57 protein-coding genes and 1 riboswitch (1 of these 58 only partly in view) are annotated in these 54,534 nt (G+C 72.1%); of the genes, 21 read left to right on the top strand and 36 right to left on the bottom strand.

All coding sequences use genetic code 11. The features are described 5' to 3' along the window. Positions 1–104: 104 nt before the first annotated feature. A complete protein-coding gene (locus tag ACFV9W_RS33700) occupies positions 105–557 on the bottom strand; it encodes a DUF4442 domain-containing protein (RefSeq protein WP_385768854.1) in 453 nt (150 codons plus the stop codon). A 170-nt stretch (positions 558–727) separates the two neighbouring features. On the opposite strand from ACFV9W_RS33700, the gene ACFV9W_RS33705 reads away from it, so the two are divergent. Next, positions 728–2,050 (top strand): MFS transporter, encoded by a 1,323-nt coding sequence (locus tag ACFV9W_RS33705; protein ID WP_385768856.1) that lies wholly within the window; start codon positions 728–730, stop codon positions 2,048–2,050. Here ACFV9W_RS33705 and ACFV9W_RS33710 read toward each other — a convergent pair. From ACFV9W_RS33710 to ACFV9W_RS33720, 3 genes are all read right to left on the bottom strand, one after another. Beyond that, on the bottom strand, positions 2,037–2,900 hold the full coding sequence (locus ACFV9W_RS33710; RefSeq protein ID WP_385768858.1) for a spermidine synthase: 864 nt from the start codon (positions 2,898–2,900) through the stop codon (positions 2,037–2,039). The two genes, ACFV9W_RS33705 and ACFV9W_RS33710, sit on opposite strands and share 14 nt — an antisense overlap. A 56-nt stretch (positions 2,901–2,956) precedes the next feature. Next, entirely contained in the window at positions 2,957–4,153 is a 1,197-nt protein-coding gene (gene tuf / locus ACFV9W_RS33715) for an elongation factor Tu (RefSeq protein WP_385768860.1), read from the bottom strand. Between the two features lie 283 nt (positions 4,154–4,436). Continuing rightward, positions 4,437–5,141: a DNA alkylation repair protein gene (locus ACFV9W_RS33720; RefSeq protein WP_385768862.1), complete on the bottom strand. Its 705-nt coding sequence runs from the start codon at positions 5,139–5,141 to the stop codon at positions 4,437–4,439. 87 nt (positions 5,142–5,228) lie between these two features. Here ACFV9W_RS33720 and ACFV9W_RS33725 point away from each other — a divergent pair, with 87 nt between their 5' ends. Beyond that, a complete protein-coding gene (locus tag ACFV9W_RS33725) occupies positions 5,229–5,942 on the top strand; it encodes a TVP38/TMEM64 family protein (protein ID WP_385768864.1) in 714 nt (237 codons plus the stop codon). Here the strand turns inward: ACFV9W_RS33725 and ACFV9W_RS33730 are convergent. Continuing rightward, the gene (locus ACFV9W_RS33730) at positions 5,872–7,101 is read right to left on the bottom strand and encodes an MFS transporter (protein WP_385768866.1); all 1,230 of its coding nucleotides are present in this window, start codon (positions 7,099–7,101) and stop codon (positions 5,872–5,874) included. The genes ACFV9W_RS33725 and ACFV9W_RS33730 overlap by 71 nt on opposite strands. A gap of 332 nt (positions 7,102–7,433) precedes the next feature. On the opposite strand from ACFV9W_RS33730, the gene ACFV9W_RS33735 reads away from it, so the two are divergent. Both ACFV9W_RS33735 and ACFV9W_RS33740 read left to right on the top strand, forming a co-directional pair. Continuing rightward, positions 7,434–8,420 carry an ArsR/SmtB family transcription factor gene (locus ACFV9W_RS33735; RefSeq protein WP_385768868.1) on the top strand — a complete coding sequence of 329 codons (987 nt, stop codon included), beginning with the start codon at positions 7,434–7,436 and terminating at the stop codon, positions 8,418–8,420. Between the two features lie 155 nt (positions 8,421–8,575). Continuing rightward, complete coding sequence (locus tag ACFV9W_RS33740) at positions 8,576–9,451, top strand: undecaprenyl-diphosphate phosphatase (RefSeq protein ID WP_385768870.1); 876 nt, start codon at positions 8,576–8,578, stop codon at positions 9,449–9,451. 47 nt (positions 9,452–9,498) lie between these two features. On the opposite strand, the gene ACFV9W_RS33745 is transcribed toward ACFV9W_RS33740, so the two are convergent. Beyond that, the gene (locus ACFV9W_RS33745) at positions 9,499–10,206 is read right to left on the bottom strand and encodes an SDR family NAD(P)-dependent oxidoreductase (RefSeq protein ID WP_385768872.1); all 708 of its coding nucleotides are present in this window, start codon (positions 10,204–10,206) and stop codon (positions 9,499–9,501) included. Positions 10,207–10,307: 101 nt separating this feature from the next. Between ACFV9W_RS33745 and ACFV9W_RS33750 the strand changes: the two genes are divergently transcribed. Then, the gene (locus tag ACFV9W_RS33750; RefSeq protein ID WP_385768874.1) at positions 10,308–11,159 is read left to right on the top strand and encodes a helix-turn-helix transcriptional regulator; all 852 of its coding nucleotides are present in this window, start codon (positions 10,308–10,310) and stop codon (positions 11,157–11,159) included. 99 nt (positions 11,160–11,258) lie between these two features. Continuing rightward, entirely contained in the window at positions 11,259–11,432 is a 174-nt protein-coding gene (locus tag ACFV9W_RS33755; protein WP_385768876.1) for a hypothetical protein, read from the top strand. A 40-nt stretch (positions 11,433–11,472) separates the two neighbouring features. Here the strand turns inward: ACFV9W_RS33755 and ACFV9W_RS33760 are convergent, their stop codons facing one another. Further along, positions 11,473–12,213: an SDR family oxidoreductase gene (locus tag ACFV9W_RS33760; RefSeq protein WP_385768878.1), complete on the bottom strand. Its 741-nt coding sequence runs from the start codon at positions 12,211–12,213 to the stop codon at positions 11,473–11,475. Positions 12,214–12,273: 60 nt separating this feature from the next. After that, positions 12,274–12,945, bottom strand: a complete 672-nt coding sequence (locus ACFV9W_RS33765) for a hypothetical protein (protein WP_385768880.1) — start codon at positions 12,943–12,945, stop codon at positions 12,274–12,276. A 100-nt stretch (positions 12,946–13,045) separates the two neighbouring features. Here ACFV9W_RS33765 and ACFV9W_RS33770 point away from each other — a divergent pair, with 100 nt between their 5' ends. Further along, on the top strand, positions 13,046–13,522 hold the full coding sequence (locus ACFV9W_RS33770; protein WP_385768882.1) for a nuclear transport factor 2 family protein: 477 nt from the start codon (positions 13,046–13,048) through the stop codon (positions 13,520–13,522). A gap of 99 nt (positions 13,523–13,621) precedes the next feature. Continuing rightward, positions 13,622–15,199 carry an apolipoprotein N-acyltransferase gene (lnt, locus tag ACFV9W_RS33775; protein WP_385768884.1) on the top strand — a complete coding sequence of 526 codons (1,578 nt, stop codon included), beginning with the start codon at positions 13,622–13,624 and terminating at the stop codon, positions 15,197–15,199. Positions 15,200–15,238: 39 nt separating this feature from the next. Here the strand turns inward: lnt and ACFV9W_RS33780 are convergent, their stop codons facing one another. Further along, on the bottom strand, positions 15,239–16,141 hold the full coding sequence (locus ACFV9W_RS33780) for a Gfo/Idh/MocA family protein (RefSeq protein ID WP_385768886.1): 903 nt from the start codon (positions 16,139–16,141) through the stop codon (positions 15,239–15,241). Next, positions 16,138–17,421, bottom strand: a complete 1,284-nt coding sequence (locus ACFV9W_RS33785; protein WP_385768888.1) for an FAD-dependent monooxygenase — start codon at positions 17,419–17,421, stop codon at positions 16,138–16,140. Before ACFV9W_RS33785 ends, ACFV9W_RS33780 begins: the two co-directional genes overlap by 4 nt. 97 nt (positions 17,422–17,518) lie before the next feature. Between ACFV9W_RS33785 and ACFV9W_RS33790 the strand changes: the two genes are divergently transcribed. Both ACFV9W_RS33790 and ACFV9W_RS33795 read left to right on the top strand, forming a co-directional pair. Continuing rightward, a complete protein-coding gene (locus ACFV9W_RS33790; RefSeq protein ID WP_385768890.1) occupies positions 17,519–18,136 on the top strand; it encodes a TetR/AcrR family transcriptional regulator in 618 nt (205 codons plus the stop codon). Positions 18,137–18,429: 293 nt separating this feature from the next. Further along, positions 18,430–18,921, top strand: coding sequence for a hypothetical protein (locus tag ACFV9W_RS33795; RefSeq protein WP_385768892.1), 492 nt, complete (start codon positions 18,430–18,432; stop codon positions 18,919–18,921). A gap of 34 nt (positions 18,922–18,955) precedes the next feature. Here the strand turns inward: ACFV9W_RS33795 and ACFV9W_RS33800 are convergent, their stop codons facing one another. The 7 genes from ACFV9W_RS33800 to ACFV9W_RS33830 all read right to left on the bottom strand — a co-directional run bounded on the left by ACFV9W_RS33800 (position 18,956) and on the right by ACFV9W_RS33830 (position 25,061). Then, positions 18,956–19,507, bottom strand: a complete 552-nt coding sequence (locus tag ACFV9W_RS33800; RefSeq protein ID WP_385768894.1) for a hypothetical protein — start codon at positions 19,505–19,507, stop codon at positions 18,956–18,958. Between the two features lie 117 nt (positions 19,508–19,624). Continuing rightward, entirely contained in the window at positions 19,625–20,308 is a 684-nt protein-coding gene (ung, locus tag ACFV9W_RS33805; RefSeq protein WP_385768896.1) for a uracil-DNA glycosylase, read from the bottom strand. A 103-nt stretch (positions 20,309–20,411) separates the two neighbouring features. Next, positions 20,412–21,941, bottom strand: a complete 1,530-nt coding sequence (locus ACFV9W_RS33810; protein WP_385768898.1) for an ABC transporter substrate-binding protein — start codon at positions 21,939–21,941, stop codon at positions 20,412–20,414. A 211-nt stretch (positions 21,942–22,152) separates the two neighbouring features. After that, positions 22,153–22,920 carry an SDR family oxidoreductase gene (locus ACFV9W_RS33815; protein ID WP_385768900.1) on the bottom strand — a complete coding sequence of 256 codons (768 nt, stop codon included), beginning with the start codon at positions 22,918–22,920 and terminating at the stop codon, positions 22,153–22,155. A gap of 17 nt (positions 22,921–22,937) precedes the next feature. Then, the gene (gene fabG, locus ACFV9W_RS33820) at positions 22,938–23,699 is read right to left on the bottom strand and encodes a 3-oxoacyl-ACP reductase FabG (RefSeq protein WP_385768902.1); all 762 of its coding nucleotides are present in this window, start codon (positions 23,697–23,699) and stop codon (positions 22,938–22,940) included. A 157-nt stretch (positions 23,700–23,856) separates the two neighbouring features. Beyond that, complete coding sequence (locus ACFV9W_RS33825) at positions 23,857–24,255, bottom strand: DUF3037 domain-containing protein (RefSeq protein WP_385768904.1); 399 nt, start codon at positions 24,253–24,255, stop codon at positions 23,857–23,859. Further along, a complete protein-coding gene (locus ACFV9W_RS33830; RefSeq protein WP_385768906.1) occupies positions 24,252–25,061 on the bottom strand; it encodes a HipA family kinase in 810 nt (269 codons plus the stop codon). Before ACFV9W_RS33830 ends, ACFV9W_RS33825 begins: the two co-directional genes overlap by 4 nt. Positions 25,062–25,187: 126 nt before the next feature. On the opposite strand from ACFV9W_RS33830, the gene ACFV9W_RS33835 reads away from it, so the two are divergent. Then, entirely contained in the window at positions 25,188–25,646 is a 459-nt protein-coding gene (locus tag ACFV9W_RS33835) for a Rieske (2Fe-2S) protein (RefSeq protein ID WP_385768908.1), read from the top strand. Positions 25,647–25,652: 6 nt separating this feature from the next. Here ACFV9W_RS33835 and ACFV9W_RS33840 read toward each other — a convergent pair whose 3' ends face one another. Further along, positions 25,653–26,294 (bottom strand): cysteine hydrolase, encoded by a 642-nt coding sequence (locus ACFV9W_RS33840; RefSeq protein WP_385768910.1) that lies wholly within the window; start codon positions 26,292–26,294, stop codon positions 25,653–25,655. A 223-nt stretch (positions 26,295–26,517) separates the two neighbouring features. Here ACFV9W_RS33840 and ACFV9W_RS33845 point away from each other — a divergent pair, with 223 nt between their 5' ends. Next, the gene (locus tag ACFV9W_RS33845) at positions 26,518–26,997 is read left to right on the top strand and encodes a pyridoxamine 5'-phosphate oxidase family protein (protein ID WP_385768912.1); all 480 of its coding nucleotides are present in this window, start codon (positions 26,518–26,520) and stop codon (positions 26,995–26,997) included. 2 nt (positions 26,998–26,999) lie between these two features. Here the strand turns inward: ACFV9W_RS33845 and ACFV9W_RS33850 are convergent, their stop codons facing one another. Beyond that, complete coding sequence (locus ACFV9W_RS33850; RefSeq protein ID WP_385768914.1) at positions 27,000–27,917, bottom strand: LysR substrate-binding domain-containing protein; 918 nt, start codon at positions 27,915–27,917, stop codon at positions 27,000–27,002. Between the two features lie 75 nt (positions 27,918–27,992). Between ACFV9W_RS33850 and ACFV9W_RS33855 the strand changes: the two genes are divergently transcribed. Then, on the top strand, positions 27,993–28,928 hold the full coding sequence (locus ACFV9W_RS33855) for a DMT family transporter (RefSeq protein WP_385768915.1): 936 nt from the start codon (positions 27,993–27,995) through the stop codon (positions 28,926–28,928). A 228-nt stretch (positions 28,929–29,156) separates the two neighbouring features. Here the strand turns inward: ACFV9W_RS33855 and ACFV9W_RS33860 are convergent, their stop codons facing one another. Then, positions 29,157–30,488 (bottom strand): aminotransferase class I/II-fold pyridoxal phosphate-dependent enzyme, encoded by a 1,332-nt coding sequence (locus ACFV9W_RS33860; RefSeq protein ID WP_385768917.1) that lies wholly within the window; start codon positions 30,486–30,488, stop codon positions 29,157–29,159. 37 nt (positions 30,489–30,525) lie between these two features. On the opposite strand from ACFV9W_RS33860, the gene ACFV9W_RS33865 reads away from it, so the two are divergent. Further along, complete coding sequence (locus tag ACFV9W_RS33865) at positions 30,526–31,203, top strand: pyridoxamine 5'-phosphate oxidase family protein (RefSeq protein ID WP_385768919.1); 678 nt, start codon at positions 30,526–30,528, stop codon at positions 31,201–31,203. Beyond that, entirely contained in the window at positions 31,203–31,853 is a 651-nt protein-coding gene (locus ACFV9W_RS33870) for an FMN-binding negative transcriptional regulator (protein WP_385768921.1), read from the top strand. The genes ACFV9W_RS33865 and ACFV9W_RS33870 overlap by 1 nt, the downstream gene beginning before the upstream one ends. A gap of 24 nt (positions 31,854–31,877) precedes the next feature. Here the strand turns inward: ACFV9W_RS33870 and ACFV9W_RS33875 are convergent, their stop codons facing one another. The 3 genes from ACFV9W_RS33875 to ACFV9W_RS33885 all read right to left on the bottom strand — a co-directional run bounded on the left by ACFV9W_RS33875 (position 31,878) and on the right by ACFV9W_RS33885 (position 34,802). Continuing rightward, positions 31,878–32,783, bottom strand: coding sequence for a DMT family transporter (locus ACFV9W_RS33875; RefSeq protein WP_385768956.1), 906 nt, complete (start codon positions 32,781–32,783; stop codon positions 31,878–31,880). A gap of 368 nt (positions 32,784–33,151) precedes the next feature. Then, the gene (locus ACFV9W_RS33880) at positions 33,152–34,153 is read right to left on the bottom strand and encodes a DMT family transporter (protein ID WP_385768958.1); all 1,002 of its coding nucleotides are present in this window, start codon (positions 34,151–34,153) and stop codon (positions 33,152–33,154) included. A gap of 139 nt (positions 34,154–34,292) precedes the next feature. Beyond that, positions 34,293–34,802, bottom strand: coding sequence for a Clp protease N-terminal domain-containing protein (locus tag ACFV9W_RS33885; protein WP_385768923.1), 510 nt, complete (start codon positions 34,800–34,802; stop codon positions 34,293–34,295). A 257-nt stretch (positions 34,803–35,059) separates the two neighbouring features. On the opposite strand from ACFV9W_RS33885, the gene ACFV9W_RS33890 reads away from it, so the two are divergent. Continuing rightward, complete coding sequence (locus tag ACFV9W_RS33890) at positions 35,060–35,488, top strand: SRPBCC family protein (protein ID WP_385768925.1); 429 nt, start codon at positions 35,060–35,062, stop codon at positions 35,486–35,488. A 120-nt stretch (positions 35,489–35,608) separates the two neighbouring features. Here ACFV9W_RS33890 and ACFV9W_RS33895 read toward each other — a convergent pair whose 3' ends face one another. Continuing rightward, complete coding sequence (locus ACFV9W_RS33895) at positions 35,609–36,235, bottom strand: PadR family transcriptional regulator (protein ID WP_385768927.1); 627 nt, start codon at positions 36,233–36,235, stop codon at positions 35,609–35,611. Positions 36,236–36,452: 217 nt separating this feature from the next. Here ACFV9W_RS33895 and ACFV9W_RS33900 point away from each other — a divergent pair, with 217 nt between their 5' ends. Beyond that, positions 36,453–37,262 (top strand): PhzF family phenazine biosynthesis protein, encoded by an 810-nt coding sequence (locus ACFV9W_RS33900; RefSeq protein ID WP_385768929.1) that lies wholly within the window; start codon positions 36,453–36,455, stop codon positions 37,260–37,262. Between the two features lie 6 nt (positions 37,263–37,268). On the opposite strand, the gene ACFV9W_RS33905 is transcribed toward ACFV9W_RS33900, so the two are convergent. Continuing rightward, positions 37,269–38,048, bottom strand: a complete 780-nt coding sequence (locus ACFV9W_RS33905; protein ID WP_385768931.1) for a CPBP family intramembrane glutamic endopeptidase — start codon at positions 38,046–38,048, stop codon at positions 37,269–37,271. A gap of 327 nt (positions 38,049–38,375) precedes the next feature. On the opposite strand from ACFV9W_RS33905, the gene ACFV9W_RS33910 reads away from it, so the two are divergent. Further along, the gene (locus tag ACFV9W_RS33910) at positions 38,376–40,139 is read left to right on the top strand and encodes a substrate-binding and VWA domain-containing protein (RefSeq protein WP_385768933.1); all 1,764 of its coding nucleotides are present in this window, start codon (positions 38,376–38,378) and stop codon (positions 40,137–40,139) included. A 19-nt stretch (positions 40,140–40,158) separates the two neighbouring features. Here ACFV9W_RS33910 and ACFV9W_RS33915 read toward each other — a convergent pair whose 3' ends face one another. Further along, complete coding sequence (locus tag ACFV9W_RS33915; protein WP_385768935.1) at positions 40,159–41,679, bottom strand: glutamate-cysteine ligase family protein; 1,521 nt, start codon at positions 41,677–41,679, stop codon at positions 40,159–40,161. Between the two features lie 537 nt (positions 41,680–42,216). Here ACFV9W_RS33915 and ACFV9W_RS33920 point away from each other — a divergent pair. Further along, on the top strand, positions 42,217–42,807 hold the full coding sequence (locus tag ACFV9W_RS33920; protein WP_385768937.1) for a hypothetical protein: 591 nt from the start codon (positions 42,217–42,219) through the stop codon (positions 42,805–42,807). Between the two features lie 381 nt (positions 42,808–43,188). Next, positions 43,189–43,389 carry a DUF5999 family protein gene (locus tag ACFV9W_RS33925; protein WP_326023112.1) on the top strand — a complete coding sequence of 67 codons (201 nt, stop codon included), beginning with the start codon at positions 43,189–43,191 and terminating at the stop codon, positions 43,387–43,389. A 55-nt stretch (positions 43,390–43,444) separates the two neighbouring features. Here ACFV9W_RS33925 and gcvP read toward each other — a convergent pair whose 3' ends face one another. Further along, positions 43,445–46,330: an aminomethyl-transferring glycine dehydrogenase gene (gene gcvP / locus ACFV9W_RS33930; protein ID WP_385768939.1), complete on the bottom strand. Its 2,886-nt coding sequence runs from the start codon at positions 46,328–46,330 to the stop codon at positions 43,445–43,447. A 185-nt stretch (positions 46,331–46,515) separates the two neighbouring features. Next, positions 46,516–46,612: riboswitch (glycine riboswitch) on the bottom strand. A gap of 123 nt (positions 46,613–46,735) precedes the next feature. Between gcvP and ACFV9W_RS33935 the strand changes: the two genes are divergently transcribed. Then, positions 46,736–47,110: a PRC-barrel domain-containing protein gene (locus ACFV9W_RS33935; RefSeq protein WP_385768941.1), complete on the top strand. Its 375-nt coding sequence runs from the start codon at positions 46,736–46,738 to the stop codon at positions 47,108–47,110. Here ACFV9W_RS33935 and ACFV9W_RS33940 read toward each other — a convergent pair. The 9 genes from ACFV9W_RS33940 to ACFV9W_RS33980 form a co-directional block, all read right to left on the bottom strand. Then, on the bottom strand, positions 47,053–48,474 hold the full coding sequence (locus ACFV9W_RS33940; protein ID WP_385768943.1) for a DNA polymerase IV: 1,422 nt from the start codon (positions 48,472–48,474) through the stop codon (positions 47,053–47,055). The genes ACFV9W_RS33935 and ACFV9W_RS33940 overlap by 58 nt on opposite strands. Positions 48,475–48,520: 46 nt before the next feature. Next, positions 48,521–49,180, bottom strand: coding sequence for a MerR family transcriptional regulator (locus tag ACFV9W_RS33945; protein ID WP_385768945.1), 660 nt, complete (start codon positions 49,178–49,180; stop codon positions 48,521–48,523). A gap of 193 nt (positions 49,181–49,373) precedes the next feature. Further along, positions 49,374–49,847 carry a bifunctional nuclease family protein gene (locus ACFV9W_RS33950; RefSeq protein WP_006123076.1) on the bottom strand — a complete coding sequence of 158 codons (474 nt, stop codon included), beginning with the start codon at positions 49,845–49,847 and terminating at the stop codon, positions 49,374–49,376. A gap of 86 nt (positions 49,848–49,933) precedes the next feature. Then, positions 49,934–50,662 carry a MerR family transcriptional regulator gene (locus ACFV9W_RS33955; RefSeq protein ID WP_385768948.1) on the bottom strand — a complete coding sequence of 243 codons (729 nt, stop codon included), beginning with the start codon at positions 50,660–50,662 and terminating at the stop codon, positions 49,934–49,936. 27 nt (positions 50,663–50,689) lie between these two features. Continuing rightward, positions 50,690–51,583 (bottom strand): FHA domain-containing protein, encoded by an 894-nt coding sequence (locus tag ACFV9W_RS33960; protein WP_385768960.1) that lies wholly within the window; start codon positions 51,581–51,583, stop codon positions 50,690–50,692. A gap of 83 nt (positions 51,584–51,666) precedes the next feature. After that, a complete protein-coding gene (locus ACFV9W_RS33965; protein ID WP_385768962.1) occupies positions 51,667–52,542 on the bottom strand; it encodes a DUF881 domain-containing protein in 876 nt (291 codons plus the stop codon). A gap of 104 nt (positions 52,543–52,646) precedes the next feature. Beyond that, complete coding sequence (locus tag ACFV9W_RS33970; RefSeq protein ID WP_266722032.1) at positions 52,647–52,979, bottom strand: small basic family protein; 333 nt, start codon at positions 52,977–52,979, stop codon at positions 52,647–52,649. Continuing rightward, positions 52,976–53,881, bottom strand: coding sequence for a DUF881 domain-containing protein (locus ACFV9W_RS33975; protein ID WP_385768950.1), 906 nt, complete (start codon positions 53,879–53,881; stop codon positions 52,976–52,978). Before ACFV9W_RS33975 ends, ACFV9W_RS33970 begins: the two co-directional genes overlap by 4 nt. Positions 53,882–53,969: 88 nt before the next feature. Continuing rightward, positions 53,970–54,534: the 3' end of a sugar phosphate nucleotidyltransferase gene (locus ACFV9W_RS33980; RefSeq protein ID WP_385768952.1), read on the bottom strand. The gene runs 1,931 nt beyond the window's last position; 565 of the gene's 2,496 nt are visible here — the last part of the coding sequence; the start codon falls outside the window, past its right edge — the gene reads right to left on this strand; its stop codon occupies positions 53,970–53,972.

The following is a 54,534-nucleotide window of genomic DNA, read 5'->3' on the forward strand; positions in this document are numbered from 1 at the left end:
GGGGGGCGCCCTCGGGGCCGCCCGCCCGCCGCCCGGCCCGGCCGACGCCCCGCCCCCCCTCGGCGCCGCGCGGGCCCCCCCCCCCCCCCCGCGGCACGGATGGTTCAGCTGTTGGGACGCAGCGTCCACAGAACGGTCATCTCGCCGGTCACGGCACCGTCCTCGCGCGTGATCGCGATGCTCACCGGGAACTCGGGGCGCTCGCCCGCGTCGAGCTCGGCGACCACGTCGGCGACCGGACGGCCGAGCGTCGCGGTGGCGGTGACCGGACCCATCGCCAGCTTCTTGTACGCGATGTCGGCGCTCACGGCGAGCGGCACGGCGCGGGAGAGCTGGTCGCCGAAGGCGGCGAGCACGATGGCGCCGCTCGCGGACTCGCCGAGCGTGAACATCGCGCCGGCGTGCGGCCCGCCCACGTGGTTGTGGTAGTCGGCCTGGTCGGGCAGCGAGAGGACCGCCTTCTCGGGCGAGGTCTCGTGGAACTCGAGGTTCAGGGTGCGGGCCATCGGCACCGTGGCGGCGAGCATCTCGCCGATGGACATCTGATCAGCGCTCATGCCCGTATGTTACCCACGGGTAGCCCGCTTGGCCATCCCCCGCTCGCACCCGCTCACGCACCCGATCGCCCACCCGGTCAACCGGGAGATATCAGGCATCGGCCGACCAATCACCCGGTGTCCGGGGAAACGGTTTGTCGATTCAGCGCCATGGCGGCGATAGTCCCTCCGTGACCTCTGCCGCCGCCCCCGACCCGAAGCGTCCGCGCCTGCGCCCCACGTGGGCCGGACGGAACTACACGCTGCTCTCCGTCTCGGCGGTCGTCACGACACTCGGAGCGCACGGCGCGCTGATCGCCTCCGCGTTCGCCGTGCTCGACGCGGGCGGCGACGGCGGCGACGTGGGCCTGGTGGCCGCGGCCCGCACGCTGTTCCTGGTGGTCTTCCTGCTCGTCGGCGGCGCGGTCGCCGACCGGCTGCCGCGGCACCACGTGATGGTCGCGGCGAACGCCCTCAACTTCCTCTCCCAGGGCGCGTTCGCGCTGCTCGTCCTCCAGGGCGATCCGAAGCTGTGGCAGATGATGGCGCTCAGCGCGCTCGGCGGCATGGGGCAGGCCTTCTTCAATCCGGCGGCCGAGGGCATGCTGATGGCCTCCGTCTCCGGCGAGCAGGCCAGCCGCGCCTTCGCCCTGTTCCGGATGGGGATGTCCGGGGCCGGGGTGGGCGGCGCCGCGCTCGGCGGAGCGATGGTCGCGGCGTTCGGACCCGGCTGGGTGCTCGCCGTGGACGCGGTGGCGTTCCTGGTCGCGGGAGCGCTGCGGATGTTCCTCGACGTCAAGCACATCGCGCCGCGGGAGCCGGGCGGCGGGCTGCTCGCCGACATGCGGGACGGGTGGCGGGAGGTCATCGGCAGGCCCTGGCTGTGGACGATCGTCGCCCAGTTCGCGGTCGTGGTCGCGGTGGTCGGCGCGGCCGAGTCGGTGTTCGGGCCGCTGGTGGCGCGCGACGAACTGGGCGGGGCGGGGCCGTGGGGCATCGCGCTCGGCGCGTTCGGCGTGGGCACGATCCTCGGCGGACTGCTGATGATGCGGTGGAAGCCGCAGCGGCTGCTGTTCGCGGCGACGCTCTCCGTCTTCTCGCTCGCGCTGCCGTCGGCGGCGCTCGCGGTCCCCGTGCCGCTCGGCTGGCTGATCGCCGTGATGTTCGTCAGCGGCGTCACCATCGAGATATTCGGCGTCTCCTGGATCACCGCACTGCACCAGGAGATCCCCGAGGAGAAGCTCTCGCGCGTCTCGGCCTACGACTGGTTCGGCTCGGTGGCGATGGTGCCGCTGGCCACCGCGCTCGCGGGCCCGGCCGAGTCGGCCTTCGGGCGGACCGCCTCGCTGTGGGGGTGCGCGGCGCTCGTCGTCGTCGCCACGTCCGCGGTGCTGTTCGTGCCGGACGTACGGCATCTGCGGCGGCGCGAGCCGGGCGGCGCCAAGGTCGCCGCAGGCGGTACGACGCCGCAGGCCGAGGTCACACCGCCGGCCCCTGACGTCACCCCACGCTGAACGAACCGCCCGGCGGCTCCGGCGAGGGCACCGCGTCCGCGTCCGCCACCGGCTTCGCGTCGCCGACGAAGCGGCGCAGCGCCGCACCGTGCTCCACCCGTGCGGGGAACGCGTCGCGGGCGGTGCGCCGGGCCAGCTCCGCCACGTCCAGCTCGTCGCGCGAGGCGAGCAGCACGGCGTTGCCGAACCGCCGCCCCCGCAGCACCGCGGGCTCGGCGACGAGCGCGACGTTCGGGAACACGGCGGCGAACGTGGCCAGTTGGGACCGCAGGAACGCGAAGGGCGCGCCGTCCGCGAGATTCGCCGCGTACGTGCCGCCGGGCCGCAGCACCCGCGCCGCCTGCCGCGCGTACGCCAGGGTCGTCAGGTGCGCGGGCACCCGGGAGCCGCCGAACACGTCCGCCACGAGCACGTCCGCCGAGGCGTCGGGCGCCGCCTCCAGCCAGGCCCGCGCGTCGCCGCCGTGCACCGTGATGCCCGTGCCGTCCGGCACCGGCAGATGTTCGGCGACCAGCGCGAGCAGCCCCTGGTCGGCCTCGACGACGTCCTGCCGCGAGCCGGGCCGGGTGGCGGCGACGTACCGGGGCAGGGTCAGCGCGCCGCCGCCGAGGTGCAGCACGTCGAGCGGGGCGCCCTCGGCGCCGAGGCAGTCGAGGACGTGGCCGAGCCGGCGCGCGTACTCGAACTCCAGGTGGGCGGGCTCGTCCAGGTCCACGTACGACTGCGGCGAGCCGTCCACCGTGAGCAGCCAGGCCCGCCGCCGGTCGACGTCGGGCAGCAGCTTGGCGGTGCCGTGGTCGACGTCGCGGGTGACGGGTATCGGCTCGGGGTCGGGCGGGGATGCGTTCACGTGCACATTGTGCCGCTGTGGGGCCGCGACCAGTACGGTCCCGGCCCCACTCCGGTTCACTCCACTGCGGTCACCGTCCCCGCCCCCACGGTCCGCCCGCCCTCACGGATCGCGAACCCGAGACCGGCCTCAAGCGGGACGTCCCGCCCCAGCTCGACCGTCATGCCGACGGTGTCCCCGGGCCGGGCGACGGCCACCTCACCGAGGTCGACGTCCCCGACGACGTCCGCGGTGCGCAGGTAGAACTGCGGCCGGTACCCGGTGGCGACGGGCGTGGAACGGCCGCCCTCCGCCGCCGACAGCACGTACACCTGCGCGGTGAAGCGCCGTGCGGGCTTGACCGTGCCCGGCTCGGCGACGACGTGCCCGCGCCGCACCGCGTCGCGCGGCACCCCGCGGAGCAGCAGCGCCACGTTGTCCCCCGCCTGCGCCTCCTCCATCGGCTTGCCGAAGGTCTCGACGCCGGTGACGACGGTCTCCAGGTCGTCGGCCGTGCCGTACACGCGCACCCGGTCCCCCACCCGGATCCGGCCGCGCTCGACCGCTCCGGTCACCACCGTGCCGCGCCCGCTGATGGTCATGACGTTCTCGACCGACAGCAGGAACGGCGCGTCCACGTACCGCTCCGGCATCGGAACGTACGTGTCCACGGCGTCGAGCAGCGCCTCGATCGAGGCGGTCCACCGCGGGTCGCCCTCGAGGGCCTTGAGGCCGGACACCCGCACCACCGGCACGGATTCGCCCCCGTACCCGTGCGCGGACAGCAGCTCGCGGACCTCCAGCTCGACGAGGTCGGTGAGCACCGTGTCCTCGCCGTCGTCGACGGCGTCCGCCTTGTTGATCGCGACGACGATGTGGTCGACGCCGACCTGCCGGGCGAGCAGCACGTGCTCGGCGGTCTGCGGCATGATCCCGTCGAGCGCCGAGACGACGAGGATCGCCCCGTCGAGCTGGGCGGCGCCCGTGACCATGTTCTTGACGTAGTCGGCGTGGCCCGGCATGTCCACGTGCGCGTAGTGCCGGGTGTCGGTCTCGTACTCGACGTGCGCGATGTTAATGGTGATGCCGCGCTGCGCCTCCTCGGGCGCCTTGTCGATGCGGTCGAAGGAAACGTACTGGGTACCGCTGCCGGCGCCGCGGTCGGCGAGGACCTTGGTGATGGCGGCGGTCAGGGTGGTCTTGCCGTGGTCGACGTGGCCCATGGTGCCGATGTTGAGGTGCGGCTTGGTGCGCACGTATGCCGTCTTGGGCATGGCTGGCCGTGTTCCTTTCCGGAACAAGAAAAGTGAAGCCTCCTGGTACCGAGGCGGGGACCCCTGAGCCGGACCGACCCTCCCCCTGCGGGGTCCGCCGGAGTGTCCGGGGAGGGTCAGCTTCGCGCGCCGTCCGCTGCCGCGGCGGTCAGGAAAGCGGCAGCCTGAGCAGCGCCCGCGACTGCGGGCGTAGCTGCGTGGAAGGCGTGCCGGAACATGTGGCAGATCTTCTCCGACTCGGGCCCCCGAGTCGAACGATTTTCCGCGCCCCGAGCGGGGGTTGTCAGCCCACGTTCTTCAGGGCCTCGCGCACCGAGAGCGGCGCGAGGGTGCCCCGGTGGGCGGCGAGGAAGGACCGTACGGCGTCGGGGTCGGTCTTCGCGTACTCGCGCAGGGCCCAGCCGATCGCCTTGCGGATGAAGAAGTCCGGGTGTCCGGACTGGCGCAGGCAGTACGCGAAGAGCCGGTCGGTGTCGGTGGCGTCCTTGTGGCGGAGCTGGTGGAGCAGCGCGGTCCTGGCCACCCAGAGGTCCTCGTCCTCGATCCACGCGTCCATGTCGGCGCGCAGCTTCGGGTCGGCCGCGACGAGGCCGCCGACGATGTGCGCCGCCAGGAGGTCGACCGTGTCCCACCACGGCACGGTCGTGATCAGCTCGCGCGCGACGGGCAGGAAGCCGGACGTGAGGCCGCGCGCATGGCGGCGCAGGTAGTCGATGGCGAAGTAGGCGTACTCACGCTCCGGCAGCGCCCAGCAGCGCAGCGCGACGGCGGTGAGGTCGCTCTCGCCGGGGCGCGGCGTGCCGTCGAGCACGGCCTTGGTCAGCCCCCGGCGCACGGGGGACGCGAGGCCGAGGAAGGGGGCCACGTCCTTCATGTACGCACGCATGTGCGCGGCCCGCACGGGATCGGCGGAGGCGCCGTAGACCTCGGGGAGGCGGGCGAGCAGGGTGTCGGCGAGAACGCTGGACGGCGGCGCGGTGACAGGCACGTGACGCTCCTCGCAACTGGGGCAGGATCCACGAAAATGAGACACAACCTACGGCGATCTTATGTGGGGGTCGGTTAGTCTCCCCGGATGTTCGAGACCGTCCCCGCCCGTCCCGCCGGGTTCGCCGCCCGTTTCGGCCAGGCGCTGCTGTCGCCCTGGTCGCGGCTCTCGCTGCTGGTGCTGCTGCTGGCCGCGGGCGGGACGTGCGTACTCCTCTTCGAGCCGCAGCGGCTGATCACGCAGGGCTGGCCGCCCCAGGTGAACGGGGCGGCGGCGGTCGTCCTGTTCGCGGTGGCGTACGGGGTGTGCACGGTCGCGTTCGTCCCCAAACCGCTGCTCAATCTGGCGGCGGGCGCCCTGTTCGGTTCCCAGCTGGGGCTGCTCGGCGCGCTCGGCGGGACGGTCCTCGGCGCAGGCCTTGCCTTTCTGCTCGGCCGGCTGCTCGGCCAGGACGCGCTGCGGCCGCTGCTGCGCGGGCGCTGGCTGAAGGCGGCGGACGGCCAGCTCAGCGAGCACGGCTTCCGGTCGATGCTCGCGGCGCGGCTCTTTCCCGGCGTCCCGTTCTGGGCGGCGAACTACTGCGCGTCGATCTCGAGGATGAGCATCGTCCCGTTCCTCCTCGCCACGGCGCTCGGCTCGATTCCGAACACGGCGGCGTACGTGGTGGCGGGCGCCCGCGCCTCGACGCCCACGTCGCCCATCTTCCTGATCGCGATGGGCTTCATCGTCGTCACGGGGTGCGCGGGCGCGGTCGTGGCGTGGTGCAAGCGGCATCAGCTGCGCAAGCGGGCGTCGGACTGACCGGCTCCCCCTTGAGGCCCCTGCCGAGGCGCAGCGTCACCGCGACGGAGGCCGCGGCGAGCACCGTCATCGCGGTGGCGGGCGAGGTCGCCTGGGCCAGCGCGCCCGCGAGCACCGCACTCACGCCCTGCATGGTCAGCATGCCCGCGGTGTGCAGGCCGAGGGCGTGCCCGCTCAGCCGCTCCGGGGTCAGCGCCACCAGCCGCTCCTGCAGCAGCAGGCTCGCGGAGAAGCCGACCGAGGCGAGGGCGACCGCCACCGCGGCGAACGGCAGCGGCGGGCGCAGGGCGAACACCAGGTACGGGACGGCGAGCAGCAGCCGCAGCGGTGCGGCGAGCCGGGCCCGCCACCGGGGCGGCAGGAAACGGCCGGTGAGGACGTCCCCGGCGAGCATGCCGAGGGCGGCGCTCGCGAGCAGCACGCCCGCGTGCCCGGGGTCGTAGGGAACGAACAGCGCCTCGGATCCGACGATCAGCCCGTTGGGCACCCACAGCGCGAGATAGACGTAGCGGCGCGGGACCGAGGACCACAGGGCGGCGTTGCCGCGCATCGTCTCGCGCGGGGACGGGCGCCCGGCGGCGCGCGCCGGGTGCCGGGCCAGTCCGCACCGGGCGACCAGCGCGGCGAGCGCGTAGAGACCGGCCGCGACGAGGAGCGTGCCGCGCGCCGACAGGACGGCCACGAGCAGCCCGCCCAGCGCGTACCCCAGGATCTGACAGACGCCCGCGCTCATGTTCAGGACGGAACGGCCGAGCAGATAGCCGTCGCGGGCGAGGATGTCGGTGAGCATGCCGTAGCGGACCCCGCCGCCGAGCGCCGAGGGCACTCCCTGGACGAGAACCAGCGCGAGGGCAGCCGCCGTCGGCAGACCGGGCGTCGCCTGCGCCGCCGTGGCGAGTCCCAGGAAGAGCGCGAGCCCGACGAGGGCCGCGCGCGGCGGCACCCGGTCCGCCGCCGAGAGCAGCGTGAGCGCGCCGACGACCTGGGCGAGCGAGGGCCCGAACATGGCGAGCGCGGACAACAGCGGCGACCCGGTCGCGGCATAGACGAGCGACCCGAGCGCGAGCCCGCCGACCGTCTGCCCGGCGATCTGGAGCGAGACGGTGGCGAACAGGGCCGGATATTCGGGCGTACGGAACAGGCCCCGGTAGGTGTCCATGCGGTGAGGCTGCGGGGCGCGGGAGGTGGGGCGTTAATGTTTCGCGGACTAGCGAAAGGTGTGGTGGCGGGGCGTGCGGTGACGACACTGTGGTCGCGGGTCGGGGGGCGGGTGTGCGGGGGCATGTGGGTGCGGGGCACGCGAGCGCGGTAGCACATGGGCGCGGGGCACGCGGAAGCGGAGCACATCGCCACGAGACGTGCCCCTCGCGGCAGCACACAGACCCGGGACACGCGGCAGCGGGACACCCGCTCGCGGCAGCACACAAGCGCAGCGCACGCAGCCGCGAGACACACCGCTCGCGGGGACGAGGCGAGTCGAGAGGCGGAGCCATGGGCATCTGGCAGGTCGACGCGGACACGCTCGCGGGCAGCCGGTTTGTCGTGTCGCGGCTTGCGGAGGCGACCGCGAGCCTGAAGAAGCTGGCGGCCCCCGTCGCCGCGCATCCCGGCGAACGGCGCTGGCTGGACGCGCACCTGCCCGCCTACCGTGCGCGGCTCGCCGCAGAGCCGACGACGGCGCTGCTGCTGGACGCCGCGTTCGGGGCGCGGTGGATCGCCGACTTCATGACGCCCACGCCGGACGGCGTCCGTGAGGACGATCTGGCGGACGGGCTCGATCGGATCCGCGCCACGCCGCCGGACGCCGTCCGCGCGAACCTCGCGGTCTCCTCGCCGCGCCCGCTGCCCGACGCGCTCGCCCGCGCCGACGACCTGGCGGACCGCGCGGCGGACCTGCTCGCGTGGGTGTGGCGGGAGACCGTGCTGCCGGAGTGGCCGCGCCGCCGCCGGATCATCGAGGCCGATGTCCTCGCCCGGACCAGGGAGTTGACGCGCGGCGGCTGGGCCGCGGCCTTCGGCGGGATGCGCCCCACGATGGGCTGGCTCGGCGAGGGCCGGCTGCGGATCAACGCCCACGACTACCCGCCGCGGAACATCGCGGGCACACGGCTCCTGTTCGTCCCGGTCACCCCGAAGCAGGGCTGGGTGTCGTGGCCCGAGGAGACCCCGGTCGACCGGTACGCGGTGATCTACCCGTGCGCGGGCGCCCTCGCGGACACGGACAGGACGGCGCCGCCCGGCGCGCTCGCGGCGCTGCTCGGCGCGGCCCGCGCCCAGGTCCTCGTCCTCCTCGGACAGCCGCTGACGACGACCCAGTTGGTGGCCCTCACCGGCCAGGGCCTCGGCTCGGTCGGCCGCCACCTGAAGGTGCTGCACGGGGCCGGCCTCGTACAGCGGCGCAGGGCGGGCCGCTCGGTGCTCTACGTCCGTACGCCGGCGGGAGACACGCTGCTGCGGGCCGGTCGGCCGGACCTGTAAAGGCCGCGCTCACGCCCCTGTGGTGCTCCCGTCACTTTCGAACGCTACTCTGCCCCACGCGACCTCTGGGCCTCGTGTGCCGGGAGTTCGCGCCGCCCCGCCTGGCCCGCGTTCGCGGCAGGACCCGCCGAGCACCTGGATCGCGTACCCACCTCATGTCCTGGTTCGAATCTTTCATCCTCGGGCTCGTCCAGGGCCTCACCGAGTTCCTGCCGATCTCGTCGAGCGCCCATCTGCGTCTCACGGCCGCGTTCGCGGGGTGGCACGATCCCGGCGCCGCCTTCACGGCGATCACCCAGCTCGGCACCGAGACAGCGGTCGTCATCTACTTCCGCAAGGACATCGCGCGGATCATCTCCTCGTGGTTCAGGTCGCTCACCGACAAGACGATGCGGGGCGACCACGACGCGAAGATGGGCTGGCTCGTGATCGTCGGCTCGATCCCGATCGGCGTGCTGGGCGTGACGTTCAAGGACCAGATCGAGGGCCCGTTCCGCGATCTGCGGCTCACGGCGACGACGCTGATCGTGATGGGTGTCGTCCTCGGCATCGCCGACCGGCTCGCGGCCCGCGACGAGGCGGGCGGCCGGCACCGGGCGGCGCGGCCCCGCAAGGAGCTGAAGGACCTCTCCGTCAAGGACGGCCTGATCTACGGCCTGTGCCAGGCGCTCGCCCTGATCCCGGGCGTCTCCCGCTCCGGCGCCACGATCAGCGGCGGCCTCTTCCTCGGCTACACCCGCGAGTCCGCGGCCCGCTACTCCTTCCTCCTCGCGATCCCCGCGGTCCTCGCCTCCGGCGTCTTCGAGCTGAAGGACGCGAGCGAGGGCGGCCATGTCTCCTGGGGACCCACGATCTTCGCCACGCTGATCGCCTTCGCCGTCGGCTACGCGGTGATCGCCTGGCTGATGAAGTTCATCTCGACCCGCAGCTTCATGCCGTTCGTCTACTACCGCATCGCCCTCGGCATCGCCCTGTTCGTGCTGGTGAGCGTGGGCGTGCTGAGCCCGCACGCGGCGGAGTCGGCGGGCTGACGGGGTTCCCGCACGAGCGGCGGCCCGCCGCGTTTGCCGTAGGGGTCTCACCAGGGCAGCGGCCCCTCGGCGGAGACGTACGTGCCCGTGGGCCCGTCGGCCCCGACCCGTGCCATCCGGACGATGATCTCCGCGCCTTCCTCCACGGTCTGGACGCCCGTGTTCCCGTTCAGGTCGGTCCTGGTGAAGCCGGGTTCGACGGCGTTGATCCGGATCTCCGGGAACGCCTTGGCGTACTGCACGGTCAGCATGTTCACGGCGGTCTTGGAGGCCGGGTAGGCGAGGCCGGGGTAGGCGGCGGCCGGGTTCCCGGCGTCGGTGGCGCCCGCGAGGGAGGCCAGGCCGCTGCTGACGTTGACGACGACGGGGGCGGCGGAGCGGCGCAGCAGCGGCAGGAACGCGTGGGTGACGCGGACGGTACCGAAGACGTTCGTCTCGAACAGCGGGCGCAGGGTGTCGGCGGTCTCGTCGGCCGGGAGCACGATGCCGTTGCCCTCGGTGCGGCCCTCGATCCCGGCATTGTTGATCAGTACGTCGAGGCCGCCCTCGGCCTCGATCGTCTTCGCTGCGGCCGCGACGGAGGCGTCGTCGGTGATGTCGACGACGACGTGCCGGGCGCCGAGCTCCTCGGCGGTGCGGCGGCCGCGCTCGGCGTCGCGGGCGCCGACGTAGACGGTGTGCCCGGCCTCGACGAGGCGGCGGGCGGTTTCCCGGCCGAGGCCCTTGTTGGCCCCGGTGATCAGTGTGGTGGTCATGGGTCCAGGCTGCGCCGGGGGCGGCCCCGCAACCAGCGCTCCGGTCTTCCTGGGACCGCCCGTACCAGGAAGATCCGGCCCCGACGGGGCACAGTGGTGACATGGCACATGCGGAGCTCGGCGACTTCGGGGACACGGTGCGGCGCTGGCGGGACCGGGTCTCGCCGGGGGCCGCGGGGATCGCGTCCGTGGGGCCCCGGCGGGCCGCGGGGCTGCGCCGCGAGGAGCTGGCGCTGCTCGCGGGGATCTCGGCGGACTACGTCACCCGGCTGGAACAGGGCCGCGCCACCCACCCCTCCGACCAGGTCGTGGAGGCGCTGGCCCGGGCGCTGCGGCTCACGGACACCGAGCGCGAGCACCTCTTCCGGCTCGCGGGCCTCGCGCCGCCCGGCCTGGAGACGGTGCCGGCCCGGCTGACGCCCGGCGTGCGGCGGCTCCTGGACCGGCTGTCCGGGACACCGGCCGCCGTGTTCGACGCGGCGTGGACGCTGCTGCTGGCGAACCCGCTGTACACGGCGCTGCTCGGCGAGCGCCCCGAGTGGGGCGGCCACGGGCGCAACGCCGTGTGGTGGACGTTCCTCGGCCCGACCAGCCGGGTCCGCCAGACCCCCGACGAGCGGCAGGCCATGGAGACGGCTCTGGTGTCGGACCTGCGCACGACCGCGAGCCGCTACCCGCTGGACCCGCGCCTGCACACGCTCGTCGACGAACTCCGCACGCGCAGCCCGCGCTTCGCCGAGCTGTGGGACTCGGGCGCCGTCGGCCGGCACGCCGCCGCGCGCAAGACGGTCGACCATCCGGAGGTCGGCCCGCTGACGCTGGACTGCGACATCCTCACGGTCGCGGGCGACGACCTGCGGGTCATGCTCTACACGGCCGAACCCGGCACCCCGGACGCGGACCGCCTGACGCTGCTGACGACCGCGGTGCTGCCGACCATGGTCGGCGCCTGACCAGGCCCGGAACCAACTCCTTTACAGCATCGGTCACTTGATGCTCAGTACCGCTCGCTCAGGGTTCCCAATCGGGTGCCCCGCACGTAGCCTTGGCACATGCCGCCCGTCACTTCTGGTCCTGTGCGGTCTGCCGAGGAAGTCAACGAGCAGATCCGCGGATTGTGGCTGCGCACCGGCGGCCGGCTCAGCGGCGAGCAGCGCGCCGAGTACGCGCTGCTGGTCACGGAGTGGGCGGCCGCGGTGCGCGCGGAGGTCGTGAAGGCGGCCTGAACCGCCTCCGGCCTTCATCCCCCTCGGTCCCCCGGCCCGCTCAGCGGCCTCCGGCCACCCTCAGCACGGTCCCTGTCGCGTACGACGCGTCCGGTGACAGCAGCCAGGCGATCGCCGCCGCGATCTCCTCGGCCGCCCCGGGGCGGCGCAGCGGGATGCCCGGGGCCGCTTCCCACGCGATGTCGGGCGTTCCACTGGTGGCGTGGATCTCGGTGTCGACGATGCCGGGCGCGACGCCGTTGACCCGCACGCCAGCCGGGCCGAGTTCCTTGGCGAGGCCCAGCGTGATCGTGTCCACGGCCGCCTTCGACGCGGCGTAGTGCACGTACTGGCCGGGGCTGCCGAGGGTGGCGGCCCCGGAGGACACGTTCACGATGGCGCCCGCGCCCGCCGCCGTCATGTCGCGCGCCGCGCGGCGGCAGCACAGCAGGACCCCGAGGACGTTGACGTCGAGGACGCGGCGGAAGTCCTCGGTGCGCGCCTCGGCGAAGGGGCCGACCGGCGCGGTGACGCCCGCGTTGTTCACCAGGCCTGTGAGCGGACCGAGCCCGTCGCGCGCCTCGTCGAACAGGCGCTCCACGTCGGCCTCTTGGGAGGTGTCGGCCCGCACGACGGCGCACCGGGCGCCCTCGGCGCGCACGGCCTCGGCGGTGCGCTCGGCGGCGTCCTTGTCGCTCACGTAGGACAGGGCGACATCGTGCCCGTCGCGCGCGAGACGTACGGACGTGGCGGCGCCGATGCCCCGGCTGCCGCCGGTGACCAGCGTGATGGGGCGGTTCAAGGGGGCCTCCTGGTCAGAAGTACGTCCCCGTGGACCGGGATGTGGCCACGCGGACGATGATCATGTCGCGCCGGGCGCACCGTACCAGCGCCACTTCCCGCGCCGCTCCCTGCCCTCCAGTTCGCCGCGCCCCGTGGCCCACAGCAGCGTCGCCCAGGGGTCGGTGTCACCGGGGACGTCGGGGAAGAGGCGCTGCAGCGTGCGCGCGCACAGGTCGGCCGGCGCCTCGAACGCGATGCCGAGGCCGAGCGCCAGATCGTGCGCGTGCACCAGCGTCTCGACGACGCCCATCGCGGCGAAGCCCTCGGGGTCGGAGGCCCCGAAGACATGGAATCCGCGGGCGCTCGGCGGGGTCGCGCGCACCACCGCGGCGAGGATGCCGCCGCCCGACTCCAGGGCGCCGAGCATCGCGGACGGGCCCGCGTCGAGTTCGACGGTGATTGTGTTGGCGGGGCCCTCGGCGCGGCGCCTGCTGTAGCCCCAGCGCACGTAGTCGTCCGCCAGAGGGCGCAGTGACCCGATCTGCGCGGCGTAGAAGAAGAGGTCGTCGGCGAGGTGCTCGCCGGTCTCCCAGCACGTCCACTCGAGCGGGCCCGCCGGGGCGTTCCAGTCGGCGTCGGCGGGAGCGGTGCGCAGCGCGGTGACCGCGAGTTCGACGGCTCGCACGACGTCCTCCGCCGTGACGGGTCCTGGTGCCCCGGCCGGGACTCGCGTGTTCGGATCAGCTGACATGGCGCGACCGTAACAGCGCACGCCCCGCGCTCCCCAGGAGTTTTCGACCCGACGGCGCACGCCTCTTGGCTCCGTGCGCCCAGGGCCCGAGACTGAGCCGATGACGCAGCGTGTGGAACTCGCGACCGTCCTCGACCGCCTCGCCGTCGACGAGTTGGTGACGGACTACGCCGCGGCCGTGGACGACGGCGACTGGGCGGCGTACCGCGCCCTGTTCGAACCGGAGGGCCGCGCCGACTACCGGGAGGCGGGAGGCATCGAGGGCAGCGCGGAGGAAATCGCGCAGTGGCTGTCCAAGACGATGGAGCTGTTCCCAATGCGTCAGCACCTGATCGTGAACCGGCGGGTCCGCTTCGACACCGTCGACCGCGACATCGGCGACACGGGCCGCGTCCGGGCCGACTACTTCAACCCCATGCGCTTCGCGGGCGACGGCGACTCGACGGCCCCCGATTTCATCTGCGGCGGCCGGTACGCCTTCGACCTGGTGCGGGCGCCCAGCGGCTGGCGGCTGCACCGGGTGACGGTCTACGAGAAGTGGCGCCGCGTCCCCCAGCAGGTCGTGAGGGGAAGCTGACCCGCGCCCGCTTCGCCCACTGTCGTTGATCGTCGGCGGCGCGCACACTGGAGAGCGCTGGGCGATGGTCGTACGAGTACGGGTCGGGAGGCGCGGCGCATGGAGCGGTGGCGGCAGCGGCTCGACACGTCACGGTGGTGGCGCGGCGCCGCCGCGGTCGGTGCGGGCGCCCTGCCCGCGCTCGCGTTCCCGGCCCCCTCCCTGTGGTGGTTCGCGTACGTCGCGCTCGTGCCGTGGATGCTGCTCGCGCGCTCGGCCGGGACGCCGCGCCGGGCGGCGCTCGACGGCTGGCTGGGCGGGCTCGGGTTCATGCTCGCGGTGCACCACTGGCTGCTGCCGAGCCTGCACGTGTTCACGCTCCTGCTCGCGGCGCTGCTCGGCGCGCTGTGGGCGCCGTGGGGCTGGCTGCTGCGCCGCCTTCTGCACGGCCGGCCGACGCCGGGGCAGGCGGCGACCGCGCTGCTCGCCGTCCCTTCGTGCTGGCTGATGGTCGAACTGGTCCGTTCCTGGGAGGGCTTGGGCGGCCCGTGGGGGCTGCTCGGCTCCAGTCAGTGGCAGGTGACGCCCGCGCTGCGGCTCGCTTCGGTGGGCGGCGTCTGGCTGCTCAGCCTGCTCGTGGTGGCGGTGAACACCGGCGTGACGCTCCTCGTCGTCGCGCGCGGCGCCCGCGCTCCGGCGGTGGCGGGCCTGGTCGCGACGGTCACGGTCACCGGGGCCGCGTGGGCGTGGGCGCCGAAGCCGGAGCCGGACGGGCGGTCGCGGATCGCGGTGGTGCAGCCGGGCGTGGTCGACGGCATCGGCAGCATCAAGGCCCGCTTCGACCGGGAGGTGGAGCTGACCAGGCAGCTGACGGGCCGGGACGTGGACCTCGTGGTCTGGGGCGAGAGCAGCGTCGGCTACGACCTGCCGCGCCGCCCCGCCCTGGCCCGCCGGCTCGCCGCGCTCTCCCGCGAGGTGGACGCGGAGATCCTCGTGAACGTCGACGCGCGGCGCCGCGCGGCCGACGGCTCCGGCCAGGGCATCTACAAGAGTTCCGTGCTGGTCGGCGGGGACGGCCTCACCGGCGACCACTACGACAAGATGCGGCTCGTCCCCTTCGGCGAGTACGTGCCCGCGCGCTCCCTCCTCGGCTGGGCCACCTCGGTCGGCAAGGCGGCGGGCGAGGACCGGATGCGCGGCACGCGGCAGGTCGTGATGGACGTCCGCCACGGCGAGCGGACGCTGCGCGTCGGGCCGCTGGTCTGCTTCGAGTCGGCGTTCCCCGACATGACGCGGCAGCTGACGCGGGACGGGGCGCAGGTACTGCTCGCGCAGTCCTCGACGTCGACGTTCCAGCAGAGTTGGGCGCCCGAGCAGCACGCCTCGCTCGCCGCGCTGCGGGCCGCGGAGACGGGCCGCCCGATGGTGCACGCGACGCTGACCGGGGTCTCGGCGGTGTACGGTCCGGACGGGGCGCGCGCCGGTGCCTGGCTCGGCACCTCGGCGAGCACGGCCCGCGTCTACGACCTGCCGACCGCGCAGGGCACGACGCCGTACGTCCGCTTCGGCGACTGGCCGGTGCACGGGGCGGTGACGGTCCTGGTGCTGTTCGCGGCGTTCGAAGCCGCGCGGTGGTTGTCCTTCAAGCCCCTGCGGCGACGGAGCGGCGGGGTCCGGGGCGGGGCCCCGAGCCCGTAACGCCGTCGCGGTCCGGACGATCCGTCGAAGCCCGCCGGGTCAGACCGTCCGGCCCACCTCGCGCACGACCTGCTCGCACAGCTCATGCGTGGCGAGCGCGTCCCGCGCGCTCAGCACCTTGCCGCCCCGCACCGCGTCGAGGAACGCGAGCACCGCCTGCTCGATGCCCCGCTGGCGGGCGACGGGCACCCAGTCGCCGCGACGGCGGACCGTGGGCTGCCCCTTGTGGTCGACCACATCGGAGAGGTTCAGCACCTGCCGCTTGGAGTCCTGCCCGGACACCTCGAGGATCTCCTCGGTGGAGCCGCTCAGCCGGTTCATCACGCCGAGCGCGGTGAAGCCGTCGCCCGCGAGCTGGAGGACGACGTGTTCGAGCAGGCCGTCCGTGACGCGGGCGCGCACGGTCACGTCGTCGACCGGGCCGGGCGCGAGGAAGCGCAGCGTGTCGACGACGTGGATGAAGTCGTCGAGGACCATCGCGCGCGGCTCCTCGGGGAGCCCGACGCGGTTCTTCTGCATCAGGATCAGCTCGCGGGGGTGCTCGACGCACTGCGCGTACCCGGGCGCGTAGCGGCGGTTGAAGCCGACGGCGAGGCTCACGCCGCGCTCCTCGGCGAGCCGTACGAGCCGCTCGGACTCGGCGAGTTCGTAGGCGAGCGGCTTGTCGACGTACGTCGCGACGCCCGCTTCCAGGAGCCGCGTGACGATCTCCGGGTGCGCGGTGGTGGGCGCGTGCACGAAGGCCGCGTCGAGGCCCTGCGCGAGGAGCGAGTCGAAGTCGGTGTGACGCTGCGCCGCGGGCACCCGGAGCTGGTCCGCGACCTCGGTCAGGGTCGCGGGCGTACGCGTCTGCAGGTGCAGTTCGAGCGCGGGCTGCGCGCCGAGCACCGGCAGGTACGCCTTCTTGGCGATGTCGCCGAGTCCGATGACGCCGACTTTCACGTCTGTGTGCTCCTGTCCTGCTTCTGCGATGGCCGGGCCGTGCCCGCCCGCTGCTGGGTCCCGGCAGCATACGGGGCCTCGTAGGGCTCGCGCTGGGGCGGGCGCCAGTCGGCGATGCCGTCCATGCCGCGCAGCAGGAAGGCCGGGCCGAGCAAGCCGACAGCGCGGATGGCGGTGTTGCGCAGGGCCATCACGGGCCGGTTCGCGGTGAGGTTGACGCGGCTGACGGTCATCGCCTTGCGCGCGATCATCGTGGTGCGGGGCAGCCGTGCGGCGGTGTAGCCGGGCAGGTCGAGCGGGGTGTCGGGCGAGGCGTGGTGGGCGAGGACGACCGCGTCCTCGATGGCCTGGTTGCCGCCCTGGCCGAGGGTCGGCGCCATGGCGTGCGCGGCGTCGCCGAGCAGGGCGACGCGGCCGCGGTGGTAGGCGGGCAGCGGCTCGGCGATCTGATGGACGTCGTGCCGCAGCACCTTTCCGGGCTCGACCGCGTCGAGGATCGCGGGGATCGGGTCGTGCCAACTGCCGTACAGGCGCCGGAGTTCCGCCCTCTCGTCGCCGCGGGGCGCCCGCTCTCCGGCCGGGGCCATGGCCGCCGCGTACGCGTAGACCGTGCCGTCGGCGAAGGGGTGGGTGCCCCAGATCCGGCCCGGGCCCCAGGTCTCGGCCTGCGTGAAGGGGCGGCCGAGCGGCGGCACGAGCACGCGCCAGGTGGTGAAGCCGGTGTACTCGGTGCCGGGGTGTTCGGGGAAGAGCGCTCCGCGCACGGCGGAGCCGATGCCGTCGGCGCCGACGACGAGCTCCGCCTCCAGGTCGCCCTCGGCGGTGGTGACGCGTGCGGGCCGGGCCGGGTCGCCCGGGTCGCCGGGGTCGGCGAGCCGCGCCTCGGACGCGACGCGCACGGCGTCGGCGGGCAGCCGGCCAGCGAGCCTGTCGATCAGGGTCGCTCGGTGCAGCAGCACGATGGAGCCGCCGAACCGCTCGGCCGCGAGCCCCGGGTCGACCCGCGAGACCCAGCGGCCCTTCGGCGTGAGCAGCCCGCCGTCGCCCTTCCACGCTTCCAGGGCCCGGATCTCGGCGCCGAGCCCCACGACGTCGAGGGCGCGCTGGGAGTTGGGCGCGAGGGAGATCCCCGCCCCGACGGGCCTGAGCCCGCTCGCCCGCTCCAGTACGGTGACCTGCCATCCGCGCAGGTGGAGCGCGAGCGCGGCGGTGAGCCCGCCGATTCCCCCTCCGATGACGACGGCACGGGGCCGGGACCGTGGCTTGACCTGTCGGGACATGACGCCTCCCAATGAAGCACCGAAACGATCACTACACCTGTAGTGAACTCGTACCGCGACCGTACTACAGCTGTAGTGATCGCGGTAGATTACTCCCATGAACCGCCCTGAGAACCGCCCCGAGAACCGCGCCGAGAACCGTCCCGATGCGATCGCCGACGCCGCTCTGACGCTGCTCGCGGAGCGTGGCATGCGTGGGCTGACCCACCGCGCGGTCGACGAGGCCGCGGGACTGCCCCAGGGCTCGACCTCGAACCACGCCCGGACCCGGCTGGCCCTCCTGGAGGCGGCGGTGCGGCGGCTCGCGGTGCGCGAGGGACAGGTGCTCTCGGTCGACGAACTGCCGGACTCCGCGGGCGGCCTCGACTCCCTGGTCGACGGCATGGCACTCGCCCTGCACCGCTACCTCGACCGCCACCCTCAACTACTCGTCTGCCGCTACGAGTTGGCCCTGGAGGCGACCCGCAGGCCCGAGCTGCGCAGCTTCTTCGACGAGACGGGCCGCCAGTTCCGCGAACCACTCACCGCACTGCTTCGGGCGGCGGGTTCCACGACCCCCGAGCGACACACCCTGTCCCTGGTCGCATGGACGGAGGGCATCATGTTCTCGTGCGTGGCTGGCTCCTTCCGCGCAACCACCCCCACCCTCCCGGAACTCCGCACCGGCTACAGGGAACTACTCACCGGATTCCTCACCACACGCGCAACCCCCTGAGCCGACTTCGGCGGCGATTGAGCAGTCCTTTCGACATCCAGCCCCTGCGGCGATTGAGCAGGCCTTTCGACGGCGAATGACCCGTACATCCAGCCCCTGCGGCGATTGAGCAGGCCTTTCGACGGCGAGGGACCCGCAAATCCAGCCCCTGCGGCGATTGAGCAGCGGGGTCCGGGGCAGAGCCCCGCGACGTCAACCACCACACCCGCCCCCTGCGGAGCACCCGTCACCCATGCGGACCAACCTCCCCCGATCACCCCCACCGCACCCCCGCCGTCCCCCACAGTGACCCCGTGCCCAGAACCCCCAGAACGTCCAGCTCAACCACGATCCTGCTGACGGCGGCGGCCGCCGCCGTCACCGCGGCCACCGCCTCCGGCTGCGTCAGCGTCCGCCCGCCGGCCGCCCCGAAGGCGCCCACCCCCACGGTCTCCGCCCCGGCGCCCCGCCCCGAGGGTCACGCCGACCGCCCGGTCGTCGAGGCGCCGGCGCGCGAAGCCCTGGAGCGGACGAAGCCGACCGCCCCGCACCGCACTCCGGCACGCCACGCCGAGCAGCCGCGGCGGACCGCCGACCCCGCTCCCCCGCACTCGGCCCCGAAGGTCGCCCCGGCCCCGCGCCGGACCACCGTCCCCGAACCCCGTACCACCCCCAAGAACCGCCGGGCCGAGAAGCTCCCGAAGGCCCCCGCCCAGACCGACGTCTGCGCCCTCGGCCGTCGCTACGGCGGCTGGGACCGGGACAGCCCCCAGTCGGCCATCTGCCGTGACACATACGGACGTTGACCGAACGTACCGGTCCGCCGCGGCGCCCCTTCGCCTACGACCCGGCCCGCGGCGGCCCGAGCGGCTCCCCGCCGGGCCCGCGCCCCGCTCTCGGCTCCGCCGGTCCCGCCCCCATCGTGGCCACCCGCTCCTCGAGCCGGGTGAGGGCCGCGCGCACCCCGTCCCCGTACCCGTCGTCCCCCAGGGCGCCCGCCGCCGCGCGGGCCCGCGTCAGATGGCTGCGGGCCGGCTCGGGGCGGTCCAGCTTCACGTAGTCCGCCGCCAGGTTGAGGTGCAGGGACGGATAGAAGGCCTGCAGCGCCAGGGACGACTCGTGCTCGGCGAGCCGCTCCTGGGTGAGGGAGTCGGCGGCGGACAGCGCGCGCAGGTCCCAGGCCAGCTCGTCCGACGGGTCGTCCTGCGTGTCGGCCATGTAGTGCGCGAGCGTGCAGCGGTGCAGCGGGTCGCCGTCCTCCCCGATCTCCGCCCACAGGCCGAGGAAGCGCCCCTGCGCCTCCTCGCGGTCACCGCCGTGGTGCAGCATGACCGCCTGCCCGATGCGGCTCATCATGGCGTCGTCCGCCGCCTGTTCACGCTGCTGTGCCACTGTCTCCTCCAAGCCCGGCCGCCCGGTGCGCCCGACCACGATGTCCGATCCGACGACGCTAACCGGCGGCACTGACAATCCAGCTCAAGCGCGGCTTCCCGCGAGCCGGGCCCCGGCTCAGCCCAGGTCCGGGACGGTCCAGTCGATCGGCGTGTGCCCCTGGGCGGCGATCGCCTCGTTGATCTGCGTGAAGGGCTGCGAGCCGAAGAACTTCCGCGCCGACAGCGGCGAGGGGTGCGCGCCCTTCACGACCGCGTGCCGCTCGGTGTCGATGAGCGGCAGCTTCTTCTGCGCGTAGTTCCCCCACAGCACGAAGACCGCCGGGTCGGGGCGCTGGACGACGGCGCGGATCACCGCGTCCGTGAACTTCTCCCAGCCCTTGCCCTTGTGCGAGTTGGCCTCGCCGGCCCGCACCGTCAGCACGGCGTTGAGCAGCAGCACGCCCTGCTCGGCCCACGGCATCAAGTAGCCGTTGTCCGGGATCGGGGTGCCGAGCTCGGCCTGCATCTCCTTGTAGATGTTGCGCAGCGAGGGCGGCGTCTTCACGCCGGGCCGCACGGAGAAGCACAGGCCGTGGCCCTGCCCCTCGCCGTGGTACGGGTCCTGGCCGAGGACGAGCACCTTCACCTTGTCGTAGGGCGTCGCGTCCAGGGCGGCGAAGACCTGCTCGCGCGGCGGGTAGACGGGCCCCTTGGCGCGCTCCTCCTCGACGAACTCGGTGAGCTCCTTGAAGTAGGGCTTCTGCAGTTCGTCGCCGAGGACGCCGCGCCAGGACTCGGGCAGCATCGCGGTGTCGGTCACGTCAACAACCTCCGGGGTACGGGCAAGTGCTTCAACACCCAGAAACCTACCGGCGCCCACTGACAATCGACGCCCGCACCCGGGAGGGATCAAGAAGGCCGGTTCACCAGCTCGTCTTGCGGTGCAGCTCCCACATCATCATGATCGTCGACGGGTCGAGGGCCCGCTCGCCGCCCGAGATCTCCTCGCTCGCCGCGATGAACTGCTTGCCCTGCCACAGCGGCAGCAGCCGGGCGTCCCGCACCATGATGTGCTGGGCCTGCTCGAACTGCCGCGCCACGACGCCGCGGTCGCTCTGCTTGCGGGACAGCGGCAGCAGCTTGTCGGTGATCTCGGGCGACACGTACGGCGTGCTCAGGGCGTTCTTCTCGCCCACGAAGGGCGCGATGAAGTTGTCCGCGTCGGGGAAGTCGGGGAACCAGCCGCGTCCGAACGCCGGGTACTCACCCTTCTTGTATCCCTGCTCGAACGACTTCCAGGGACGGCTCTTGAGCGTCACCTTGAACAGCTTCGACGCCTCCAACTGCCGCTTGATCTCGGCGAACTCGGGCGCGGTGGCGGAGCCGTACCGGTCGGAGGCGTACCAGAGCGTGAGCGGCACGGGCGCGTTGATGCCCGCCTTGGAGAGGATCCGGGCCGCCTTCGCGGGGCTCGGGTCGCCGAACTCGTCGAAGTAGTCGGTGGTGTGGCCCGCGAGGCCCCTGGGGACCATCGAGTACAGCGGCTCGACGGTGTTGGCGTACACCTTGTCCGCGATGGCGCCGCGGTCGACGAGCTGGGCGACCGCCCGGCGCACCGCGCTCTTGCCCGCCCACGGGTCCTTGGGGTTGAAGACCACGTAGCTGATCTCCATGCCCGCGCCCTCGACGAGCTGCAGGCCGTTGGCGCCCTGCTTGTCCTGGAGCTTCACGATGTCGTCGGCCGCGAGACCGCGGAACGTCGCGTCGATCTTCTTCGCCTTCAGGGCGCCGACCATCGCGGCGGACGTCTTGAAGTAGCGGATCGTCACCGCGGTGTTCTTGCGGTCCGCGAAGCCCTGGTAGTTGTCGTTGCGCACGAGTTCGGCCTTGCTGCCGTCGGCGTACGACTTGAGCACGTACGGCCCCGAACCGGTCACCTTGCCGTCCGTACGCGCGGACTTCGCCGGGTACGAGGAGGGGTCGACGATCGACATGGCGGGCGTGGAGAGCACGAACGGGAAGGTGGCGTCCGGCTTGGTGAGGCGGAACGTTACGCCGCGCTCACCCCGCGTCTCCACGCGGTCGAGGCTGCCCAGCAGTCCCGCGGGCCCGCCGCCCCCGCCGATCCTGCGGACCCGGTCGATGGAGTACTTCACGGCCTTCGCGTCGAGCGCGTCCCCGTTGGAGAACTTCATGTCCTCCCGCAGTTCGCAGTGGTAGACGCGGTTGGCGGAGTCCTCGAACCGGCACTCGGCCGCGTCCGCCTGCGGTTCGGCGGCGCCCGAGGGCAACGACACCAGGGTCTGGTACACGTTGCGGAACAGCTCCCAGGAGCCGTCCCAGGACATCGCGGGGTCCAGCGTGCTCGGCACACTGGTGGTGCCGACGGCGATGGCCCGCTCGTCGGAGCCCTCGCCCGAATTCATCAGCCCGCACCCCGTGAGCAGGGTCATCGACGCCAAAGCCGCCCACGCGCGAGGGGCAGGGAACCGGTTGAACACGCGCTCGCTCCTCGATCAGCCATGCCAGGTCGGCAGACAATATCGCAGCGCCCCGCCGGTTCAACTGGTTGAAACAGCGGGGCACTTCACGAGCGAGAACGTTTGTCGGACGTTGTCGGGCAACGTCCGGAATCTGCCCTCGGGGCCGACAGGGCCCGGGGGCCTATTCGACGCCGGCGTTGAGGAACTTGCCGCCGTCCACGACGAGGTTCTGACCGGTGATCCAGGCGGACTGCCCGGACGTGAGGAACGCGGCGGCGCCCCCGATGTCCTCCGGCACACCGAGCCGGCCCATCGGGTACGTGGCCGCGACCTCGGCCTCGCGCCCCTCGTACAGCGCCTCGGCGAACTTGGTCTTCACGACCGCCGGGGCGATCGAGTTGACCCGCACCTGCGGCGCGAACTCGTGCGCGAGCTGGAGCGTCAGGTTGACCATGGCGGCCTTGCTGACCCCGTACGCGCCGATGAACGGCGAGGCGGAGACGCCCGCCACGGACGCGATGTTGACGATCGCGCCGCCGTTCTCCCTCTGCCACGCCTTCCACGTCTGCTGCGCGAAGCCGAGCGCGGAGACGACGTTGGTCTCGAAGACCTTGCGTGCCACGTTCAGGTCGAGGTCGGCGATCGGGCCGAACACCGGGTTCGTACCGGCGTTGTTGACGAGGAAGTCGACGCGGCCGAACGCCTCCATGGTGCGCTCGACGGCGGCGGCCTGGTGCGCCTCGTCGTGCGCCTTGCCCGCCACGTAGATCACGCGGTCGGAGCCGAGCTGCTCGACGGCCTCCTTGAGGGCGTCCTCGCCGCGGCCGGTGATGCAGACGCGGTCGCCGCGCGCGACGAGGGCCTCGGCGACGCCGTAGCCGATGCCGCGGCTCGCGCCCGTGACGAGCGCGACGTTGCCGGAGAGCTCCGGGAGTTCAGTAGTGGTCATGTCCGTTGCCTCCGGCCTCAGTTGAGCGGGCCGCCGGCCACGTACATGACCTGGCCCGAGACGAATCCGGCCGCCTCACCGGTGAAGAAGGCGATGGCGTTGGCGATGTCCTCCGGGCGGCCCACGCGCTGCACCGGGATCTGGGTGGCGGCCGCGGCCTGGAAGTCCTCGAAGCCCATGCCGACGCGCTCGGCGGTGGCCTTGGTCATCTCGGTGACGATGAAGCCCGGGGCGACGGAGTTGGCGGTGACGCCGAACTTGCCGAGCTCCTTCGCGAGGGTCTTCGTGAAGCCCTGGAGACCGGCCTTGGCGGCCGAGTAGTTGACCTGGCCGCGGTTGCCGAGCGCCGAGGACGAGGACAGGTTCACGACGCGGCCGAACTTGGCGTCCACCATGTGCTTCTGGACGTACTTCGTCATCAGGAAGGCGCCGCGCAGGTGCACGTTCATGACCGTGTCCCAGTCGGTGGCGCTCATCTTGAACAGCAGGTTGTCGCGGAGCACACCCGCGTTGTTCACGAGGATCGTGGGGGCGCCGAGCTCCTCGGCGATGCGCGCGATCGCGGCCTCGACCTGCGCCTCGTCGGAGACGTCGCAGCCGACGGCAAGGGCCTTGCCACCGGCGGCGGTGATCGCCTCGACGGTGTCCTTGCAGGCGGCCTCGTCGAGGTCGATCACGGCGACGGCGCGACCCTCTTCGGCCAGACGGATCGCGGTGGCGGCGCCGATGCCGCGCGCGGCTCCCGTGACGATCGCTACGCGCTGCTCAGTGGTGGACATGCTCTTCGGTCTCCTCGCCCTAGAGGTGCGGCCGCGCCACCCAGTGCGGGTGAGCAACCGCTTAGTACCCTGTGCGTGCGACGCTAGAAGCCCTGGCACCCGGTGTCAACGTGCCGATCAGGTGCCGCTGCTCACTCGTCGGCCCTGACCTGGACGTTCAACGCACCAGCAGCCCGAGCAGGCGCTCCGCCTCGGCGGCCGGATCGGCGGTCAGGCCCGTGTGCACGGGACCGGGCTGCACGACGGTCGAGCGCGGCGCGACGAGCCAGCGGTAGCGCCGCCCGGCGTCGTCCTCGGCGGCCTGCCCCGCGTCGTCTCCCCCGCGGCAGTGCCGCTCGACCGCGCCGAGGACGGCGCGCACACCCGTCACGTCGGCCTCGGGGTCGAGCGCGAGCAGCCGCTTCTCGTCGAGGTGGGTGAGGGCCGTGACGAAGGACTTCGCGCGGCAGTAGACGACGACCCCGGCGTTGATCTGCTCCCCGCGCTCGACGCTCGGCACGACGCGCAGCAGGGCGTACTCGAAGACATGGCGTTCGGGCGCGCTCCGCGTGTTCATCGGGTCGCTCCTTCGGTCACCCAGCCGGGGGTTCCGGCGGGCCGGGCGCCGCCGTCGGGCAGCGTGACGCGTTCGTGGATGGTGGCGGCACGCGCGCGTAGCGTCTCTACGTACGCGCGTCGCACCGCGTCCGGTGTGTCGAACCCGGGTTCGTCCGCCAGCCACACGTCGGGCACGTCGGCGGCGGCCCCGGCGATCAGCTCCTCGGTGACGCGCGGCGCGAGCTCGGCGGCGGCCGCCTCGATGTCGGGCCCGAAGCGGGCGAGGGCGTGGTCGCTCGCGTCGTACGGCTTGTCCGCCCAGGCGTGCGCGCCGCGCCAGTTGTGGTGCCAGATCATGCTGGCGCCGTGGTCGATGAGCCACAGCTCGCCGCCCTGGACCAGCATGTTGGGGTTGCGCCAGGACCGGTCGACGTTGTTGATCAGCGCGTCGAACCAGACGATCCGGCCCGCCTCCACCGGATCGACGACGTATGCGAGGGGGTCGAAGCCGAGCGCCCGCGGCAGGAAGCGCATGCCGAGGTTGGTGCCGCCGCTCCCCTTGAGCAGCCCCTGCACCTCCTGATCGGGCTCGCCGAGGCCGATCACCGGGTCCAGGTCGAGGGTGACGAGCCCCGGCACGCGAAACCCGAGGGCGCGCGCCAACTGGCCGCAGATCACTTCGGCGACGAGCGTCTTGCGGCCCTGTCCCGCGCCGGTGAACTTCATGACGTACGGGACGAGGTCGTCGGCCTCGACGAGACCGGGAAGCGACCCGCCTTCCCTCAATGGGGTGACATAGCGGGTCGCGGTGACTTCGGTGAGCATGCGCCCAGGTTATGAGATCAGGATGGCTTTGAACGTCCAGGGATCACCGTACGTACCTCAGGGAAACCCCCACGGGATCCAGCACGTCCCCTCGACCCGACCGACCCATGAAGGGACCTTCACCCCATGACCGCTTCGCAGGAGCCCGCACCCACGAGCCATGTTCCGTCGCGCCGCACCGTCGTCACGGCGGTCGGTGCCGCCGGGATCGCCGCGGCGCTGAGCGCGTGCGGCAGCTCGGACGACGGCACGTCGCAGCCCGCGGGCAACGCGTCCTCGGGCGGCGGCGAGAAGAAAGGCCAGGCGATCGCCAAGACCTCGGACATCCCGGAGGGCGGCGGAAAGATCTTCGCGGACGCGGGGGTGGTGGTGACGCAGCCCAAGTCGGGCGAGTTCAAGGCGTTCACCAATGTCTGCACGCACCAGGGATGCAAGGTGAACAAGGTGGCCGACGGCTCCATCGACTGCCCGTGCCACGGCAGCAAGTTCTCCATCAAGGACGGCAGCGTCACGAGTCCGCCGGCCACGCAGGCCCTGGAGGAGCGGCAGCTCAAGGTCAGCGGCGACTCGATCGAGCTGGCGTAGCGCGGCCTACGCGCGCTTCCACGCGTCGAGCACGTCCGGCGTCGTCGTCACGGTGGCGACCAGGGCGAGCGTGTTGTCGATCATCGCGGGGGTGTAGTCGGCGGGCACCCCCGCGACGGCGTCCCGGGGCACGACCACGGTGTAGCCGAGGTTCACCGCGTCGAACACGGCGTTCGGGATCGCGATGTTGGCGGAGACCCCCGTGACGACGAGCGTCCGGCAGCCGAGATTGCGCAGCAGCGGATCCACGTCGGTGCCGGCGATCGGCGAGAGCCCGTGCAGCCGGCGGACGACGAGGTCCTCGTCCGCGACCTCGACGGGCGGGGCGACGCGCACGGCGTCGGTCCCGGAGAGCTGCTTCACGGGAAGGCGCTCGGTGGCGCGGAAGAGGCGGGCGTTGCGGCTGGCCCCGCGGCCGTCCGGGCGCCGCTCCGCGACGGCGTGCAGGACCTGGACCCCGCTCTCGTGGGCGGCGGCTACGAGTCGCGCCACGTTGTCGAGTGCGCCCGAACTCCGTGCCTCTTCGGCGAGTTCGGGCAGCGCGCTGTCGGGGCCGACGACGCCCTGCTGGCACTCGACGGTCAACAGCACCGTGCTCGCCGGGGCGAGCAGCTCGGCCAGTTTCCCGCGCTTGTCCTGCGACGGCATGAGCGCCCCCTGACTGCTGGCTGGTTCTCCGGGCTGGTTCTCCGGGCTGGTTCTCCGGGCTGGTTCTCCGGGCTGGTTCTCCGGGCTGGTTCTCCGGGCTGGTTCTCCGGGCTGCTGGAGGGTAGCCACCATTGCGTGTACAGGGAAGAGGCCGCATGCTGCGTTCCTGATACCACGTCAGACGCGCCGGGGTGCACCTCGGATGCCGGACAAGGGAGCCTTGATGACCACCGCCACCCAGCGCCGCGGCCGGAAGATCATGATGTCGCCCGAGGAGCGCGACGCGTTCCTCGCCGAGCAGCGCACCTGCCGCGTCGCGACGGTGGGCGCGGACGGCACACCGCACGTCAGCCCGCTCTGGTTCGCCTGGGACGGCACGTCGCTGTGGCTCTACTCGCTGAACCGCAGCCGCCGCTGGGCCGATCTGCGGGCCGACGGCCGGGTGGCGGTGGTAATCGACGCGGGCGAGGAGTACGGGGAGCTGCGCGGCGTCGAGCTGTCCGGGCGCATCGAGTTCGTCGGCGAGGCGCCGCGCACCGGCGAGCCGTGCCCCGAACTCGACGCCCCCGAGCGGCTGTTCGCGCACAAGAACTTCGGGATGACCGAGATGGTCTACGACGGTCGGCACGCCTGGGTGCGGCTCACCCCGGACAAGATCGCGTCGTGGGACTTCCGGAAGCTGGCCGATCCGGGCCGCCGCTGACGTCACCCCTCGGCGAGCCGCCCGAGATCCGCTCCCACCTTCTGGAGCGCCCGCACCGCGGCGCGGATCGAGGGCCGCCGGTCCGCGTCCGCGCGCCACACGACGTACACATGGCGCCGCACCTTCTGCCGCACCGGCACCGTCACCACACCCTCGGGCATCGGATCGCGGCCGAGCAGCGGCGCGACGCAGACGCCCAACCCGGCCGCGACCAGGCCCAGTTGGGTGTGCGTCTCGGCGGCGCGATGGCCGACCTGCGGCTCGACACCCTTGGCCCGCAGCGTGAACATCAGCCACTCGTGGCAGAACTCGCCCTGCCCCCAGGTGATCCACTCGTCGTCCGCGAAGTCCTCCAGACCGACCTCCGCACGCCCGGCCAGCGGATGGCCGACCGGCATGGCGATGTCCGCCGGGTCGTCGAGGATGCTCGCCTTGACCAGGCCCTCCGGCATGGGCATCGGCTTGTTGTACCAGTCGAGGACGACGGCGAGATCGAGGTCCCCGCGGATCACCTCGGTCACCGCGGCCTCCGGCTCCAGCTCCCGGGACCGCACGCGCAGCTGCGGGTGCTCGGCGCGCAGCGCGGCGAGCGCGCCGGGGAAGAGGCCGCGGGCGGCCGTCGGGAACGCGGACAGCCGCAGCTCCCCCACGACCTGCCCGCGCTGCGCCTCCAGGTCGGACTGCGCCAGCTCGACCTGCGAGAGGATGCGCGCCGCGTGCTCCGCGAGCAGCCGCCCCGCGTCCGTGAGCCGGACACCGCGCCCGCGCTTGGCGAGCAACTGCTGCCCCGCCTCGCGCTCCAGCTTGGCCATCTGCTGCGAGACGGCCGACGTGGTGACGTGCAGCCCCTCGGCCGCGCCGCTCACCGATCCGTGCCGGGCCAGGGCGTCCAGGACCCGCAGGCGCTCCAGGTTCAACATGTAAGCGATACTAATGGGTACCGGGAAAACAATCTCGCTTGTGCTACGAAGATCCGGGGAGCCAATCTGGACCCCATGAGCACCACGACCGCTTCCCGAGCCGCCACGGCTCCACCCACCGCCGCCACCCCGCGCCGCGCCCTCGACTGGCGCGTCCGCTTCGGCATCCTGGCCCTCATCTGGGGCTTCAGCTTCCTGCTCATCAAGGTGGGCACGGAGGGCTTTGCCCCGTTCCAGGTCACGCTGGGGCGTCTGCTGTTCGGCGCGGCGGTCGTGGTCGTGGCCATGATCGTGAAGCGGCAGCGGCTGCCCCGCGGGGCCCGCACCTGGGGACACCTGGCGGTCGCGGCGTTCTTCCTGAACGCGCTGCCGTTCTCGCTCTTCGCGTTCGCCGAGGAGACGATCCCCTCGACGCTCGCCGGGATCTGCAATGCGACGTCGCCGCTGTGGGGCATGGCGCTCTCGCTGGTCGCGCTCTCCGAGGACCGGCCCACCCGGCGCCGCGTCGCGGGCCTCGGCATCGGCTTCCTCGGCGTCCTGACCGTCCTCGGCGTCTGGCAGGGCTTCCACGGCCTGGACGTGGCGGGCACGGCGATGGCGCTGCTGGCCTCGCTCTCCTACCCCATCGGCTGGATCTACGTCCGCCGCACGCTGGCGAACACGGGCGAGTCGAACGTGTCGATGATCGGGGCCCAACTGCTGCTCGCCACGGCCCAACTCGCGCTCGTCACCCCGCTGTTCACCTCCTGGCCGACGCACTTCGCGGCGGTCCCGCTGCTCGCGATCGCGGCGCTGGGCGCGCTCGGCACGGGCGTCGCGTTCCTCATCCAGTACGGGCTCGTGGCCGAGGTCGGACCGACGACCGCGCAGATGGTCACGTACTTCGTCCCGGTCATCGCGACGGCGGCGGGCGTCGCGGTCCTCGGCGAATCCCTCTCCTGGTCGACCCCGATCGGCGCGGCGATCGTCCTGGCGGGCGCGGCCCTGACACAGTCCCGCCGGAGGCCTTGACCACGAAGGACCGACCACCGGCCTCGCTTGGGCGATCCGCCACTTTGGGCAATCCGCCACCTCGGCCAATCCCCCACCCCGCTTTGAGCAATCCGCCACCTCGACCCGTCCCCCTCGCCTTGGGCAATCTGCCGCCTTGGGCGGCAGGGCGGGCAAGGCGGCACCCCGGTGCCGCGCACCGGAACCTCAGGGCCCCACCCCGACACGGCACCGGGACCACGCCCCACCTCACGCGTAATGCCTCCGCGGCCCCGACCCCACCGCCGCCACCACCGCGTCCGCCACCCCACCGATCTCCTCCACGCCCAACCGGGACACCGTGATCCGCACCCCCGGCCCCGCCTCCATCCGGAACCTCGCCCCCGGCGCGACCGCCCACCCGGCATGCAGCAGCCGCGCCACCGCCCCGGTCTCGTCCGGCACCGGCACCCACACGTTCATCCCGCTGCGCCCATGCGCCACCACCCCCCGCTCGGCCAGCGCGGCGATCAACGCGTCACGCCGCTCCCCGTACGACGCCGCCACGGCCGCCGCGTCCACCGCCCCCGCCTCCCACAGCCCGGCCACGGCCCGCTGCGCGATGCGGCTGACCCAGCCAGGCCCGAGCCGCTGGCGCCCCTGCACCCGGTCGACCGTCCCCGCGTCCCCCGTGAGCACGGCGAGCCGCAGGTCGGGCCCGTAGGCCTTGGCGACGGAACGTACGAACGCCCACTGCCGCGTCGCCCCCGCGAGCGGATGCAGCGGCAGATCGACGATCCCGTGGCCGTGATCGTCCTCGATGAGCAGCACCTCCGGGTGCGCGCCCAGGATCGCGCGCAACGCTTCCGCCCGGCCCGAACCCACCGCGGCCCCGGTCGGATTCTGCGCCCGGTCCGCCACCACGATCGCCCGGGCCCCCGCGTCCAGCGCCCGCTCCACGTCACCCGGCAGCGGCCCCTCGTCGTCCACCCCCACCGGCACCGTCCGCAGCCCGAGCGCCGGCACGAGGTCGAGCATGCTGCCCCAGCCGGGATCCTCCACGGCGACCGCGTCCCCCTGCTTGAGGTGCACGGCGAGCACACGCTCGATGGCGTCGAGCGAACCGGACGTGACGGCGACGGGCCCGTCCGGCACCCCGTCCGCGTCGAGATCGGCCCGCGCGCGGCGCACCAGACGGGGCTCCAGCGCGTCATCCCCGTACAGCATCGGCTCCTTGTCGGCGACGCCCGCGGCGGCCGCGAACGCCTCGACCAGCGAGGGCAGCAGCGCCGTGTCGGGGTTGCCGTCCGACACGTTCCGCACCCCCTCCGGCACGTCCACGCGGATGGCCTCGCGCGCGGTGATGGCCGGCTTGGGACGCACCCGGCTGCCGCGCCGCCCGGCCGTCTCGATGACCCCGCGCTCACGCAGCGACCGGTAGGCGGCCGCGACCGTATTCGGATTCACCCCGAGCTGCTCCGCCAACTCCCGCATGGGAGGCAGCAGTTGCCCCGGCTCCAGGCCCCCGGCGATCACCCCGCGCTCGACGCTGGCGCAGATATCCGCTGCGCGACTGCCACTGATCCGATACTCTCCTAGCACAAACAGCATTATGTACTAGTGCAATGGAGTTGGCAACATGAGCGTCACCCAGGAACAGTCGACGGCCTCCTACGCGCCCACGGACCGCACGGTCCCGACCCGCGCCAAGGAGCGCGCGGCGTACGACCACACCCTGGTGCACTCGATACTCGACGAGACCTACCTCTGCCACCTCGGCTTCGTCCGCGGCGACGCCCCCGTGGTGCTGCCCACGCTGTACGCGCGCGTCGGCGAGCGGCTCTACGTGCACGGCTCCACGGGTTCGCGCCCGCTGCGCATGGCGGGTCAGCAGGACCCGGGCCTGCCGGTCTGTGTGACGGTGACCCATGTGGACGGCCTGGTCCTCGCCCGCTCCGCCTTCCACCACTCCATCAACTACCGCTCCGTGGTGGTGCACGGCACGGCGCACCAGGTGACGGACGCCGAGGAGAAGCGGCTCGCCCTGGACGCGATCGTCGACCACGTGGTGGCGGGCCGCTCCGCCGACTCGCGTGCCGCGAACGCCAAGGAGCTCGCCGCCACGGCCGTCCTGCGCATCGACCTCGCCGAGGTCTCGGCGAAGGTCCGCGCGGGCGGCCCGAACGACGAGCCCGAGGACATGGACCTGCCGCACTGGGCGGGCGTGGTCCCGGTACAGCGCGGCTACGGCGAGCTGCTCCCCTCGGACGACCTCGCCGCCGGCATCGACGTTCCGCCGTACCTCAAGGGGCTGTGATGCTGATCCACCCCTGGGACGCGGCGCGCGACACGGCCGAGTGGCAACAGTGGCTCGCCACCCACGACTTCGGCCAGCTCGCCGTCAACGGCCTCGCCGGCGAACCCCCTTTCGTACAGCCCATGCACTTCGCGTACGACCCGCAAGGCCCGGGCGATTTCGGCGAGGTGGTCGCCCACCTCGCCCGCCCCAACCCCCTGTGGTCGGCGCTCGACGCCAACCCGGAGGTGCTGCTGAGCGTCGTCGACGACTACGCGTTCGTGCCCGGCCCCTGGCAGGCGCCGCCCGACGTCCCGCCGGAGCACGGCACGCCGACCAGCTTCTACGCCGCCGTCCAACTGCGCTGCACCGCGCGCGTGGTGGACGACCCGGAGGAGAAGGCGGCGCTCCTGAACCGCCAGGTGGGCCACTTCCAGCCGCCCGGCCTCTCGGTGCCCGTGGCCGCGGGCGAAGCCCCGTACGGACGGATGCTGCCGGGCATCCGGGGCCTGCTGCTCCAGGTGACCGACGTACGCGCCAAGTTCAAGTACGCGGGGCACAAGCCCGAGGAGGTCCAGGACCGGATCGCGGCGGGCCTGGCCGAGCGCGGCGACCCGCGTGACGCCGCCGCCCTCGCCACGCAGCGACGGCGGCGCCACCAGCCCGCGTAGCGGGCCGGGAAGCCGCTCAGCGGCTCAGGCGGTCGACCGGGTCTCCGCCACGGCGAGGCCCGTCACCGCCGCCAGCATCAGGGCGGTGCCCACGACCGTCGCCGCCGTGAGGCTCTCGCCGAGCAGCGTCACCGCGATGACGGCGGCACCGACCGGTTCGAGCAGCATGACCACGGAGACGGTGGCGGACCGCACGGCCGCCGCGCCCGCGAAGTACAGGGCGTACGCGAGCGCGGTCGGCACGGAGGCGATGTACGCCAACAGGCCGAGCACGGCCAGCTGGTGGCCGGTGTGCGGCACCAGGCCCTCGGCCGCGCCGAGCGGCAGCAGCGCGAGCGAGGCGACCGCGAACGTGCCCACGGTCGTGCCGAGGCCGTCGCCTCCCCCGCCGTGCCGCCCGAACCACCGGGTGAGCAGCGTCATCACGGCGTACCCGGCCGCCGACAGCAGCGCCCACAGCACCCCGAGCGGGCGCACCGTCGCGTCGCCGCCGCCGAGGACGAGGACCGCGAGCCCGCCGAGCGCCCCGGCCACGGACAGCAGTCCACCCGCGCCGAGCCGCTCCCCGAGCAGCAGGCGCGCGCCGACCGCGATGAGCACGGGCCCGGCGCCGAGCGTGATCACGGTGCCGACGGCGAGCCCGGTGGCCTGCACGGCGGCGAAGTAGGCGGTCTGGAAGACGGCGAGCGACAGCCCGAGCACGCCGATCCGGACGGCCTTGCGCCCCCTGGTCTCGTACGACACCGGGGCAGGCGTACGCCGCAGCAAGCGCGCGACGACCAGCAGCGACAGCCCGCCGGCGCAGCGCCAGAACGACAGGCCGCCGGCCCCCAGGTCGCTGCCCCGGAACACCAGCGAGGCGGCGGCCCCGGCGGTGCCCCAGGCGACCCCGGCGACGACCAGATACACCAGGCCGCGGGCGACCGGCAGTTGACGTGCGGAACCAGAAGATCCGGAAACGGATGATCCAGAAGCAGAGTCGGCAGGCGCGGCTGCGCCCGCCTTTACGGCATGCGACACGTGACACTCCACGGAGAGCGGCCCTCCGCGGACGCGCGGGGGCCAGGAACAAGGACCGTCGTGAGCGGACGGCCTGTCCCTCCGGGAAGCGCCGCCCGCGACAAGGGCCTCGCACGATCCCGGGGATCACTCGGGCAGCACGTTTTCGACCGGCACCCTCAGGTGGCGGTCCCACAGTGGCGAGATCCCCGGCGGACCGGGCCCGGCCACGACGGCCGGGCAGCCCTCAGACGGCCGGAGGCGGGAGGACGAGTGCGCGTGCGTGCATGCCCGGCACCCTAGACAGCCCCGCCGGAGCGCGACAACACATTTTCCGGAGCGGCGTCGGACGGCTCCGGCGGCGCGGCCACCGGCTTCGACGACTGCGCGATGAGCGCCCCGACCAGGACCATCGCCCCGCCGAACAACTGCGGCCCCGACAGGTGCTCCCCGAGCATCACCCAGGCGAGGACGGTCGCGACGACCGCCTCCAGGCAGGCCACGACCCCGGCCACCTGGGGCGACAGGAGACGTACCGATACGACACCGGTGAGGTACGCGACGACCGTGGCGAGCAGCACGATCCAGCCCAGCAGCAGCCACGCGGGCACGGATGTTCCGTCCATGGAGGCGCTGCCCGCGAGCACCGACCAGTCCATGCCCCAGGGGCGGGCGATGACCGTGAGCAGCGCGGCGCCGATGAGCAGCCCGTACGCGATCACCCCGAAGGGGTCGGGCACCTCGGCCCCGGTCCCGTCCGCGTCGCCGCCGTGGTCGGACAGCACGAAGTAGCCGACCTGGCAGCAGGCCGCGCCGAGCGCGAGCAGCAGGCCGAGTGCGTCGAAGCCGAGCCCCGACCACACCTCGACGACACAGGCGAGGCCGGCCACGGCGATCACGACGCCGAGCGCGGCGGCGCGCGTGACCGGTTTGCGCTGTACGAAGCGGACCCAGCCGAGTACGAGCGCGGGCGCCAAGTACTCGATGAGCAGGGCGACGCCGACGGGGATGCGGGAGATCGCGGCGAAGTAGCAGGCCTGGACGCCCGCGACCGCGAGCAGTCCGAATCCGGCGAGCAGCGCGGGCCTGCGCAGCACGAGTGCGCGGTGCCGCCAGGCGAGCGGCAGCATGACCAGGGCGGCGCCAGCGACGCGCAGCCACACCACGTGGAGCGGGTCGAGGCCCGCCTCGATCAGCGGTTTGGCCGCCACCCCGGAACCGCCGAACGCGAGCGCGGAGAGAAGGGCGAGGCCCAGTCCCATGCCGCGCCCGCGGGTTGCCTGCTTCCCCGAAGACCCCATTGACTCGTGCACGCGCACATCATGGCAGGGCGCGTCAGGACCGTCATCCCCATTGACCCCTGTCTCACGAGGTGGACGCCGGCCCCCTCGGACGTCTCGCGCGGGAGGCCGGTCGAGACCCCGCACACCTCACGAGGGGTCAGTTGAGCCGCTGCCGCAGCAGCTCCACATCGACGCCGGCCCGGCCGAGCACCTCGACCGCCCGGCACTCCGTATCCGCCGCGAGCGCGGCGAGCACGTCGACACCGCGCGCCCGCTCGTCCCCGCGCGACGCGGCCCGCTCCACGCCCGCCTCCATCGCGGCGGCCGCGACGGGCGACCAGCCGGGGGCGGAGCGTACGAGGGGCACGGCCCCGGAGTCCTCCACCGAGCCCTGCCAGCGCAGCCCGTAGCCGATGCTGCGCTGCACGAGGTAGCCGAGCAGCCGCGCCACCTGCGCGCCTTCCGGGAACGCGGAGCGCACGTCGGGGTCCGTCTCGAGGAGGGAGTGCAGCAGGTGCGCGGTGTCGACCTGCCGGTCCCCGTCCCGCACCGCGCGCCGCCGGGCGCCCGCGACGACCGCCGCGAGCTCGTCGCTGAGCTGGGCGTCTACGGGTTCGTCACTGGTGGGGCCGAGCGCGTCGGCATCGGACGGGGTTGAGCTATGCACACTCCCCACCCCATCAGCGGGGACCCTTTGGAACATCCACGGTGAGGAGCATTCTCATGTCCGACACAAGTTGGGCACTGATCAAGAACATCTCCTCCTTACGGATGAGATCGAGCCGCCGACCCCCGAGGGGACCGGAATCCGCCACCCCAGAACTGACGGGTCATCAGTATTGAATGTTCGAGGCCACACGGCTACTTTCCGCGACGACGCGACACCGAAGCCCGTCATGGCTCTCGACTCAAAGGGGTGGCCACATGGCCGAAGTAAGCGCGGAAGCCCGCATGGAAGCGCCCGCGGAGAAGGTCTGGGCGCAGCTCACCGACTTCTCCTCGTACGGGAAGTGGAACGCCACCCACACCGACTTCCCGAAGGGCGGACCCGCCGCACTGGAAGTGGGCGGACAGTTCGAGGAGAACATGAAGCTGATGGGCTTCCCGGCCGAGGTCACCTGGACCATCGAGGAACTCGAGACCGCCCGCACCTTCGCCATCAGGGGCAAGGGCCCGATGGGCGTGAACCTGTTCATGCACTACTCGCTCGCACCGGACGGCGACGCGACCACGGCCCGCATCAAGGGCGAGTTCACCGGGGCGGCGGTCTCCCTGATGGCCGGCAAGCTCAAGGACTCCGCGACGGCCGCGCTCGACGAGTCGCTGCGCAAGCTGAACGGACTGGTGACCTGAGGAGCCCCGCCCTTCGTACGTACTACGTACGTACTACGTACGTACGCGAAGAGGCGCCCCGCACCTTTCGTACGGGACGCCTCTTCCGCGCTCTGTGGCCTGTCTGGGCCCGCACGGGGCTCAGTCCTCGTCGGCGAGGATCAGGTACAGCTTCTTGCGCGCGTCATTGATGACGGAGATCGCCTTGTCGCGCTGATCCTTGCTGCCGGTCTTCCAGACCTGACCGAAGGCCTCCATGAGACCGAAGCTCGCGCTCCGGATCTCGTTCATGGCCTCCCAGTCGACGCCGCGGCCGGCCTCCTCCCAAGGGGCTTCGGGGCCCTCTTCGGCGGCGGTGCGGCCGTCGTCGGTGAGCGAGAAGAGCTTCTTGCCGCCCTCGCTCGCGCTGGCGATCAGGCCCTCGTCCTCGAGCAGCTGAAGCGTCGGGTAGACCGAGCCGGGGCTCGGCTTCCACGCGCCGCCGCTGCGCTCGGCGATCTCCTGGATCATCTCGTAGCCGTGCATCGGGCGGTCCTTCAGGAGGGCCAGGATCGAGGCGCGCACGTCGCCGCGCCGCGCCCGTCCGCGAGGCCCGCCTCCGCGACCGCCGCGCCCCCAGGGGCCGGGGCCACCGGGGCCGCCGAAGCCGGGCCCGAAGGGCCCGAACGCCGCACGCCGGCCCTCGAAGCCGCCGCGCTCGAATCCGCCCATGCCGAGGTGGCCGGGGCCGAAGTTGCCATGTCCGTGTTCGTGTCCGTGGTGACGCATGGGAATCAGTCCTTTCACAACTGATCGGGGTTTCATTGAACACGATCATCAACCGATCGCGATGCCTCAACGATATATCGGGACTGTTCGGATGGCAAGCCTCTGCCGATGCGAGCAAGCACGCGAGAAGTGGAAGGGGCGGCTCCGCGGGAAAACGGGCCAGCCGCGCCGGATTGGCCTTGGGCGGTTGTCAGTGGGGGCAATTAACGTCGTCGGCATGCGTATTCGTATCGTCGACGCCTTCACCGACCGACCCTTCGCGGGCAACCCCGCCGGGGTCCTCCTCCTGGACGCCTTCCCGGACGACGCCTGGCTGCAGAACGTCGCGCTCGAGGTCAACCACGCGGAGACCGCCTTCGCGCACCCGCTGCCCGAGGGCGGGGACGCCGACTGGGCGCTGCGCTGGTTCACGCCCGCCACCGAGGTCGACATGTGCGGGCACGCGACGCTGGCGACCGCCCACGTGATGCACTCCACCGGGGTCACGCGCGACCCCGTGCGCTTCGCGACGCGCAGCGGCGTGCTCGTGGCGACACCCGCCGCGGACGGCTCGCTGACCCTCGACTTCCCGACGGCGCCGCTCACCGCGGAGCCCACCCCCGCGGGGCTCGCCGAGGCCCTCGGCGCCGAGCCGCTCTCCGTGCACGACACGGGCCCGTCCGTCGGCGACCTGCTGGTGGAGCTCGCCGACGAGAAGACCGTGCGGGCCCTCGCCCCCGACCACAAGGCACTCGTGGGCCTCTCCCGGCGCGGCATCATCGCCACGGCCCGCGCCGAGGACCCCTCCCAGGGCTACGACTTCGTGTCGCGCTGCTTCTTCCCGGGCGTCGGCATCGACGAGGACCCGGTGACCGGGAGCGCGCACACGGCCCTCGCCCCGTTCTGGGCGGCGCGCCTGGGCCGCGAGGAGCTGACCGGCCTTCAGGCATCCGCCCGCAGCGGACTCGTACGCGTCGCCCTGCGCGGTGAGCGCACCCTCCTGACCGGCCGCGCGGTCACGACCATCGAGGGCGAACTGCACGCATGACCCGGACTACGCGGTGGGCAGCCAGTCCACCTTGCCCGCCAGCACCGCGTATCCGACGAACGCCCCGATGTCCAGCAGGGAATGGGCCACCACCAGTGGCCCGACCCGCCCCCAGCGCCGGTACAGGTAGACGAAGACGACGCCCATCGCGAGGTTCCCGAGGAACCCGCCGATGCCCTGGTACAGGTGGTACGAGCCGCGCAGCACGGACGACGCGACGAGCGCCGCCCCCGGCGTCCACCCCAACTGCCCGAGCCTGCGCAGCAGATATCCGACGACGATGACCTCTTCCACCACGGAGTTCTGCACCGCAGAGAGGATCAGCACCGGGTACTTCCACCACACGTCGGGCAGCGCCTCCGGCACCACGGTGAGGTTGAAGCCGAGGCCGCGCGCGGCGAGGTAGAAGGCGATGCCCGTGCTGCCGATGACGGCCGCCACCGCGGCGCCCCGGCCCGTGTCGAACCAAGGACGCTTCCGGTCGAAGCCGATCGTGCGCATCCCCTCGCCCTCCCTGAGCAGGAAGTGCGCGACGAGCACGACCGGCACGAGGGCGCTGGCGATGCCGAACAGCTGCCAGGCGAGGTCGAGCCACGGACGGCCCGGCGCCGCCGAGGCGTTGAGCGTCGCGGCCTGGTCCTTGAGGCCGCCCGGTTTCGTGGCGGAGCCGACGAAGCTGATGAGCGCGGACACCGCGCTCGCACCGAGCGAAAGCGCCAGAACGAGCAGCGTCTCGTCCCGCAAGAAGCGCCGTGAGAGCCGCCCCTCGGGAGAAGAACCGGGCATCGGCTCCGCCTCCACCTGCACACCTGCCTCCAGTTGAGTATTCCCGCCGCATCCGTCACAGCGCCCCGCTAGGGTCCTTCTGACGGATCTTGCTGGAGTCGCGGGCCCTGGCACGCGCCAGACCCCGCTCACCGGCACCGCACGTGGCGGCCACCCGCACCCAGCCTGACCCGTCAGAAGGACCCTAGGGTCCCGAATGCAGGTACGAAGATCGCGTGCGACAGGCCGAGGGGGCCGGGGCGACGCAATTCGGCGCACCGCTCCCCTCCACTGCTCCACCGCTTATACCGCAACTGCCTTTGTGGCTCAGGGAGGGGCTCCACCGCCATGGGACGTCACAGCAGCATGCCCGACGAGTACGGGACGGCCGCCACCGCACCCCGTTCCCGCTCGCGCGGGCGCACCGTGGCCATCGCGACGGCCCTCGTCCTCGTGGCCACGGCGGGCACGGTCGCCGTGGTCCGCCCCGAGCTGCTCGGCCTCGGCGGCGGCTGCGAGGACGAGGTCCACCTCGACGTGGTGGCCTCCCCCGACCTGGCCCCGGCACTGCGCGAGGCCGCGGAGCACGCCCGCCGCGAGCGGCTCACCTCCGACGGCAACTGCCTCGACGTCGCCGTCACCGCGCGCGACGCGTACAAGGTCGCCGACACCCTGCGCGCGGGCAAGGGCGCGGCGGACTTCCAGGTCTGGGTGCCGGACTCGGACGTCTGGGTACAGCGGGTCACCGCGGACACGGGGGCCACCAAGGTCACCCCGGCCGGCAACGTCGCCTCCTCACCGGTCGGCGTGGGCATGGTGCCCGCGGCCGCGAAGTCCTTCGGCTGGCCGCGCAAGACGTACACCTGGGCCCAGCTGACGGGCGCCGCCATGCGTGACGACAAGCTGCGCCTGGGCGCCGCCGACCCCGCCCGCAGCGCCAGCGGACTGCTCGCCCTCACCAAGCTGGCGGCCACCTCCGACAAGGGCGACGGCACGCAGGCCGCCGCGATGGCCAAGAGCCTCTCGCAGCGCACGTCCGACAGCGACGCGCAGCTCATGGACACCGTGCCGCGCAACAGCTCAGGCACCGAACAGGGCAACCCGCGGCGCAACGAGGCGCTGATCCTGTCCGAGCAGGCCGCGTACGCGCACAACAAGGAGGCGGGCGAAGCGGGTTCGGTCGACCTCTTCTACCCGAAGGACGGCTCACCTGCGCTCGACTACCCGTTCTCGCTGGTCGGCGAGGACCGGCTGAGCACCGACGAGAGCCGGGCCGCCGTCCGCCTCATGACCCTGCTCGGCGCGCCCGAGGGCCGCTCGATCCTGGAGAAGCACGGCTTCCGCACGGACAGCGGCCGGTCCCCCGCGACGGTCGTCTCACGGGCGGGCGGCCGCTCCCCGCAGCCGTACGCGCGCGTGGCGGCGAAGGCGCCGACCGGGGAGCAGCTCGAGGAGACGCTCGGCATGTGGACCATCACGGTGCAGAGCGCCCGCCTCACCACGGTCGTGGACGCGTCGGCCTCGATGGGGAACATCGTGCCCAGCCGCGGCGAGTCCCGCATGGAGGTGACGAAGGCGTCCATGCTGGCGGCGCTCTCCACGTTCACACCGGAGGACGAGATCGGCCTGTGGGAGTTCGCCACGTTCCTCGACGGCGAACGCGACTACAAGAAGCTCGTGCCGACCGAGCGCCTCGGCGACCACGTCGGCTCCGGCACCCAGCGCGACCGCCTGGCGGCGGCGTTCACCGCGCTGCAACCGGTGCCCGGCGGGGCCACAGGGCTGTACGACACGACGCTCGCGGCCTACAAGGAGGCCACGTCCTCGTACAAGAGCGGCAGGTTCAACGCCGTCGTCGTGGTCACGGACGGCGTGAACGAGGACCAGGGGTCGATCTCCCGCGAGAACCTCATCAAGAAGCTCGAGGGCCTCACCGACCCCAAGCACCCCGTTCCGCTGATCGTCATCGCCGTGGGACCCGACACCGACAAACGGGAGGTCGAGCAGGTCGCCGAGGCGACGGGCGGCTCGGGCCACCAGGTCAGCGACCCCGCGGACATCCAGCAGGTCATCCTGAAGGCCATCATCGAAGCGGGCGCCAAGGGCCGCTGAACCGGTCCCGGCCAGGCCCTCAGCCCAGCGGCACGGTCGGCTCCGGCAGCCCGACCGGCCAATCGTGCACCGGCCGCCCCTGGTGCATCAGCTCGCAGTACCGGCGCGTGGTCGCCGCCAGCGCCGCGTCCCGCGCCAGACCGCTCTCCAGCGCCCGGTGATACGTCGCCGACTGCCACGCCGCACCGTTCATCCGCAGCCGGCACCGCTCCTCGATCACCCCCAGGTACAGGTCCCGGTCGGCCGGCGCCACGCCCCACGCGTCGAGCCCGGCCGCCGCGAGCGGCAACAGCTCGTCCCGTACGAGGTTCACGGCCGGCACCCGCTCCGTACCGCCGAACCGGCCCTTGCGCGGCCACTCCAGGCGCGCGTCGATGCCGTACCGGCAGGCGGTGTCGAAGTTGCGGGCGGCCGCGGCGAAGGGGAGCCGCGACCACACCGGCCGCTGCTCCTCGGCCAGGGCGCGGACGACGCCGTAGTAGAAGGCGGTGTTGGCGATGACGTCCGTGACGGTGGGGCCCGCGGGCAGCACCCGGTTCTCGACGCGCAGATGCGGAACTCCGTCCGCGATGCCGTACACGGGGCGGTTCCAGCGGTACACCGTGCCATTGTGCAGGACGAGTTCGGCGAGGCTCGGGGTGTCGCCCTTGGCGATGACGTCGAGCGGCTGCTCGTCGTCGAGGATCGGCAGGAGCGGCGGGAAGTACTTCAGGTTCTCCTCGAAGAGGTCGTACGCGGAATCGATCCAGCGCTCCCCGAACCAGGTCCGCGGCCGCACGCCCTGTGCCGCGAGCTCCGGCGGCCGGGTGTCGGTGGACTGCTGGAACAGCGGCGGCCGCGACTCCCGCCACAGCTCGCGGCCGAACAGGAAGGGCGAGTTGGCGCCCAGCGCTATCTGCACGGCGGCGACCGCCTGCGCCGCGTTCCACACATCGGCGAAACGCCCCGGCGTCACCTGGAGGTGCAACTGCACGGACGTGCACGCCGCTTCGGGCGCTATCGAGGAGGACGTGCAGGTCAGCCGCTCGACCCCGGCGATATCGAGCGCGAAGTCCTCGCCGCGCGCGGCCACGATCCGGTCGTTGAGCAGGGTGTAGCGGTCGACGTCCGACAGGTTCGCGGAGACCAGGTCGTCCGCGGCCAGCGTCGGCAGGATGCCGATCATCACGATGCCCGCGTCGACCTCGTTCGCCTTCCGGTGCGCATATCCGAGCCCCGTGCGCAGTTCCTCTGCGAGCTGGTCGAGAACGCGGCCGCCGAGCCGGTGCGGGGCAATGTTCACTTCGAGATTGAACATCGCGAGTTCGGTCTGGAAATCGCGGCTCGCGATGCGCTCCAGAACTTCCGCATTCATCATTCTCGGCAGTCCGTCTGGCCCGGCGAGATTCAGCTCGATCTCGAGCCCCATGAGATTCTGCGGACGGTCGAAGCGCTTCTCGTCCAGCAGCCGCCCGAACCCCTCCAGGCACTCCTTGAGCTTCTCCCGATAGCGCCGCGGATCGGCAAGACCGACCGCGCCCGCAACGACCTTCTCCCCCATTGGAAGCGTCCCTCCTCGCACGGGCGACCCGTTGCTGCTCCGCCCCGGCCGCGTGTCACGGTGGATGATGCCCCGGCAATGTGATCCGTAACGCCCCGCGCGCGTTCACGGAGCAGTACTCTCTAGGCGGTTACCCACGGGCACATTCCTCAGGCATGCGGCCGGCCGCAGATTCCGTCGTTCGCGGCCCTGGTGAAAAACGCCGACAAGAACGCGCCGACCGCTCGACCGAAAGACATCGAGGTCACGCACGGCGGCCCCGCCGAAGATGGGGAGAATGCCGACAAAACCCCATGGTTGACGCGCCCGAATAGCACCTTGCGAAATCCGGGCGACGTGCTAGCGGAAACACTCCGTGAACACGCATCGTATAAACTCCGCTGGCGAGACAGAGAGTTGGCGCCCGCGGCCCGGGTTCGGACCGGACCCCCGCCCCCTCTGGCCCGTGTACCCCCGTGCACCCGCAGCAGACAGCGCCGTCCGCTCGTCCCGCACCGCCCTCGCATCACATGCCTGTCGAATGAGAGGCGACCCACCATGCCGCTGCACGTCCCACCGGCTCCCGCGCCCGCCCTGCGCAGCGTTCTCACGGCCCTCGGTTCCCCCACCGCCGTCCGTGAGGCACGCACCCCGTCCCTGCGCGCCGCCCAGGGACCCGCCACCCCCGAACTCCCGCTGCCGCTCCATGTGTTGGACCACATCACCGAGACGACCGGGCCGTCCAGGGCCCGCCTGACCGGCTGGCGTTTCCTGATCCGCTGCGGCGAGCGCGCGGTGGCGGCGGCCGACACCATGCTCACTCCCGACGGCTGGGCCTTCTCGCACTTCTTCGAGGGCCCCTACATCAGGTCCACCGAACGGGCGCTGCGCCAGGCGGAGTCGCTGCCCCAGGACTATCAGCCGCGACTGCTCTCGGTGCCCGAGCTCTACATGCTCACGCTGTGGCTGCACGGCGAGCGCACCGCCGACCCGGCGAGCGGTCAGCCCGCGGCCGACGACATCCTCGTCCCGCTGGCACCCGCCCCGCCCGGCATCGCCCCGCACCGCCCGCACCGGGTGGCCGAGCTCCTGCCGGTCCTCACCCACCGGCTGACACCGGCCCCGGCCACCGCCGGCCTGCTCGCCTGACCGACCGGGGTCCGCCGACGACCCCTGTCACACACTCCTGTGCCCCGCACCGTCCGCCGTCCGGTCGCGGGGCACAGCCCTGCCCGAGCGGACTAGCCCGTACCGACCACTCCTAACCACCCGAAGGGAGAGTGGAGTTGGACTGAACCGTCCGCACGGGTGATGCGTCTGACAACCCATAAGGACCGCTGCAAGGAAATCCCTGCGGATTGACGCCCACAGGGCAACACTGGGTTCCGGTACTCACGAAATCGGGGGGCGGCCATGAACAAGCCTTCAAGCCGCAGCACGACAGGCACCACGAGCACCACCAGCAGCACCGCCAGTACTGCAAGCACAGCCCACGTCATCGAGATCACTTCGCAGCGAAAGATCCCATCCATGTGCCAGCACCAGCCAGCCTGCCCGACAGCGGAATCCGAGGACAGGGAGGCCGCACTCCCTGTGGCTCACCATCCCGAGCAGGGGTGGAGCCTCCTCTGCAACGGGGTCCTGCTCTTCGAGGACACCGGCGAGCTGCTGCCGAGCGGCAGGATCATCGCCCCGCACCGCCCACTGGGCACCGTGGTGACGGCGGCGTAGGGACAAGGCAAGCGGGGCTGCGCGACCGGACGACGGCCGCACAGCCCCGAGTGGATCAGCCCTCGTAGGCGTCGAGCGGCGGGCAGGAACACACCAGGTTCCGGTCGCCGAACGCCTGGTCGATGCGCCGCACCGGCGGCCAGTACTTGTCCGAAGCGACCACCCCGGCCGGGAAGACACCTTCTTCCCGGCTGTACGCGTGCTCCCACTCGCCGCCGAGCATCCCGGCGGTGTGCGGAGCGTTCCGCAGCGGGTTGTCGTCCGCCGGCCACTCGCCGGAGGCGACCCGCTCGACCTCGCCGCGAATCGCGATCATCGCGTCGCAGAACCGGTCGAGCTCCTCGATGCCCTCGCTCTCGGTCGGCTCGATCATCAGCGTCCCGGCGACCGGGAACGACATGGTCGGCGCGTGGAACCCGTAGTCGATGAGCCGCTTGGCGATGTCGTCGATGCTCACACCGGTCGCCTTGCTGATCGGGCGCAGGTCCACGATGCACTCGTGGGCGACGAGCCCGCCCGGGCCGTTGTAGAGCACCGGGAAGTGCGGCTCGAGCCGCTTGGCGATGTAGTTGGCGGAGAGCACGGCGACCTGCGTGGCCCGCTTCAGGCCCTCGCCGCCCATGAGCCGCACGTACGCCCAGGAGATCGGCAGGATTCCGGCGGAGCCCCACGGCGCCGCGGAGATCGGGCCGACACCCGTCTCGGGGCCCGCGGCCGGCTGCAGCGGGTGGTTCGGCAGGTACGGGGCGAGGTGCTCGCGCACGCCGACCGGGCCGACACCCGGGCCGCCGCCGCCGTGCGGGATGCAGAACGTCTTGTGCAGGTTCAGGTGCGAGACGTCGCCGCCGAAGCGGCCCGGCTTGGCGAGGCCCACCAGCGCGTTGAGGTTGGCGCCGTCGACGTAGACCTGGCCGCCCGCGTCGTGCACGGCGGCGCAGATGTCGGCGACGTGCTCCTCGAAGACGCCGTGCGTCGACGGGTACGTGATCATCAGGACGGCGAGCTGCTCGGCGTACTGCTCGATCTTGGCGCGCAGGTCCTCGATGTCGACCTCGCCGTCGTCGGCGGTCTTCACGACGACGACCTTCATGCCGGCCATCACGGCGCTCGCGGCGTTCGTGCCGTGCGCGGAGGACGGGATGAGGCAGACGGTGCGCTGCTCGTCGCCGTTGGCCCGGTGGTAGCCGCGGACCGCGAGCAGACCGGCGAGCTCGCCCTGCGAACCGGCGTTCGGCTGCAGCGACACCTTGTCGTAGCCGGTGACCTCGGCGAGCCGCTCCTCCAGTTCACGGATGAGCGTCAGGTAGCCCTGCGCCTGCTCGGCGGGGGCGAAGGGGTGCAGCTGGCCGAACTCGGGCCAGGTGACCGGCTCCATCTCCGTCGTCGCGTTGAGCTTCATCGTGCAGGAGCCCAGCGGGATCATGCCGCGGTCGAGCGCGTAGTCGCGGTCGGCGAGCATGCGCAGGTAGCGCAGCATCGCCGTCTCGGAGCGGTACTGGTGGAAGACGGGGTGCGTCAGGTACTCGTCGTCGCGCAGCAGCCCGCCGGGCAGCGTGTCCTCGACCTCGGCGTCCAGCGCCTCGATGTCGGCGTCGACACCGAACGCGGTCCACACGGCGCCCAGTTGGGCCCGCGTGGTCGTCTCGTCGCAGGAGACCGAGACGTGATCGGCGTCCACGAGGTGCAGGTTGACGCCGCCCTCGCGCGCGGCGGAGACGACCGAGGCGGCCTTGCCCGGCACCCGCACGGTGAGGGTGTCGAAGTACGCGCCGTGCACGACCTCGACGCCGCCCGCCGTGAGCCCCGCGGCGAGCAGGGTGGCGTAGCGGTGGGTGCGACGGGCGATGGACTTGAGGCCCTCGGGCCCGTGGTAGACGGCGTACATGCCGGCCATGACGGCGAGCAGCACCTGCGCGGTGCAGATGTTGCTGGTCGCCTTCTCGCGGCGGATGTGCTGCTCACGGGTCTGCAGGGCGAGGCGGTACGCCTTGTTGCCGTCTGCGTCGACGGAGACGCCCACCAGGCGGCCCGGCAGCGAGCGCGCGAACTTCTCGCGCACGGCCATGTATCCGGCGTGCGGCCCGCCGAAGCCCATCGGGACACCGAAGCGCTGCGTCGTACCGACGGCGATGTCCGCGCCCAGCTCGCCGGGCGAGGTCAGCAGCGTCAGAGCGAGCAGGTCGGCGGCAACGGTGACGATGGCGCCCAGCTCGTGCGCCTGGTCGATCACGGGCTTGATGTCCCGCACTACGCCGGAGGCGCCCGGGTACTGCACGAGCACGCCGACGACACCGCGCTCGGCGACCTCGGCGGGGATGCCCTCGCTCAGGTCGGCGACGACGATCTCGACACCGGTCGGCTCGGCGCGCGTCTGGATCACGGCGATGGTCTGCGGCAGGGCGTCTGCGTCGACGACGTAGACACCGTTCTTGACCTTGCCGACGCGGCGCGAGAGGGCCATCGCCTCGGCGGCGGCGGTGCCCTCGTCGAGCAGCGAGGAGCCCGAGGTGGGCAGCCCGGTCAGCTCGGCGACCATGGTCTGGAAGTTGAGCAGCGCCTCGAGGCGGCCCTGCGAGATCTCCGGCTGGTAGGGCGTGTACGCCGTGTACCAGGACGGGTTCTCCATGACATTGCGCAGGATGACGGGCGGCGTGAACGTCCCGTAGTAGCCGAGGCCGATCATCGAGCCGAGCACCTGGTTGCGCTCCGCGAGGGACTTCAGCTCGGCGAGCACCTCGGCCTCGCTGCGGGCGGCGGGAAGGTCGAGAGCCTCGGCGCTCTTGATCACATCGGGCACCGCGGCCGCGGTCAGCTCGTCCAGCGAGCCGTAGCCGACCTGCGCGAGCATCTTGGCCTGAGCGGCGTCGTCGGGACCGATGTGACGCTGCTCGAAGGGGATTCCTCGCTCCAGCTGGGAGAGCGGAATACGGTTGGCGGTCATTGCGGAGGCCTCCTGGTCATTGCGACCTACGAGGGGCACCACGGCGCGGGTACCCGGACGGCCTCCCCCTCTGTCATCTCAACCTGAGAGCTTCACCGGCCCACCCCGCGAGAACACGGAACGCACCGGCTTGCACCGTCGGTGAGAGCGGAAACCGTGCACCCCGCCCTGCTTTCCAGAGTGACCTCGTCCGTGCGGTACGTGGGCCTGAGAGATTCCGGGGAGGATTTGCTCCTTCGGCGCCTTCCGACGACTGTCGGAGGACTCTCCCGCACGGGGTCAGCAGCCATTTGCCAGCCTACCAGCGGCTACTTGGCCGGAGCCCCCGAGTGGCCGCCTTACGTAATGTGCTCTTTCGTAGTCCTTACAGACGAGTTGCGATCATCGCGATCAGTTGGAGGGCCCGTGCAGACCGATGTCGATCCGCGCAATCTGATCGGCCGCAAGGCGTTCGACCGCAACGGGGCCAAGATCGGCACCATCGACGAGGTGTACCTCGACGACGCCACGGGCGTGCCGGAGTGGGCCGCGATACGAACCGGCCTGTTCAGCCGCGACGCCTTCGTGCCGCTCGAACCGAGCGATTTCACGGACGGCACCCTGCACGTCCCCTTCGAGCGCGCCCTGATCAAGGACTCCCCCGACTTCGGCGTGGGCCGCCACCTCTCCCCCGAGCAGGAGCTCCAGCTCTACGACCACTACGGCCTTGACATCACCGCCCCTCAGTCGCCCGACGTCACCTTCGGCAAGGTCGCGGGCGCGGAGGACGAGGTGACCTGATCCCCTTCGGGTCCTTCGACGAGCGGCATCGGCTCCGCCGGCTCCAGCTCCGGATCATCGACCCGGAACGTCCGCACCCTCCCCGGCACCACCGCGTACGGCGTCTCGAACCGCACTGTCACCCGCCCGAGCCCGCTCCCCTGCACCCACCCCGGCCCGAACTCGGCATGCCGCACATCGTGCCCGGCCAGCCACTTCCGCTCCACGGGCGCCGGCTCGGGCTCGGCCGCCTCCACGGACTCGACCGGCCCCGACTCCCCCTCCGCTTCCTCGGCGGCGGCCTCCTCCGCGGCGGCGAACTGCGCGAACAGGTCCTCCTGCGTGAAGTCGGCGAGCCCGCTGACCCCGACGCCCAGCAACCGCACGCCACCGGTCGTGTCCACGCTCTCCAGCAGCCGCGCCGCGGCCTCCCGCACCACCCCGGGATCGTCCGTCGGCCCCCGTAGCGTCTCGGAGCGCGTCAGTGTCGAGAAGTCGTAGCGCCGCACCTTGAGCACCACGGTCCGGCCCGAGCGCTCGGCCGCTCTCAGCCGCTCCACGCACCGCCCGGCGAGCCGGCGCACCTCCATCCTGACCTGCACCCGGTCATGGATGTCCACGTCGTACGTGTCCTCGACCGATACGGACTTGGAGTCCCGCTCGGCCACCACGGGCCGCTCGTCGCGGGCCAGCGCCATCTCGTACAGATGGCTGCCGTGCGCCTTCCCCAGGAGTCGCACCAGCTCGTCCTCGCCGGCCCCCGCGATCTCCTCCACGGTCAGGATCCCGGCCCGCCGCAGATGATCCGCCGTCGCGGGCCCGACGCCCGGCAGGATGCGCACGGACTGCGGCCCGAGCAGCGCCCGCTCGGTGCCGGGGCGTATGAGCACGAGCCCGTCGGGCTTGGCCTCCTCCGAGCCGATCTTCGCGAGCATCTTGGACGCGGCGAGTCCCACGGACCCGGTCAGCCCGGTCACGCGCCTGATGTCGGCCCGCAGCCGCCGCCCCACGGCCTCCGCGGAAGCGGCGTCCCAGGCCGCCTCACCGGCCTCCAGATCGACGAACGCCTCGTCCAGGCTCAACGGCTCCACCAGCGGCGAAAGAGCGCCCAGGAGCCCCATCACCTGCTCGCTGATCTCCCGGTAGAGCCGGAAGCGCGGCACCAGATAGGCGGCGTGCGGGGCAAGCCTGCGCGCCTGCCCCATCGGCATCGCCGAGTGCACCCCGAACTTCCGCGCCTCGTACGACGCCGTGGCCACCACACCGCGCGGACCGAGCCCGCCCACGACGACCGCTTTCCCGCGCAGGCTCGGCTTCGCCGCCTGCTCAGCAGAGGCGTAGAAGGCATCCATGTCGAGATGCAGGATCGTGGGCGCGGTTCTCACATGCCCGATGCTGCCCTACGCCACTGACAACGCGGCCGTACGGTGCTCACACGGCCCTGCCGCGCCGCCTCGCGAGCTCGTCCGTGGGGTTCGGCGGCACGATCGTCTCGCCGGTGTCCACGCGCTCGCCGTGCAGCTGCGAGAGCGCGGCCTCCACGTCCCGCCAGACCACGCCCACGGCGATCCCGAAGACCCCCTGGCCGCCCTGGAGCAGGTCGTGCACCTCGTCCGGCGACGTGCACTCGTAGACCGTCGCGCCGTCGCTCATCAGCGTCATCCGCTCCAGGTCCCGGAAGCCGCTCTCGCGCAGATGCAGCACGGCCGACCGGATGTTCTGCAACGAGACGCCCGTGTCCAGGAACCGCTTGACGACCTTGAGGACGACGACGTCCCGGAAGCTGTAGAGCCGCTGGGTCCCCGATCCGTACGCGGAGCGCACGCTGGGTTCGACCAGGCCGGTCCTGGCCCAGTAGTCGAGCTGCCGGTAGGTGATGCCGGCCGCCGCACACGCTGTCGGCCCCCGGTATCCCAGCTGCTCGGAAGCGGCCGAGCCGCTCTCCCCCGTCACCGCAGGCACGGCCTGCGGGCGCTGCGGAGAGTGACCGGCCGTACTGCCTTGGAGGGGGTACCCCCTGCTCGAGCTCATTCGAGAGCCCGGGGGAAGGTACGGACCGCCCGTCGCCGTACCGTCGCCGCTGCTTCTCACGCCGACCTCCTCATTGACCTGCCTCATCGACGTTAGGCAGTCACAGGGGGTGCGTCAACGAACGCCACACTAGGCACGCCGAGTGATAATCACCCTAAGAGTGGTTTCCCGTGACCCACCGCCGGGAAAGGCTAGCCGAATGTCTTGAGGGCGCCGCCGCTCGTCGGCCGGGACCCGGCCGACGGCAGTGCGGTCACTGACTGTTGGTCCCGAAGTCCTCGGGAGAGATCTGGTCGAGGAACTCGCGGAACTTCTCCACCTCGTCCTCCTGCTCGTCGGGGATCGCGATCCCCGCGTCATCCAGGACCCCGTCACTGCCGTAGATCGGCGTACCGGTGCGCAGCGCCAGGGCTATGGCGTCCGACGGGCGGGCGCTGACCTCGACCCCGCTCGCGAACACCAGCTCCGCGTAGAAGACGCCTTCGCGCAGGTCCGTGATGCGCACTTCCGTGAGCTCCTGGCCGACCGCCTCAAGGACATCCTTGAAAAGGTCGTGCGTCAGCGGACGCGCGGGCGCCATGCCCTGCTGGGCGAAGGCGATCGCGGTCGCCTCCCCCGGTCCGATCCAGATGGGGAGGTACCGGTCGCCTCCCACTTCACGCAGGAGCACGATCGGCTGGTTGGAGGGCATTTCGACCCGGACACCTACGACGTCGAGCTCGTTCACACAGCAACCCTAGGACGTGCCCGGCCGGTTTGGGTAGTCGGGCAGCCACCGAGGACCGGGCCATCGGCGCTCACCCGCGCCCACGATCAGGGAAGACGCACCCCGAGCGCGGTCTGCACAAGGGCCGAGTGCAGCTTCACGGTGAGGCCGGCCAGCTCCTTGGCACGGGCCTCGGCATGGGCCCGCGTCTGCGGGTTCCTGTGCACCTTCAGCGGGGCCACCACCTGGTCGACGAGGCCCGCCTCCCGGTCCGCGGCGGCCCGCATGACCCGCAGGTGACGCGGCCCGATCCCGAACCGGGCCAGCTCGCCGATGAGCTCGGCGACCGACACGGCGGAGGCGTCGTAGCCACCGTCGGGCAACGGAGTGAGGAGTCCGTACGACTCCCATTCGTCGAGCTCGTGCTCCTCGACGCCGACGGCGGCCAGCAATTCGTCCCGGCCGACCCGCGCGGCCGTCGGCACGTCGGCGCCGTCCTCCGCGTCGCCGGGGCGTCCAGGGGCGGGCACGGTGAGGCTCTCGCCCGGCTCCAGGGCGTCGAGCTGCTCCTTGATGACCTTCAGCGGCAGGTAGTGGTCCCGCTGCATGCGCAGGACGTGCGCGAGCCGCTCGACGTCGTCAGGGCTGAATTTCCGGTAGCCCGACGGCGTGCGCCGGGGTTCGACCAGTCCCTCGGACTCCAGGAACCTGATCTTGGAGATGGTGACTTCGGGAAACTCTTCTCGGAGCACGTTCAGTACGGTGCCGATGCTCATCAGCCGACTGTCCGTGGTGGCGGTGCCCCCTGGGGCACCGCCACTCGTCGTGTGCAGCATGGACCTTCCTGAAGGGTCGCGGACGGTTCAGATACCGCGCTGGCTCGCGTAGAACACCAGCCGGTACTTGCCGATCTGCACCTCGTCCCCGTTGTTCAGCGTCAGCGAGTCGATGCGCTCACGGTTCACGTACGTGCCGTTGAGGCTGCCGACGTCGGCGACGGTGAACGAGCCGTCCTGCAGGCGGCGGAACTCCACGTGGCGGCGCGACACGGTCACGTCGTCCAGGAAGATGTCGCTCTGCGGGTGGCGCCCCGCGGTGGTCAGCTCGCCGTCCAGGAGGAAGCGGCTGCCCGAGTTCGGACCGCGCCGCACCACCAGGAGCGCCGAGCCCAGCGGCAGCGCGTCGACGGCAGCCTGCGCCTCGGGCGAGAGGGCCGGGAGCTGTGTCTGGCCCGTCGCCTCCGGGTCGTAGGACTCGAGGCCGGAGATGGAGATCGTGGACGTCGTCTCGGACGGCCCCTCCGGCGCCGCACCGCCGCGCAGCGGCGCACCGCAGTTGGAGCAGAACCGGCTGTTCTCCGCGTTCCGGTTTCCGCACCTCGTACACACCAGGGCCGACATGCCGAACTCTCCACCCGTACTTGAGGTTGACGGTTCTCCGAAACCTATGCGGCCGGAACCGGCAGGGTCAACAGACGACGCGCCCTGTCCGCCCGAATTGTCTCCGGCGACCTGGTCCCGGAACAGGGGGCGCTCGCCCACCTGCGTCTCCGGCGTGTCTCCTTGCCGCGGCGCGCGATGACGGGCGTCCTCGCGTGCGCTCTTGCCGAACAACTTCGCAAACAACTTCACGGGCGATTCCCCTTGACCGAAACAGACCCGCCCGTGGGGCAGGACGAACCCTGACTGCACACATCGGCGTACATCGCGTACATCATTGACACGGACACCCTCACAACGTCCGTATCCGCCAAACAGTTTCCACCACGCACACCACCCTTGCTGCGGCGACCCCCCGCAACCTCATGCCCTCGCACGGTATCCACCATGCACCCCCGGCTTCACTCCGAGGACGACCGAGCGTAATCAGGCCGTTGCGCGGATCGCAAGGCATCTACGACGATCTTGTTCGAGCGGCTCACGGCCACCGTGGCCTGCTCCTTCTCCAGCGTCTGCACCACACCCCCGGGGATGTTCAGGGCCGGTTCCAGGTCCTGCGGCTTGCCGATGACCTTGAACCGGTAGGGGCGGCTGATCTCGTGCCCGTCCACACTGATCCCCTTCCCTCCGCTGCCGTCCGTCAGATACGTGTTGGCCACGACGCGGACATCGTTCACCTGGATCGCCTCCGCGCCGGCGGCGCGCAGCTCCTGGACCGCGTCGAGCAGCATGTCCGCCTCCACGGCCCCCTTCGTGTCGGTGACGGTCATGGTGATCCCGGGGCCCTGCGCGGCCGTCGTGCCCGCCAGAATGCCGAGCTGCTTCTGCTTCTCGGCCGTCTGCTTGCGGGCCTCGTTGGCCTGGTCCGAACTGTTCTCCAGCTCGGTGCGCTGGTCCACGAGACCTTGCTTCTCATCCTCAAGACGCTGAGTTCGATCGTCCAGTTCATCGAGAATGCGAACGAGATCTTCCTGACGGGCACCGCGCAGGGCGCTGTTGTCGCTGGTGGACCGCACCTGGATGGCGAGTCCGAGCCCCAGGACGAACAGCAGCACAGCCATGATGAGCTGGGCGCGCGACGCGCGCGGCGGCCACAGTCCCTTCACGAGCCGCTGCCGGCCGGTCAGTTCCGGCTCTCCGGCGTCCGCTTCGGCCGGCCCCGGTTCTACCGGCCCGGGTTCGACGGCCTCGGGCTCCGGCGCGGGCTCCCGCTCCGCTTCCGCCTTCGCCGTGTCGGGTTCCTTGGCCGGCACCTCGGCAGGCAGCTCCTTGCGCAACTGCTCGGCCCCGTCGCCCGATTGCACGCTCTTGCGGCTCTCGGCGCCCTCAGCGCGCTCGGTGTTCTCTGTGTTCTCGGTGTTCTCTTCGTTGCTCATCGGCCTCACGCCCGGAACACATGCCGCCGGATCGCGGCGGCGTTGGAGAAGATTCGGATGCCGAGCACCACGACGACACCGGTCGACAGCTGCGCGCCGACGCCCAACTTGTCGCCCAGGAAGACGATCAGCGCGGCCACGACGACGTTCGACAGGAACGAGACGACGAACACCTTGTCGTCGAAGATCCCGTCCAGCATGGCGCGCAGCGCGCCGAACACCGCGTCCAGCGCCGCGACGACGGCGATAGGAAGGTAAGGCTCGACGACCGCCGGAACCTCGGGCCGGACGAAAAGACCGACCACGACTCCCACGACGAGGCCCAGTACGGCGATCACGATGTGCCCTTCTGCTCTGCTCTCGGCTGTGCTGTACGTACGATCACGCTGGGTGCGGCAGGAAGCTTGATGTCGTCCTGGGCCGAAATGCTGGTCCTGACCCCGAAGTTCTCCTGCAGCGCGTGCAGGTAGAGACCGTCGGGGCTGTTCTGGAACCGGGTGCTCAGCCGTTGCCCGTCCCCCACCGCGAGCACCGTGTACGGCGGCACCAGCGGCTTGTTGTCGACCAGTATCGCGTCACCCGCGGCCCTGATCGCGGACAGCGAGGTGAGGCGCTGCCCGTTGATGCTGATGGCCTCGGCGCCGGACTGCCAGAGACCGTTCATGACGCGCTGCATGTCCCGGTCGCGTACGCGGCCGGTGTCGGAGAAACCGTTGCTCTCGCGCGGACCGCTCCCGTCGCCCGTGGTGGCCGACTTGGCGTCGTCGACGACGAGCTTCACTCCGGGGCCGTGCACGGCGACAGCTCCGGAGAGCACCCCCGCCAACTCCCCCTGCTCACCGCCGTGCTCCTTCAACGCCTCGCGCTGCATCTCCCCCACGCGCCCGCGCAGCGCGTCGACCTGCTCCTCCAGCTCGTCGGCCGACGCGGTCTCCTGGTCGATGCGGTCGATGAGCTCCTCGCGCTCCTTGGCCACCACCGGCGCGGTGACCCGGGCCTGCGCCGCGCCCACCGTCACCACCAGCGCGGCGAGCACAAGTCCCGCCGCGAGCCCCAGCTTCGCCCGCAACGTCCTCGGCAAACCGCTCTGCCCCAGCGCCTCTTTGCGCGCGGTGGCCTCCGCGTAGCCGTCGTCCAGGCTGTGATCCATGACGTTGGTCAGCAGCGACATGGAGGCGTCGGGGCGCGAGGGGCGCTCTGGGGTGCTCCGTTTGGGGGGCTGCTGCGGCATGCCGCACATCGTCGCACGTCGCGGGCACTACCACCCAACGACCCCACTGCCCCGCCGCCCGACGCCCGAAATGGGCGTCGAGCAGCGGGTATCCGGGTCAACGTCCGGCGCTGTCCACGACCGCCGACCACTCGTCGAGCAGCTGCTGGGCGGAGGCGTCGTCAGGCCCTTCGGCCCACAGGTGGGTGACCGCCTCGGCCGGGTCGGGCAGCACCATCACCCAACGCCCGTCGGCCTCCACGACCCGTACTCCGTCGGTCGTGTCCACGGACCGCTCGCCCGCCTCCTCCACGACACGGCGCATGACGAGGCCCTTGACGGCCCACGGCGTCGCCAGATCCCGCTTGAGTACATGCGCCCGCGGAATCCGCGCGTCGATCTGGCTGAGGGTCAACTGCGTGCGGGCTACAAGCCCGATGAGCCGCACGAAGGCCGCGGCCCCGTCGAACACGCTGCTGAACTCGGGAATGATGAACCCGGCCCGCCCGTCGCCACCGAAGATCGCCCCGTCCTCGCGCCCCACCCGCGTCAGGTCGTCGGGCGACGTGGTCGTCCACTCGACCTGCGTCCCGTGGTACGCCGCGACCTGCTCGCCGATCCGGGTCGTGGTCACGGGCAGCGCCACCCGCCCGCTCCGCCGCTCGGCCGCGACGAGATCGAGC

This window comes from Streptomyces sp. NPDC059897 (assembly GCF_042730865.1).
GTDB lineage: Bacteria > Actinomycetota > Actinomycetes > Streptomycetales > Streptomycetaceae > Streptomyces.

Excerpts from the sequence above, each read along its gene's own strand:
- ACFV9W_RS33825 (WP_385768904.1), bottom strand. The coding sequence starts at position 24,255 with ATGAACACGCGGAGCGCGCCCGAACGCCATGTCTTCGAGTACGCCCTG.
- ACFV9W_RS33855 (WP_385768915.1), top strand. The coding sequence starts at position 27,993 with ATGAGCACCACGACCGCTTCCCGAGCCGCCACGGCTCCACCCACCGCC.
- ACFV9W_RS33840 (WP_385768910.1), bottom strand. The coding sequence starts at position 26,294 with ATGCCGTCGCAGGACAAGCGCGGGAAACTGGCCGAGCTGCTCGCCCCG.
- fabG (WP_385768902.1), bottom strand. The coding sequence starts at position 23,699 with ATGTCCACCACTGAGCAGCGCGTAGCGATCGTCACGGGAGCCGCGCGC.
- ACFV9W_RS33870 (WP_385768921.1), top strand. The coding sequence starts at position 31,203 with ATGCTGATCCACCCCTGGGACGCGGCGCGCGACACGGCCGAGTGGCAA.
- ACFV9W_RS33750 (WP_385768874.1), top strand. The coding sequence starts at position 10,308 with ATGGCACATGCGGAGCTCGGCGACTTCGGGGACACGGTGCGGCGCTGG.
- ACFV9W_RS33905 (WP_385768931.1), bottom strand. The coding sequence starts at position 38,048 with ATGCCCGGTTCTTCTCCCGAGGGGCGGCTCTCACGGCGCTTCTTGCGG.
- ACFV9W_RS33815 (WP_385768900.1), bottom strand. The coding sequence starts at position 22,920 with ATGACCACTACTGAACTCCCGGAGCTCTCCGGCAACGTCGCGCTCGTC.
- ACFV9W_RS33830 (WP_385768906.1), bottom strand. The coding sequence starts at position 25,061 with ATGCTCACCGAAGTCACCGCGACCCGCTATGTCACCCCATTGAGGGAA.
- ACFV9W_RS33765 (WP_385768880.1), bottom strand. The coding sequence starts at position 12,945 with ATGTCAGCTGATCCGAACACGCGAGTCCCGGCCGGGGCACCAGGACCC.
- ACFV9W_RS33975 (WP_385768950.1), bottom strand. The coding sequence starts at position 53,881 with ATGTGCGGCATGCCGCAGCAGCCCCCCAAACGGAGCACCCCAGAGCGC.
- ACFV9W_RS33770 (WP_385768882.1), top strand. The coding sequence starts at position 13,046 with ATGACGCAGCGTGTGGAACTCGCGACCGTCCTCGACCGCCTCGCCGTC.
- ACFV9W_RS33845 (WP_385768912.1), top strand. The coding sequence starts at position 26,518 with ATGACCACCGCCACCCAGCGCCGCGGCCGGAAGATCATGATGTCGCCC.
- ACFV9W_RS33880 (WP_385768958.1), bottom strand. The coding sequence starts at position 34,153 with ATGGGGTCTTCGGGGAAGCAGGCAACCCGCGGGCGCGGCATGGGACTG.
- ACFV9W_RS33835 (WP_385768908.1), top strand. The coding sequence starts at position 25,188 with ATGACCGCTTCGCAGGAGCCCGCACCCACGAGCCATGTTCCGTCGCGC.
- ACFV9W_RS33730 (WP_385768866.1), bottom strand. The coding sequence starts at position 7,101 with ATGGACACCTACCGGGGCCTGTTCCGTACGCCCGAATATCCGGCCCTG.
- ACFV9W_RS33865 (WP_385768919.1), top strand. The coding sequence starts at position 30,526 with ATGAGCGTCACCCAGGAACAGTCGACGGCCTCCTACGCGCCCACGGAC.
- ACFV9W_RS33785 (WP_385768888.1), bottom strand. The coding sequence starts at position 17,421 with ATGTCCCGACAGGTCAAGCCACGGTCCCGGCCCCGTGCCGTCGTCATC.
- ACFV9W_RS33890 (WP_385768925.1), top strand. The coding sequence starts at position 35,060 with ATGGCCGAAGTAAGCGCGGAAGCCCGCATGGAAGCGCCCGCGGAGAAG.
- tuf (WP_385768860.1), bottom strand. The coding sequence starts at position 4,153 with ATGCCCAAGACGGCATACGTGCGCACCAAGCCGCACCTCAACATCGGC.
- ACFV9W_RS33895 (WP_385768927.1), bottom strand. The coding sequence starts at position 36,235 with ATGCGTCACCACGGACACGAACACGGACATGGCAACTTCGGCCCCGGC.
- ACFV9W_RS33915 (WP_385768935.1), bottom strand. The coding sequence starts at position 41,679 with ATGGGGGAGAAGGTCGTTGCGGGCGCGGTCGGTCTTGCCGATCCGCGG.
- ACFV9W_RS33925 (WP_326023112.1), top strand. The coding sequence starts at position 43,189 with ATGTGCCAGCACCAGCCAGCCTGCCCGACAGCGGAATCCGAGGACAGG.
- ACFV9W_RS33735 (WP_385768868.1), top strand. The coding sequence starts at position 7,434 with ATGGGCATCTGGCAGGTCGACGCGGACACGCTCGCGGGCAGCCGGTTT.
- ACFV9W_RS33910 (WP_385768933.1), top strand. The coding sequence starts at position 38,376 with ATGGGACGTCACAGCAGCATGCCCGACGAGTACGGGACGGCCGCCACC.
- ACFV9W_RS33755 (WP_385768876.1), top strand. The coding sequence starts at position 11,259 with ATGCCGCCCGTCACTTCTGGTCCTGTGCGGTCTGCCGAGGAAGTCAAC.
- ACFV9W_RS33900 (WP_385768929.1), top strand. The coding sequence starts at position 36,453 with ATGCGTATTCGTATCGTCGACGCCTTCACCGACCGACCCTTCGCGGGC.
- ACFV9W_RS33790 (WP_385768890.1), top strand. The coding sequence starts at position 17,519 with ATGAACCGCCCTGAGAACCGCCCCGAGAACCGCGCCGAGAACCGTCCC.
- ACFV9W_RS33810 (WP_385768898.1), bottom strand. The coding sequence starts at position 21,941 with ATGACCCTGCTCACGGGGTGCGGGCTGATGAATTCGGGCGAGGGCTCC.
- ACFV9W_RS33745 (WP_385768872.1), bottom strand. The coding sequence starts at position 10,206 with ATGACCACCACACTGATCACCGGGGCCAACAAGGGCCTCGGCCGGGAA.
- ACFV9W_RS33920 (WP_385768937.1), top strand. The coding sequence starts at position 42,217 with ATGCCGCTGCACGTCCCACCGGCTCCCGCGCCCGCCCTGCGCAGCGTT.
- ACFV9W_RS33740 (WP_385768870.1), top strand. The coding sequence starts at position 8,576 with ATGTCCTGGTTCGAATCTTTCATCCTCGGGCTCGTCCAGGGCCTCACC.
- ACFV9W_RS33955 (WP_385768948.1), bottom strand. The coding sequence starts at position 50,662 with ATGCTGCACACGACGAGTGGCGGTGCCCCAGGGGGCACCGCCACCACG.
- lnt (WP_385768884.1), top strand. The coding sequence starts at position 13,622 with ATGGAGCGGTGGCGGCAGCGGCTCGACACGTCACGGTGGTGGCGCGGC.
- ACFV9W_RS33725 (WP_385768864.1), top strand. The coding sequence starts at position 5,229 with ATGTTCGAGACCGTCCCCGCCCGTCCCGCCGGGTTCGCCGCCCGTTTC.
- gcvP (WP_385768939.1), bottom strand. The coding sequence starts at position 46,330 with ATGACCGCCAACCGTATTCCGCTCTCCCAGCTGGAGCGAGGAATCCCC.
- ACFV9W_RS33850 (WP_385768914.1), bottom strand. The coding sequence starts at position 27,917 with ATGTTGAACCTGGAGCGCCTGCGGGTCCTGGACGCCCTGGCCCGGCAC.
- ACFV9W_RS33700 (WP_385768854.1), bottom strand. The coding sequence starts at position 557 with ATGAGCGCTGATCAGATGTCCATCGGCGAGATGCTCGCCGCCACGGTG.